Source organism: Rhizobium giardinii bv. giardinii H152 (assembly GCF_000379605.1).
Lineage (GTDB): Bacteria > Pseudomonadota > Alphaproteobacteria > Rhizobiales > Rhizobiaceae > Pararhizobium > Pararhizobium giardinii.
Map to the genome: position 1 here is coordinate 113,792 of NZ_KB902646.1, position 45,730 is coordinate 159,521.

Annotated in this window: 35 protein-coding genes (1 of these 35 only partly in view); 17 read left to right on the top strand and 18 right to left on the bottom strand. The window is 59.6% G+C overall.

Annotation, left to right across the window (positions count from 1 at the left end):
• From A3AY_RS0113455 to lhpI, 10 genes are all read right to left on the bottom strand, one after another.
• Nucleotides 1-329 carry the 5' portion of a sugar-binding transcriptional regulator gene (locus tag A3AY_RS0113455; protein WP_018326186.1) on the bottom strand. The gene continues 682 nt to the left of window position 1, outside the view, so the window shows 329 of its 1,011 coding nt (coding positions 1-329); the start codon lies at nt 327-329; its stop codon lies off the left edge, out of view.
• Nucleotide 330: 1 nt separating this feature from the next.
• A complete protein-coding gene (locus A3AY_RS0113460) occupies nt 331-1,320 on the bottom strand; it encodes an ABC transporter permease (RefSeq protein ID WP_018326187.1) in 990 nt (329 codons plus the stop codon).
• 28 nt (nt 1,321-1,348) lie between these two features.
• Nucleotides 1,349-2,887, bottom strand: a complete 1,539-nt coding sequence (locus A3AY_RS0113465) for a sugar ABC transporter ATP-binding protein (protein WP_018326188.1) — start codon at nt 2,885-2,887, stop codon at nt 1,349-1,351.
• Between the two features lie 64 nt (nt 2,888-2,951).
• Nucleotides 2,952-3,980 (bottom strand): substrate-binding domain-containing protein, encoded by a 1,029-nt coding sequence (locus A3AY_RS0113470; RefSeq protein WP_018326189.1) that lies wholly within the window; start codon nt 3,978-3,980, stop codon nt 2,952-2,954.
• A 552-nt stretch (nt 3,981-4,532) separates the two neighbouring features.
• Entirely contained in the window at nt 4,533-4,985 is a 453-nt protein-coding gene (locus A3AY_RS0113475; RefSeq protein ID WP_018326190.1) for a DUF1801 domain-containing protein, read from the bottom strand.
• A gap of 92 nt (nt 4,986-5,077) precedes the next feature.
• Nucleotides 5,078-5,536: a DUF1801 domain-containing protein gene (locus A3AY_RS0113480; protein WP_083925966.1), complete on the bottom strand. Its 459-nt coding sequence runs from the start codon at nt 5,534-5,536 to the stop codon at nt 5,078-5,080.
• Nucleotides 5,537-5,821: 285 nt separating this feature from the next.
• Nucleotides 5,822-7,063, bottom strand: a complete 1,242-nt coding sequence (locus A3AY_RS0113485) for a GGDEF domain-containing protein (RefSeq protein ID WP_018326192.1) — start codon at nt 7,061-7,063, stop codon at nt 5,822-5,824.
• A gap of 367 nt (nt 7,064-7,430) precedes the next feature.
• Nucleotides 7,431-8,957 (bottom strand): S10 family peptidase, encoded by a 1,527-nt coding sequence (locus tag A3AY_RS0113490; protein ID WP_112864712.1) that lies wholly within the window; start codon nt 8,955-8,957, stop codon nt 7,431-7,433.
• Between the two features lie 196 nt (nt 8,958-9,153).
• A complete protein-coding gene (locus tag A3AY_RS0113495) occupies nt 9,154-10,182 on the bottom strand; it encodes a trans-3-hydroxy-L-proline dehydratase (protein ID WP_018326194.1) in 1,029 nt (342 codons plus the stop codon).
• Nucleotides 10,183-10,192: 10 nt separating this feature from the next.
• Nucleotides 10,193-11,896 (bottom strand): cis-3-hydroxy-L-proline dehydratase, encoded by a 1,704-nt coding sequence (gene lhpI / locus A3AY_RS0113500; RefSeq protein ID WP_026203408.1) that lies wholly within the window; start codon nt 11,894-11,896, stop codon nt 10,193-10,195.
• A 169-nt stretch (nt 11,897-12,065) separates the two neighbouring features.
• Here lhpI and A3AY_RS0113505 point away from each other — a divergent pair, with 169 nt between their 5' ends.
• Nucleotides 12,066-13,103, top strand: a complete 1,038-nt coding sequence (locus tag A3AY_RS0113505) for an Ldh family oxidoreductase (protein WP_026203409.1) — start codon at nt 12,066-12,068, stop codon at nt 13,101-13,103.
• Nucleotides 13,104-13,208: 105 nt separating this feature from the next.
• Here A3AY_RS0113505 and A3AY_RS0113510 read toward each other — a convergent pair whose 3' ends face one another.
• Nucleotides 13,209-14,171: a dihydrodipicolinate synthase family protein gene (locus tag A3AY_RS0113510; protein ID WP_018326197.1), complete on the bottom strand. Its 963-nt coding sequence runs from the start codon at nt 14,169-14,171 to the stop codon at nt 13,209-13,211.
• Between the two features lie 111 nt (nt 14,172-14,282).
• Nucleotides 14,283-14,987, bottom strand: a complete 705-nt coding sequence (locus A3AY_RS0113515) for a GntR family transcriptional regulator (RefSeq protein WP_018326198.1) — start codon at nt 14,985-14,987, stop codon at nt 14,283-14,285.
• 365 nt (nt 14,988-15,352) lie between these two features.
• Between A3AY_RS0113515 and A3AY_RS0113520 the strand changes: the two genes are divergently transcribed.
• On the top strand, nt 15,353-15,679 hold the full coding sequence (locus tag A3AY_RS0113520) for a GYD domain-containing protein (protein WP_018326199.1): 327 nt from the start codon (nt 15,353-15,355) through the stop codon (nt 15,677-15,679).
• A gap of 368 nt (nt 15,680-16,047) precedes the next feature.
• Here the strand turns inward: A3AY_RS0113520 and A3AY_RS0113525 are convergent, their stop codons facing one another.
• Entirely contained in the window at nt 16,048-16,932 is an 885-nt protein-coding gene (locus A3AY_RS0113525; RefSeq protein WP_040668676.1) for a helix-turn-helix domain-containing protein, read from the bottom strand.
• A gap of 388 nt (nt 16,933-17,320) precedes the next feature.
• Between A3AY_RS0113525 and A3AY_RS0113535 the strand changes: the two genes are divergently transcribed.
• The gene (locus tag A3AY_RS0113535; RefSeq protein ID WP_018326202.1) at nt 17,321-19,324 is read left to right on the top strand and encodes an aldo/keto reductase; all 2,004 of its coding nucleotides are present in this window, start codon (nt 17,321-17,323) and stop codon (nt 19,322-19,324) included.
• A gap of 214 nt (nt 19,325-19,538) precedes the next feature.
• Here the strand turns inward: A3AY_RS0113535 and A3AY_RS0113540 are convergent, their stop codons facing one another.
• The gene (locus tag A3AY_RS0113540; RefSeq protein ID WP_018326203.1) at nt 19,539-20,864 is read right to left on the bottom strand and encodes an MFS transporter; all 1,326 of its coding nucleotides are present in this window, start codon (nt 20,862-20,864) and stop codon (nt 19,539-19,541) included.
• A 301-nt stretch (nt 20,865-21,165) separates the two neighbouring features.
• Between A3AY_RS0113540 and cyoA the strand changes: the two genes are divergently transcribed.
• The 11 genes from cyoA to A3AY_RS0113595 all read left to right on the top strand — a co-directional run bounded on the left by cyoA (nt 21,166) and on the right by A3AY_RS0113595 (nt 33,547).
• Nucleotides 21,166-22,290, top strand: a complete 1,125-nt coding sequence (gene cyoA / locus A3AY_RS35250; RefSeq protein WP_018326204.1) for a ubiquinol oxidase subunit II — start codon at nt 21,166-21,168, stop codon at nt 22,288-22,290.
• Nucleotides 22,291-22,385: 95 nt separating this feature from the next.
• Nucleotides 22,386-24,389, top strand: coding sequence for a cytochrome o ubiquinol oxidase subunit I (gene cyoB, locus A3AY_RS0113550; protein WP_018326205.1), 2,004 nt, complete (start codon nt 22,386-22,388; stop codon nt 24,387-24,389).
• Between the two features lie 4 nt (nt 24,390-24,393).
• The gene (gene cyoC / locus A3AY_RS0113555) at nt 24,394-25,014 is read left to right on the top strand and encodes a cytochrome o ubiquinol oxidase subunit III (RefSeq protein WP_018326206.1); all 621 of its coding nucleotides are present in this window, start codon (nt 24,394-24,396) and stop codon (nt 25,012-25,014) included.
• Entirely contained in the window at nt 25,011-25,415 is a 405-nt protein-coding gene (gene cyoD, locus A3AY_RS0113560; RefSeq protein ID WP_018326207.1) for a cytochrome o ubiquinol oxidase subunit IV, read from the top strand. Before cyoC ends, cyoD begins: the two co-directional genes overlap by 4 nt.
• A gap of 18 nt (nt 25,416-25,433) precedes the next feature.
• The gene (locus tag A3AY_RS0113565; protein WP_018326208.1) at nt 25,434-26,183 is read left to right on the top strand and encodes an SURF1 family protein; all 750 of its coding nucleotides are present in this window, start codon (nt 25,434-25,436) and stop codon (nt 26,181-26,183) included.
• A gap of 324 nt (nt 26,184-26,507) precedes the next feature.
• The gene (locus A3AY_RS0113570; protein WP_018326209.1) at nt 26,508-27,512 is read left to right on the top strand and encodes a LacI family DNA-binding transcriptional regulator; all 1,005 of its coding nucleotides are present in this window, start codon (nt 26,508-26,510) and stop codon (nt 27,510-27,512) included.
• 37 nt (nt 27,513-27,549) lie between these two features.
• A complete protein-coding gene (locus A3AY_RS0113575) occupies nt 27,550-28,839 on the top strand; it encodes an ABC transporter substrate-binding protein (RefSeq protein ID WP_018326210.1) in 1,290 nt (429 codons plus the stop codon).
• 94 nt (nt 28,840-28,933) lie between these two features.
• A complete protein-coding gene (locus A3AY_RS0113580) occupies nt 28,934-29,878 on the top strand; it encodes a carbohydrate ABC transporter permease (protein ID WP_026203411.1) in 945 nt (314 codons plus the stop codon).
• Entirely contained in the window at nt 29,871-30,764 is an 894-nt protein-coding gene (locus tag A3AY_RS0113585) for a carbohydrate ABC transporter permease (protein WP_018326212.1), read from the top strand. The genes A3AY_RS0113580 and A3AY_RS0113585 overlap by 8 nt, the downstream gene beginning before the upstream one ends.
• Before the next feature lie 2 nt (nt 30,765-30,766).
• On the top strand, nt 30,767-32,485 hold the full coding sequence (locus tag A3AY_RS0113590; RefSeq protein ID WP_018326213.1) for a GH32 C-terminal domain-containing protein: 1,719 nt from the start codon (nt 30,767-30,769) through the stop codon (nt 32,483-32,485).
• An 18-nt stretch (nt 32,486-32,503) separates the two neighbouring features.
• On the top strand, nt 32,504-33,547 hold the full coding sequence (locus A3AY_RS0113595) for an ABC transporter ATP-binding protein (protein WP_018326214.1): 1,044 nt from the start codon (nt 32,504-32,506) through the stop codon (nt 33,545-33,547).
• 636 nt (nt 33,548-34,183) lie between these two features.
• Here the strand turns inward: A3AY_RS0113595 and A3AY_RS0113605 are convergent.
• Nucleotides 34,184-35,950, bottom strand: coding sequence for an adenylate/guanylate cyclase domain-containing protein (locus A3AY_RS0113605; RefSeq protein ID WP_018326216.1), 1,767 nt, complete (start codon nt 35,948-35,950; stop codon nt 34,184-34,186).
• A gap of 768 nt (nt 35,951-36,718) precedes the next feature.
• Between A3AY_RS0113605 and A3AY_RS0113610 the strand changes: the two genes are divergently transcribed.
• Nucleotides 36,719-38,152 carry a DUF1254 domain-containing protein gene (locus A3AY_RS0113610; RefSeq protein ID WP_018326217.1) on the top strand — a complete coding sequence of 478 codons (1,434 nt, stop codon included), beginning with the start codon at nt 36,719-36,721 and terminating at the stop codon, nt 38,150-38,152.
• A gap of 843 nt (nt 38,153-38,995) precedes the next feature.
• Here A3AY_RS0113610 and A3AY_RS0113615 read toward each other — a convergent pair.
• Both A3AY_RS0113615 and A3AY_RS0113620 read right to left on the bottom strand, forming a co-directional pair.
• Nucleotides 38,996-40,171 carry a glycerate kinase family protein gene (locus A3AY_RS0113615; protein WP_018326218.1) on the bottom strand — a complete coding sequence of 392 codons (1,176 nt, stop codon included), beginning with the start codon at nt 40,169-40,171 and terminating at the stop codon, nt 38,996-38,998.
• An 18-nt stretch (nt 40,172-40,189) separates the two neighbouring features.
• Nucleotides 40,190-41,530, bottom strand: coding sequence for an SLC13 family permease (locus tag A3AY_RS0113620; RefSeq protein WP_018326219.1), 1,341 nt, complete (start codon nt 41,528-41,530; stop codon nt 40,190-40,192).
• A gap of 322 nt (nt 41,531-41,852) precedes the next feature.
• Between A3AY_RS0113620 and A3AY_RS0113625 the strand changes: the two genes are divergently transcribed.
• Nucleotides 41,853-43,463: a sensor histidine kinase gene (locus tag A3AY_RS0113625; RefSeq protein ID WP_018326220.1), complete on the top strand. Its 1,611-nt coding sequence runs from the start codon at nt 41,853-41,855 to the stop codon at nt 43,461-43,463.
• Nucleotides 43,438-44,115 carry a response regulator transcription factor gene (locus tag A3AY_RS0113630; protein ID WP_018326221.1) on the top strand — a complete coding sequence of 226 codons (678 nt, stop codon included), beginning with the start codon at nt 43,438-43,440 and terminating at the stop codon, nt 44,113-44,115. Before A3AY_RS0113625 ends, A3AY_RS0113630 begins: the two co-directional genes overlap by 26 nt.
• 464 nt (nt 44,116-44,579) lie before the next feature.
• On the opposite strand, the gene A3AY_RS0113635 is transcribed toward A3AY_RS0113630, so the two are convergent.
• Entirely contained in the window at nt 44,580-45,089 is a 510-nt protein-coding gene (locus tag A3AY_RS0113635; protein WP_018326222.1) for a DEAD/DEAH box helicase family protein, read from the bottom strand.
• Nucleotides 45,090-45,730 lie beyond the last annotated feature (641 nt).

Genomic DNA, 45,730 nt, shown 5'->3' on the forward strand with positions numbered 1-45,730 from the left:
CCCACGGCCTGGAGCGCGGTCTGTGGATTGTCGGATACAGTCGGGACAACGACGGCGCGGCTGATGCCGCCGAGCGCCAGAAGCTGCTCTTCCATGTCGACAAGCGGCTCGACTGGCGACTTGATCTTTATCTCGACGAGACCGAGCTGGCGACCACGCTTGATTAAGCGGTTGACCGTGGCATGGGAGATCCCGAGCTGATCAGCGATCTGCGCTTGCGTCAGCCCCTCGAGGAAATGCAGAACCAGCGCCTGATGCATCTGGCGTGCGATGACGACTTCCTCGCGCGCCACGGATTTGGGTTTGGCAATGGGCCTGTTGAGCGACATGTCAGATAGCCTTACGCTGATGCAGGAAATGATCGATGGAGACGGCGGCAAGCAGAATGCATCCTTTGATCATGTCCTGCCAATAGACGGAGACATCGAGCAGGATCAACGAACTCGTTACCACCGAGAGCAGAGCGATGCCGAGGATCGCGCCGAGGATCGTACCCGACCCGCCCTTGAGCGAGGCACCGCCGATCACCGCTGCTGCGATGATATTGAGCTCCATGCCGGCGCCGAAGGTCGGGGTGGCAGCACCGAAGCGGGACATATAGATGACGCCCGCGACGCCGGACAGCGTGGCGCAAAGCACGGTCACCCAGAATTTCACGTGGCTCGTCTTGATGCCTGAATAAAGCGCGGCTCTTTCGTTGCTGCCTGTGTAGAAGACTTTGCGGAAGGCAGTTGCACGGCGAAGCAGGAAGTCGAACAGGATGACGACTCCAACGAAGATCAGGATGACGTAGGGGACGCCATAAAACGTGCCCTGTCCCACTGCCTTAAAGCTTGGCGGCAGCGTGAAGAGCGACAGGGGAGTGCCCTTGGTGATGATCAGGCAAATGCCGCGGACGATGACCATGGCCGCAAGCGAGGTGATGAAGTGATTTAGCCCGACCACCGTGACAAAGAAGCCCATGATGCAGCCGATAACAGCGCTGGCGAGGATTCCCGCCAGCGAAGCGGTCCACGGATCGACTCCCATGAGGAACAGCGATCCGGATAACACCATCGAAAAGCAGACGACCGAGCCGACCGACAGATCGATGCCGCCGACGATCAGAAGAATGGTCATGCCGACGACGACAATACCTTCGACCGAGAAGGACATCAGCATCGCCCGGAAATTGCCGAGCGTCAGGAAATGCTGCGAGGCAAAACTCATGACGATGCAGAGGGCAAGGATTATTGCGATCAGCCCAGCTTCGCGCATTGTTGCCAGCTTTTTCCAGCCGGGGGCGTGCGCCGGGTGTCCCGAAAACGTGTCGACTGCCATGGTTGTCTCTCCCGTCCGTGTTTTCTCTTCAGGCGGCATGCCCGGATGCCTTCGAATTGTTGTGGCCTGCGATACCTGAAGCGAGCCGCATGATCGCCTCTTCAGACATCGCGTCGCCCTCGATCTCGCCCATCACACTCCCCTCGCGGATCACCAACACCCGATCGCAGAGACCGAGAAGTTCCGGTAGTTCCGAAGAGATCACGACAACGCCGATACCCGAGCGTGCGAGATCGCGCAGGAGCCGGTGGATCTCCGATTTGGCACCGACGTCAATGCCGCGGGTCGGCTCGTCCATCAGGATCACCTTCGGGTTAACCGCTAGCTGTTTGGCGATCGCCACCTTCTGCTGGTTGCCGCCAGACAGCGACGAGACGGGAATGTCCATGCCGCCTATGCGGATGCCAAGCCGGCGAACGAACCTGTGTGCCAGATCAGCCTCGGCCTTGGCGTTGAGGAGCCCCGCCGGGCCGGTCAACGCCTTTAGATCGAGGACAGAGATGTTCTGGGCAATCGGCATATCGAGGAAGATGCCGGAACCCTTCCGATCCTCGGAAAGATAGACGATGCCCGCCTTTACCGCATCGGCATAGGACCGGGAGTGCAGCCTTGGTCCCTCCAGAGTTACAACGCCCTTGGTGGTGGGGCGAAGACAGCAAATACCTTCGGCAATCTCCGTCCTTCCGGAGCCGATCAGCCCGCCTATGCCGAGGATTTCACCCTTGCGCAGATCGAAACTGACATCGTGGAAGCGGGCGCCGTCGCCGAGATCGCGAACTGTCAGAATGGCCTCAGCCGAACGCTCGTCCTGCGTCTGCTTCGGCGGATAGAGTTGGGTGATCTCCCGCCCCACCATGCGGCGGACTACCTCATCAGGCGTCACATCGGCCACTCGCTCGGTCGAAACGTAGCGCCCGTCACGAAACACAGTGACCCGGTCACAGAGACTGAAGATTTCGGCCATGCGGTGGCTGATATAGATGATCGAAATATCATGGGCCTTGAGATCGCGAATGATGCCGAACAGTGTCTGCGCTTCCGTTTCCGTCAGCGCCGCGGTCGGCTCGTCGAAGATCAGGACACGACAATCGAGCGTCAGCGCCTTGGCGATCTCGACCAGCTGCTGGTTTGAGATCGACAGGTCGCCAACGTTGGCGCGCACGTCGAGCGGCGCCAGGCGATTCATGATGGCCTGCGCGTCACGCGCCTGCTTGCCGTAGTTCATGAACAGCTTGCGGCGCCGGTTGGTCGCCGCCATAAACATGTTCTCGGCAATCGTCGCATCTGGGCACAGCGCGATCTCCTGATGCACGAGGCCCAGCCCGAGCGATTGCGCCACGGCCGGAGAGGTGACCTTGACAGGCTTGCCATCGATAAGAATGTCTCCCTCGTGCGGCTGCAGCACGCCGGCGATGATGTTCATCAGCGTCGACTTACCTGCGCCGTTTTCGCCGCAAAGCGCATGAATTTCGCCTCTTTCAAGGCTGAAGCTCACATCGGTCAACGCCTTAACGACACCGAAGTGCTTGCTGACATTGCGGATCTCCAGAACCGGCACGGATGCCATAATACTTCTCCTCAAACTCACGAAGGCTGTCCGGGGTCTTACCCCGGACAGCCGGCACAAAGGGCTATTCGTCGATCCCCTTCGTACCCCGCCGCTTGAGATACTTGTCCCAGTAGAAGTCGTCGGCATTCTCGGCGGTGACGATCGACAGGCCGTTATCGACGAAAGGAATGCTCATCGGATTGAAGCCGGAACGCTTGGCATCGTTCATCGGGTCGATCAGTTCCGGATGCTTGGCGAGCCACAACATCATGAAGCCCATATAGCCCTGCATGCCCTGGTTGGGGTTGATGGAACCGAACACTTGGCCGGCCTTGATCATGTCGAGGATGTTGGCATTGACGTCCGCGCACATGACGAGGACCTTGCCGCCGCTTTCCTTGTTGGCCTGCGCCGCACCGATTGCCGAATTGGCCTCCGGCATGAACACGGCACCAACATTCGGATGCGCCTGAATGATGCTCATCAGGCCCTGATAGGCTTTGTTCGGGTCCTGGTTGGAGGCTGCCCTGCCGACAAGCTTCATGTCCGGATATTCTTTCTCCATCCGTGCGATGAAGGCAGCGATACGCTTGTCGTGATTGTCCTGGCCCGGGTTTTCGAGAACCGCATACTCGCCTTTGCCGCCAAGTTTCTTGGCGATCGCATCGGCCGCGTAGATGCCCTCGCGAGTGTTGTCCGACGTAATGAACGAGATGCGCTTAGAAAGCGGTGAGTCCGCCGCGAAGGTGACGACCGCTGTGCCTTGGTCGATTGCCCGGTTGATCGGCTCGATAAACGGGTCCGAGTTCATCGGATGGACGAGGATTCCGGCCGGGTTCTGCGCCAGAGCCTGGTCGAACGTCGCGATCTGTTTGTTGACGTCATATTCCGGTGTACCGGTATAGGCCGTCTCGCAGCCGAGCTGCTGGCCGGCCTGCTTGAACATTTCATAGACCGGGAACCAGTATTCGACACCCGAAACCATGACGTTCATGACGTATTTCTCGCCGGGCTGGCAGCGGAACGGGTTTTCCGTTGCCGCGCTGGCTGCAGCCGCCAGAAGCGTCGACGCAAGAACCGCCAATGCGGTCGTGCTTAGAAATTTGCGCAAGTTTCCTCCTCGAGGCCTAAGCCCCTCCCAAGTACCCGGTGGCGTCCAGAAAGACGGCCGGTGATCCAATTGAAAAACCGGATTTCCTCCTCGAAGTCCGGTATGGGCAGCTAACCGCAGCGCGCCTATCTTGTCAATATATTTCTATCAATGAAATATATTTCAGAAGTGGAGCGTCAAGCGATCGAGCGGTGCCGGAATGGAGTGAGCAAGGGGGGCCTGTATCGCCAACATGACGACCGACCCATGTGCACAGATCTTTGCAAGCCACACACAATAGGTCTCGACCAGTCGCGCTACGACGAAATCACCAAGCGCTTCACCTGCGAGCGGGAGGACGCTACCGAGGCGGCTACCCGTGTCGACCACTTCGACGCAGTGCAGCTTGCCACGGTGCTTCGCACCTGCCGACAGTACGACACGGCTAGTGCCGGCCGTGGCACATGTCGCTGCCTATCGCATCGACATGGCCTCGCTGAACGGAGGTGCTACCCATCCGGTACAAACGCCACGTTTTTTCGGCCGGCACCCATGGCGTCAGTTCACGGCCTCTCAAGCGCTACTCTTTGGCTTCTTCTGCGAGCGGCCGGGGCTAGCGGCAGCCGGCGCTGAGGTGTTCAGTGCCACGGCGGCCTGAACGAGCGCCTTCAACGCCTCTCCGTCAATCTTGTCGCCCTCATGGAAATCGATGGCGCGCCGAGTATTGCCTTCGAGGCTGGAGTTGAAGAGGCCCTTGGGGTCCTTTAGCGCGGCGCCCTTTGCGAAGGTCATCTTCACGACAGTCTTGTAAGTCTCACCCGTGCAGATGATACCGGCGTGTGACCACACCGGAACCCCTCTCCATTTCCACTCCTCGACCACGTCGGGATCGGCCTCCCTGACGAGAACGCGGACGCGCGCGAGGGTCTCGCCCCGCCAATCCTTCAGCTCCTCTATTTTCGCATCTATGAGCTGAGAGGGGTGAGCCTCTCCGTCTCCGTTATCCTTCAAGCCGGTCTTCGTCATGGTTGTGGTCGGTTCCTCATGGTCGTTATCGGTCGGCAGTCATTTGAGTATCGCCTGTCAGCACCCGATGCCACTACAATGACGTAGATCGGTCATATTCGCTCGCCGGGCAATTGGCTGGCCTGCTTAACCCAAGCTGCGAACTGTGCCATGTCGAACTGCTCGTCCTCATGGATGTGGAGATAGCGCGTCTCCCCGCTCTTGGAGGCGCCGGGAGGAACGGGATGCAGCAACATACCGCGAAAGAACGCCACCTTGACGTACTTCGTGAAGCAATGGAGACCGAGGAACCAACCCTCGCCCTCGATACCATAAAGCGGTGAGTTCCACTTCACGGCCTTGTGCACGCCCGGGACCGCGCGAACGATGAGAGCGTCGAGACGGCGCCCGACGTCGCCTTTCCAGTCCGGCATGGCCGCGAGGTAAGCCTGCACGGGGGCGTCGCCGTAGCCCTTCGCGATCTGAGGGTTGCCACCTGCGAGGAGGGTCGGCTTTGTGGCCGCCTCGGTGCCTTTGTTCCTGGTTGGGGCGGCTTTGGCGGGCAGCTTCATCGCCGCGGCCTTCGTCGGCTTGCTGCCCGATGACTGAGCAGCGGGGCGCGGCTCTGCGGCCGCCTTCGCTGTGCCCGGCACGGGGCTGGCTTCTCTGCAATCGTCGCAGACGTCTTGGAGGTCTTGTTGGCCATTGCGTTCACTCCGCTGATAGAGGGGTGGTCATCAACCTGTGCTTGAGTCAATGCCCATAGCTTCTACCGTCATACAAGTTCATCCTCAAGAGATTGGCAGCGATCGCCAGTCTGAAGCGGGTTGGCAGGCCCACCCGTATCGACGACCGGTTCAGGTGCTCGGTGCATCCGGCTTATGAAGCACGATACGATTGCGCCCGTCTTGCTTGGCGAGATAGAGCGCAGCATCAGCCTGGTTTTGAAGTTGCTCGGGAAAAATTGTCTCGTCGTCTGGCGAGTGAGCCGCCACTCCGATGCTCAGGGTGACGTAAGGCGACACGCGGGATGCCGGATTCGGCAGAGAGGCAGCTTCGACGCTCTCCCGAATTCGCTCGGCCACGGCGACGGCCTCTCGTTCGTCCACCCCGGGAAGCACGACGAGGAACTCTTCACCGCCGTACCGGGCCACATGATCGCGGTTCCGCCTTACGCTGCTCTGAATTATGCCGGCAACCTTCACAAGGCAGCGATCGCCTTCGGGATGGCCGAGATGATCGTTCAGCTTCTTGAACTCGTCAATATCGCACATCAGCATGGCACAGCTTCGGCTTTTCATGCCATCGCTCCACAGACGGTCGAGCGTCTCCATCATCCAGCGCCGGTTGGCGATCCCAGTTAAAGCATCGGTTCTCGCAAGCCGCTCAAGCTGGGCATTTGCGTCAGCAAGTTCAGCGACACGGCTGCGGTCACGCAGCTCAAGGAGGAAAGTCTTCTGGGCTAGAATCGTCATGGTGCGTCGGGCGACGACAGTTGCGACGATACCGCTCGCAAAAAACAGCGTCGCTGCTACGGCGCTCCCGTTTGCCAGGCCCGGGTTAAGGACCTGAAAAACCAGATAAAGGCCAAGGGCAATAGAAGCGACCATCACGGTCCAAGCCAGTGGAATGCTGAAGATGATTATGGCGGTAATGGCTACGAACAGCATGATGTTCAAGTGGCGTTCGTAGAACTCGCCACCCGCGCTCACGCCTACCAGGGCGACCGACAGGAGGATGAGGAACATGCCTGCAATCAGAGAGATCCGCTGGAGCCAGAATGCGCGTGGCCTTTTCCAGATGAAGGCGCAGGCAATCGCGGCGGGCGGGAGGATGGAGGCCGGCAAAAGCATCGACACGGTGATTGCCTTCGGAAGCAGGATCGCGTTGAGGCCCAACGTCAGCACATCCAACAATGCGACCCAAGTCATCCAGGCGCGAATGATCTTGGCCGTTCGGGGCCAGAAGCGCTCTTGGAAAAGGCGGGAAAGCTCGCCTTTGAGGCGGATGTCGCGCGTCCGACGCGCGAGAAGGTGCTCGACTTCAGTCATGATTGCAGAATCTGGTGCCTGGAGCTGCGTCCTTGTGGAAGCCGTCATCTGCCTCGTCAAAACTGCGCTCTCCTGAATATCCATCTCAGCCCACTTAGCGGAGCGTCCTTCGCAGGCAAGGGCAAGCGACCGGGTCCCTGCTAAAGTTGAGGAGCGTATAAGGCGCCGACGCGCTGAACCTCGACCAGTTCACGCCGGTTGGGTGCCTGCACCCGCAGACCGAGCCGCCGCTGATCCAGCACCGGGTGTGATGGCCCGTCTGACGATCATCTCAGCCCCGCCCATCTGCGTCGGTCCCAAGACGGGAGCACGATAATTCTGAGTGATACTTTTCGCAGCAGGCATGGCAATCTTGACAGTTTCGTCGCGATCGAACGGACTGCGCCGGCTAGGCATGTTCGTGAGGCGCTTTGTGTCAGTTCGGGTGCTTGTGATAGAAACCAAGGGCGTCTCGCGAGAAATCAGCCCGTGACTTCGGCGCCGTGTAAAACATATGTCCGCCCCGATAGAGCTTCAGCTCCACCCTGTTCGCAACGAGATCCGGCGGCATATGGTCGAGGACATACTTGCTGAAACCGTAGGGTGTCAGCGCGTCGCTGTATCCATGTGCCACCATCACGCGAAACTGGGGAACCACCGACAGGAGGTCGCGCAGGTCGGACACGGCGCTCGCTGCAATGCGGCTGTCACCCCCCCGATTACCTTTCCATTCCCAGCGACGGTTCACCTCCTCATTCAGGAGGGTGTAGGTCATATCGGTTTTGAAGGCGAGTTCATCACGGGCGTAAGCGGCAAACGCAGCGCCGTAGGCCCGCGTATAGCCATCGAGAACCGGATCTTCGTTCTGGTCGTCGGCCGCTTCGGGATAGGCATCGACCACCGAATGTGCCGCGTCATACGGGCTGACGACCCGGCGGTCTCCCGCCGATTTCTTCTTGTAGGTGTCGCCGATGAAGCCGCGGGTTTGACGGACAGCCTCCTGCGGGATCCCCGTGAGTGCCGAGACACGAGAGTAGAGCGCATCTGCTCGTTCTCCTTGGGGAGACGGACCTGCGAGCGTAACAAGATAGTCGGTCATGGAAAAATATTCAGCCTCTATTAACAGGTTGTGGTCGAACGCATTTTTCCTTTCGAGCTCTGCAGCGGCAAGCGATGGCAGGCGCAGGGCAGCGGTGAGTGGATCGTCGCTCGCGCTCCACAGAAACCGGCCCTCGAGCATCGGTGAGACCATGATGATGCCTGAAACAAGCATTCCCTGGATCTCTTTAAGGGCGGAAGCGACCTTCAAGGCGCGAAATCCGCCGTAACTTTCGCCAACGAGATATTTCGGAGAAGGCACGCGACCGTTCTTCTGCACATAGAGGGCGATGACCTTGGCGAGGCTCTCGGCGTCCTGGCGAATCCCATAGAAGCCTGTGGCAACATCGTTGTTGGCCGCCCGGCTCCACCCGGTCCCTACGGGATCGATCAGGACAAGATCGGTAAACGCCAGCCAGCTATCCGGATTGTCGCTCAGAGATGGCTGAGTGCCGTCGTCCTGACGTTCGCCAAACTCAAGTATGCGTGGACCGACCAGACCGAGATGAAGATATGCAGAAGCAGCGCCTGGCCCGCCGTTAAATACGAAGGTGAGAGGGCGGTCGATGTGGCGATCCTTCGCGACATAGGCGGTATAGTAGATTTTGGCGGCGCGTTCGCCGTTCTGACCGACGACGTCGAGAGTGCCCGCTGTCGCTGCGTAGGTCAGCGTTTCCGTGCTGAGCTTCAGGCTATGCTCAGTAACGGCGTCGGACGGTATGAGGCTGAAAATTTCGCCTGGTGCGCGTTGTTCCGGCGACGGACGATCCCCCGGCCCCTGCGCCTGCGCGGAAGCGACGAGGAGCGAAAACAACAGTGGGACAATTTGGGTAATAAGAAACACACGCAAGACTAGATCCTCCATGGTCGCGCCATGTAGAGGACTGTAGTGCGATCGGTACCGTCCGGAGAACTCAACTCATGTTGATCAGGCGCTTGCCGCATGCGCAGGGCGAATGCGTCCCATGAATTAACAGGACACGTTTTTCTGTAATTCCATTTTTGCAGTGGCAGATGGCGCGGAACGCCGCGATTGGCTCGGCTTTTCTAGCGTGATCGCTTCAGCGTGCCCCCCAGGTATCCGTCAGACGATACCCTTCCGGCCATGGATCGGAGGGGTCAAGCATGTGCTGATGAGTGCCGGTGATCCAGGCTCGCCCAGAGATTTCCGGCAGGATGGCCGGACGGCCGCCGACCTTTGTGGTGCCCACAATACGCCCTGAGAAGGTGGAGCCGATCAACGAGACTGCTGTCAGGCGATCCTCGAGCTTCATTTGCCCGCGCGCGTGCAGGACGGCCATGCGCGCTGACAGCGCTGTGCCCGTGGGTGAGCGATCAACCTTGCCCGGCTGGATCGCGACGGCGGCGCCCGTGCGTAAGCCTTCAGCGGTGCGCTCAACGGGACTTGCGAAGAGGCAGAAGGAAAAATGCCGCCAATCGGGATTTTCGGGGTGATGAAAACCAAGTGCGGCATTGGCGGCGTTGGTGATCCTGACGCCAAGGCACGCGATATCATGGGCCTCATCTGGCGACAGGCGGAACCCCATGGCTGCCGCATCGACGATGACAAAGCTGTCACCGCCATAGGCTGTATCGACGGTCAGTGTCCCCAGCCCCTCGACCTCCAGCGTCGCATCCAGTCGCTCTACAAAGCTCGGCAGGTTCTGCACAAGGATGCGTTCCGCCTTGCCGTTGCGGCACTCCGCATGCACGCGCACCAGGCCGCCCGGGGCCTCCAGGACGATCTCGGTGACCGGCTCCTTCATCGGCAGGATGCCACTGTCCAGCAACACCGTGGAGACGCAGATCGAGTTCGAGCCGGACATTGGCGGTGTGTCTTCCGGTTCCATGATGATGAAGGCAGCATCGGCCTCGGGATGCTTCGGGGGTACCAGCAGGTTGACATGTCGGAAGACGCCGCCGCGCGGTTCGTTCAAGACGAAATTGCGCAGCGTCTGGTCACGGGCGATCCAGCGGCTTTGCTCCCAGATCGTCTCGCCGGGCGGCGCCGCAACGCCGCCGACGATGACGTCTCCCACCTCGCCCTCCGCATGGGCGGAAATCACATGGATGGTCTTGGAACTGCGCATGGATCCCTCCTCAGGAAAGCCAGTCGGGCAACCGCGCTGGAACGCGTCCGGTCAGGGCCGCCGTGACACAATCGGCAAGACTGCCAAAGCGAACGGTTCGACCGGAGAGGCCGGGACCGTAGTGGGCATACTTGCCCGAATTCGTCATTAGAGTGCGAGTGCGCGTCGGGAACACAGGCTCGCAAATCGAGCACCAGCAGAGATCAGGCAGTACCTGGACGCCGGAATCTTCCAGCTTCGTCAGCAAACCCTCGCTTCGTGCCTCGCTGATGACCTGCCGACCGGCCGTGACGATCACCGTGACGTCAGGGTGACGGCTGCGACCAGCAAGCGTTTCGGCCAAGGCACGACACTCGGTCAGGGAAGCGTGAGGGCTGCCGATGGCGACGAGCTCAATCTCCTCGGGTCCTTCATTCAAGAGCGTCCAGGCGGTAGTCATGTCGGCGCGGGAAATTGTTACGGAGTCGGCGCTGTCGAGCGCCGCGCCGGCTGCCTCGGGTGTCACGCCTTCCACATGCAGCATCGGGACCGCCGACGTGGTGCCGAAGGCAGCACAGAGCGCTTTGAGATCGTCCATCGAGGGCTGCGCCGAGGCGAGACCCCGCAGAAGCGCAATGCGGTCGGGCGCAGCGCGGCCGGCGAGATAGCCGATAAGCGGCCAAAAAGAATCGTCCACGTGCTCAGGCAGCTCGATATCGATAACCCGCCGCGCCTTGCGGTGTTCGTCGAGATAGACGCCGGACAGCGGCGCCCGCGCCGTCAGCGCGATGCAAAGGTCCAGGAAATCCGGGTGCTTTGCCGTTCTGGCGCCGAGAACTGTATTGGCGAAGATCACCGCATTTGACTCCGCCCATGCGATGGCTTGGCCTGCCGTTGGGGCGCTGTCGAGCAAATAGGGCGCGCAGGTGAAGGTCGGCCGGCAGCCCATGCGGACATAGGCGTCGGCGAGCCGTGCGGCCGGGTCGCCGAAGGACTGTGGTACGCCCTGCGCCTGCCAATTGGCGAGATCAACCGAAATGGCGTTCATCGTCGTCGGCACTCGAACCTGTACACCCATATCAGCCATCTTTTCGGCAAATGTCAGGTTTGCCGAGCTCGCGTAGATGCAGCCGTCGATATGGCCCTGGGTAACGTCCACCAGGCCCCGCGCACCCTGTTGCGCTGCCATTGCGCAGATGATGCGCATCGCCTGCTGTATGGCGACGCCCTGCTGTCCATCAAGCATGGCATGGTCGGCTTCTGTCAGGTCGAGCGCGAAGGTCGCCGACGGGACGAGGGGAATCTCCAGCCCGTCGGCCACGACCGCCCGATCGGTGATGTGCGCGGTCCGCGCGCGCGAAAGCGCCGCAAAAGCGTCTGGCCCAATCCGCAGAACGGGCAGCGGTTTGCCGAACATCTCGGAGGCGATCAATGCCCCGAGGGTAAGTACATCCTCGGTCTCAGAGAAGACCAGGGCAGCGGGCGCGCGACCCGTCAACACAAGATCGAGCAGAACCCCCGACCCCGTGCAGGACCCGCGGCTCGCCGGCATCACCAGAATGCTGCCGGTCAGGCACGTCCCATGCAGCGGGTGGTGCACGTCGATGACGCGCGCGGTCGCAGGGTCCACACCGCCCCAGAAGCTTAGCGCCTCTTGGGTGGCAATGACGTGACCACTGGCGGTGCCGCCAAGAATGCTGCGAGCCGAGGCAGGACGGGGTATTTTACCGGCCATGCGCCTGCGTCGAGGTGTCAACGCTGGGAATAAAGGCCATTTGAGGTACCTTTCTCATGGGATTGGACGCGGGGCGAATTGCACGTGTCGAAGATATGTATACTGTTTGTATGCATAATTTCAATCGCCAGCCTGTTGTAGTCGGCGCGCACTGTCTGAGAGACCAAAGATGACGCAAACTTGCACTTTGACGATTGCCGCCCTTTACGAGCGTGTCGAAGCGATCTTCCTTAAGGCGGGCCTGAATGCATTCCAGGCCGGTGCGCTCGCCCGCGTGATCGTCGCTGGCGAGCGGGATGCCTGCAAATCGCACGGCATCTATCGCATAGAGGGGGCGCTGCGCACCGTAAGGGCTGGCAAGGTTAAGCCTGATGCCGTGCCGGAACTCCTTCCGACGGAGGGGTCCGCCATCGTCAAGGTCAATGCCAGGGGCGGTTTCGCCAATGCGGCCTTCGAAGTCGGCGTGCCGGTGCTTGCCGAACGTGCGGGCAAACTGGGTCTTGCTGCTCTCGTCATCAACGACTGCACCCATTTCTCCGCGCTGTGGCCGGAGGTAGAGGCCGTGACAGGCGAGGGGCTTGCCGGCCTTGTCATGTGCCCGAGCTATGCGACCGTGGCACCCACCGGGGGCAACAAGCCGCTGCTCGGCACCAACCCTTTCGCCTTCGGCTGGCCGCGTGAAAACCAGCCGCCCTATGTGTTCGACTTCGCGACGTCGGTTGCCGCGCGGGGGGAAATCGAACTGCACCGCCGCGCCGGCAAGCAACTGCCGGAAGGTTGGGCGATCGATGCCAATGGCAATCCGACGACGGATCCGGAAGCAGCTCTTGCCGGCGCCATGCTGCCCTTCGGCGGCCACAAGGGTTCGGCTATTGGCACGATGATCGAACTGCTTGCCGGCATCATGATAGGCGACCTGACGAGCCCCGAAGTGCTGGATTATCTCGGCACGACAACGCTCGCCCCCTTCCACGGCGAACTCATTATCGCCATGTCTCCCGAAGCATTCTCTGCCGGTCGTCCCGGCAATGCCTTCGCCCGCGCCGAGGTGCTCTTCGACGCGATCGTCGACCAGGGTGCCCGCCTGCCATCGCAGCGTCGCTTCCTGGCCCGCGCGAAGTCCGAGACGGACGGCATCACGCTCACCGCCACCGAGATGGAACAGCTTGACCGCTTTCTTGCCCACGGGCTCGATGCAGTCGGCTGACCGCGGGCGCCAATTCCGTCGAGCAGTTCTCTTTGTTCAAGCCGCCCTTGAATTGCTTGGCCGGCGAAAACACTCCATGCGTGGGCCTTTAGGGAAATACAAGGCTCAAGCCTTGTATTTCTGAACCGCGCCCGGCAGCTTGCTCCATTCGGCATACCAGGTATCGAAGAGCCTGAGCTGGGTTTCGACATAGCCGCGCTGACTGTCTGAGAGAGCGTCGGTCTCGTTGAAGTGCAGCGTGTATTCCTTGTCGCCCTTCAGCACCATCATGTGCTTGAAGTAGAGAACGAGATCCGGGCCCTCGTCGAAGGAGGAGAGCACGGCAAGCGCCGATTCCAGTTCCAGCGCGCGCTGGCGGGCATCCGGATCGCCGGCGGCAGCGGCCTGCGACAGCTTGCACATGTGGATGACTTCCCTGGGCAGCACGCAGCCGATACCGGTGATCGCACCGACAGCACCGCAGTTGACGAAGCCATGGAACACGCAGGTATCGACGCCGATCATCAGCGAGACGTCATCGTCGCGGCTGGTGATGTTTTCAGCGGCATAGCGCATGTCAGCCGCGCCGCCGAATTCTTTGAAGCCGACGAGGTTGGGATGGTCTGCGCGCAGCGCAAAGAACAGGTCGGCGCGGGTGGCGAACCCGTAGTACGGGCTGTTGTAGATGACGGCCGGCAGGTCTGGAGCGGCAGCGAGGATAGCCTTGAAGTGGTTCTTCTGGGCGGCGACCACAGAGCCACGCGATAAAACGCGCGGGATGACCATAAGACCCTGCGCACCGACCTTCTGGGCGTGTGCGGCGTGCGCCACTGCGGAGGCGGTGTTGACGGCGCCGGTGCCGACGATGACGGGAACGCCGGCTTTCACCAGGCGTTCGACGCCTGTCATGCGCTGTTCGTCGGTTAGAAGCGGCCAATCACCCATAGAGCCGCAGTAAACGACGGCGGACATGCCGCTTTCGATAAGCTCCTTGCCCTTGCGCACAAGCCCATCGAAATCCGGGCTGCGATCGTTCTTGCAGGGCGTCATCAATGCGGGAACGACACCGGAAAAAATTTTGGCCTTCATGTCAATCTCCTTCAGGCTATTGGGTCGGTGCATGCAGCCCGCACATCCCCTTGTTCAAGGGCGCTCAATAGCATCTTGCATTTTATTTGTCGACAAGAAAAATACAGAGGCTCACAGCGCGATATCCAGCCGTTCGTTACGGCTGAACAATCGCTGCACCTGCAGCACGATCTGTTCTGCATGCGCCTTGCCCAGACGGTCAGCGCCCTCAATGTCGCGCGCTTCGATTGCGGCAATCATTTCGGCGTGCTCGTCCACGAAGCGCTGGGGAAACTGTTCCTCGTAGGATTGATAGTAGAGGCGAAGGATCCGGCGTCCCTCGTCGAGAAGCCGGCGGAAGAGCCCGGTAAAATAGGGGTTGCGGCCCGCCTCGGCGATCGCCGCATGGAAAGCCACGTTGGTGGCGATCATCGCCAGGGTGTCGCGCGCTGCGACTGCCGCCGCATAATCCTCGTGGAGGCCGCGGATGATCGGGAGGTCTTCTCGCCGGTGGTTCTGCGCCGCAAGCCGCGTCGTCACCCGATACATTAGTACCAGCGCGTCGAAGAAGGTATGGAGGTTAAGGAAGTCGATGTTCGATACCATGGTCGACCGGTTGGGTAGCGTTTCAATGAGCCCTTCGCCGGCGAGGCGCACGAGCGCTTCACGGATCGGTGTGCGCGACATCTTGAACCGTTCGGCAAGTTGTACCTCGTCGACCGGGCTACCGGGCGGAAGAACCAGATCGAGAATTTCATCGCGCAAAAGGTCATAGACCAATTTTACGCCGGAACCCCGTTTGCGTTCAGGGACTGGGGTCGGTTCGGTGTCAGCCATCTTGGAAATCCTTTTGTCGACAAAACAAATACTTCCTTTTATAAAGAGAATCAATGGGTTCAGGAGGGTCTGGTCTCGGGTGTCAAGATCATATCGAGTTGCCTGACAACATGGGGATAGGGAGTTCCTCCCCTCCGGGGGGACGAATGACCGACGTGAAACCTGCGCGCAGATCGCGACTGGACCCGAACGTCTCGCCAAGCGTGCCTCGCGCCAGGCTTGAGCGCCATTCGAGGGGGTGATGAAGCGATAAGGTTGAGGCCTCACGCATGACACGCCCGCATGGTGGAAATGACTCGCGTTCTTTCAAATTTGGGCGTTAGCTGCTGTATTCCCCTGGAGGAGGCTGATGGAGGAGGCTGACGATGGCCATGTATCTGACGCGCTTTAGCTACACGCCCGAGACTTGGGCGCGCATGATCGAAAACCCCGAGGATCGCCGGGACGCGGCACGTACTTACATTGAATCGGTCGGCGGCAAGCTGCACGGGTTCTGGTACGCATTTGGCGAACATGATGGTTGGAATTTGTGGGAGGCGCCCGACAATGTATCGATGGCGGCTGTCGCGCTCGCTATTGGCGCTGGTGGCGCTCTCAGCTCGTTTGAGACTACTGTCCTTCTTTCCGTCGAAGAGACGATGGAAGCTCTAGGACGGGCAAAGTCGGTTCGTTATCGTCCACCCGGAGGCTAGGGCCGGCCTATACTCGTCGATCGGCGTAATGTCTGCGAGAAGTAGACATCCTCTCGCTGGCGTCGGTCACGTAAACGGCGACGTCCAGCGACACCGAAGAATGGATCGAAGGAAAGCAGCGGGAGAGCAAAAGTGTCCGCTCTCAGAGATGCGATGTGGAACTCGCTGCAACAGCAGGCCGGCGACTTTGATCCGCGATTGGTGACCGAGAATGTGCATCGTCGAGGGCCCCGGCTGGTTTACCGCCGATTAGCTTTGGCAAAATCGGGCTGTTCTTCTGGTTCAGCCACGAGCAGGCCAGCTACCGGCTGCATGTCGCCGACAGCACCATCTCCTGGGCCGTCGGCTCGGCGCAAGGGGCCTGACGCTCACCTGATCGCGGCGCGAACGTCGCGACGGAAATCCGAAGGCGGCATGCCGGCGATCTGCCGGAAAGCCTTGTTGAAGGCACTCACCGAACCGAAACCGCTATCCAGCGCTACCTGCAGAATGCTGTCGTCGCCATTCATCAGCATGGCCTGCGCCCGGGAAAGACGCAGCAGGGTCACGTATTTGATCAGCGTCATGCCCGTCGACCTGCGAAACAGGTTCATGGCGTATTTGGGATGCAATCCCGCCGCTGCGGCGATATCGATCGTATCGATCTCCTCGAGATAATTGCCGGCGATGAAATCGCACATGCGCTCGACGCCGAGCGATGGCGAAGTCGAGGCGTTCTCGGCCTTGCACTCCTTGCCGGACGAAACGATCGTGTACGGCTCCATGAACATTCGTTCGACGCGGAGCAGCAGTTCTTCCACGGCGTGCCTGGCCTTTGCCTCGTCTCCGGAACTGGCCCAGTTCCGCCAGCGCGGGAAGTTCCGGTCGTCGGCACAATCGGTCTCGGATGTCAGCATCGTCGCACCGCCCATGAGCATCGCCGAGATGGCCGGCGGCAGCCGCATGCGGAAGAAATGAACCAGCGGCAGATGCGCGCCGGCGTAGAGGGAATCGTCGGAGGATTCGACCATCCTATGCGGCTGCCCGCCCCAGAACAGGCATATCTGCCCGGCGTGGAGCCTGAGATCATGGCCGGCCATGCGGTAATGCACCGAGCCGCGCATCATGTAGTTGACTTCGACCTGCGCATGCCAATGCGCCCGCAGCATGATCGGGGGATGGGCGTGGAAGAAGTGCAGTCGGGTCGGCATGCCCTCGATGCTGGTTGCCCCCGGCTGGCAGATCGCTCCATCGACCATCTTACTTTCCGCCAAATCCACATTCCCTTTGTACGAGACAGATTTTCGCCCGGTGATAACGTGCCCCTGTCCGCCGAAGGACTACAATTGAAAATGGGAGGTTTTCAATGTGCTTCAACTATTTTGTGGCCAGGCCCGATCGCCAGGGCGGCCCCGCCAGCCGGTTCGTCGCGTCGCCGCCAACCTTCCGGCAGGCAGTGCGCAGGGAAGCCGACCGCTGCGCGTGGTTGCCTAGAAGCGCCTCTGCCTCTGTCACCGTTAAGGCAAACTGCTGACCAACCGAGGCGGGGCCGCGCCGGCCGCGCCCGTAAGCCTCCCCGGCCGTGCTGCTTTCCATTCGATGCCGGAGGCAAGCAGCTGCGCTCTTCAACTCAAGTTCCGGATGAATAAATAAGGATACTCCATGAGCTCTGAACAACCGATCCGATGGGGCATCATCGGCCCCGGCACCATTGCCCGCACATTCGCAGACGGCGTTGCCCATTCCGCGACGGGACGCCTGGTGGCCATCGCTACCCGCAATCCGGACAGGCCCGGCCTCGGCGAGGGTTTCCCGGAAGCGCGCATCGTGAAGGGTTACGATACGCTTCTCGCAGATCCGGAGATCGACGCGGTTTACATAGCCACGCCGCACACCAGCCATGCCGAATGGGCGATCAAGGCGGTACGGGCCGGCAAGCATGTGCTGGTCGAAAAGCCGATGGCGCTGTCAGCGTTTGATGCGCAATCGATCTTCCACGAGGCGACAAAGGCCGGCGTCTTCGCCGGCGAAGCCTATATGTACAGGTTTCATCCGCAAACGGCCCGCCTCGTCGAACTGGTGCGAGAGGGGACGATCGGCGACGTGCGGATTATCCGCTCGAGTTTCGGATTCGACATGGGGGGCTATCGCCCCGAGCACCGTCTCTTTGCCAATGATCTCGCCGGCGGCGGCATTCTCGATGTCGGCGGCTACCCGGTGTCGATGGTGTGCATGCTCGCCGGTGTTGCCGAGAACAAGCCTTTCCTCGAACCGCTGACTGTATCCGGCGCCGCCCGTCTGGGGCCGTCCGGCGTCGACGAGTGGGCATCGGCCGTCCTCAAGTTCCCCAACGATATCGTCGCGGAGGTGTCCTGCTCGATCATGGCACAGCAGGACAACGTGCTGCGCATCATCGGCTCGCAAGGCCGCATCGAGGTGAAGGACTTCTGGTTCGCCTCCGGCAAGCAGGGCGGGGTAGGGCGCATCGAAATCATCAGGGGCGATGGACAGCAATCAATCGAGGTCGAGGAGAAGCGCTACCTCTACTCGTTCGAGGTCGACGCGGTGGGCAACGCGATCCGTGCTGGCCGCACCGAGTTCACCTTCCCCGGCATGAGCGCCGAAGAGACGCAGGCCAATCTGCGCGTGCTCGATCGGTGGCGCGCGTCCGTTGGTCTCGAGTACGGTATCGAGACGGCCGCCAGGCGGACCGTCAACGTGGCGGGCGCCGCAGTCGTCGCCGGCACAAGCGTGCCCAGACGACAGATCCCCGGCCTGACAAAGCCGGCCTCCACGGTCGCGCTGGGCTTCGAGTTTTTTCCGAGCTTCGCCTCCGCCTCGCTGACGCTCGATGCCTTCTACGAGGCAGGTGGAAACCTGTTCGACACCGCATTCGTCTACGGCGCCGGCAAGACCGAAAGCATTTTCGGCGACTGGTCTAAGAGCCGCGGTGTGAACCGCGAGGACATCGTCCTGATCGGCAAGGGCGCCCACTCGCCACTCTGCTATCCGGACGTGATTGCCAAACAGCTGGACCAGTCGCTGGAGCGGCTGAAGACGGATTATGTTGATGTCTACTTCATGCATCGCGACAATCCGGACATCCCGGTCGGCGAATTCGTCGATGCGATGGACGCCGAGGTCCGGCGCGGGCGTATCCGGGGTATCTTCGGCGGATCCAACTGGACGCGCGAACGTATGGACGAGGCCACCGCCTATGCCGGGAAAAACGGCAAGACGCCTCCGGCGGCCCTGTCCAACAACTTCTCGTTGGCGCAGATGCTCGACCCGATCTGGCCCGGCTGCGTCGCAGCGTCAGACGACGGCTGGAAAGTCTGGCTGAAGGAGCGGCAAATTCCCAACTTCGCCTGGTCGAGCCAAGGGAGGGGCTTCTTCACCCACAGGGCAGGGCGAGACAAGCGTGACGACGCGGAAATCGTGCGGGTCTGGTATTCCGACCGCAATTTCGACCGCCGCGACCGCGCAATCGAACTCGCCAGGCGGCATGGTTGCAGCCCGATCCACATCGCCCTTGCCTATGTCATCGCGCAGCCGTTCCCGATCATCCCGCTCGTCGGTCCGCGAACGGTGGCGGAACTGGAAGACAGTCTCAAAGCGATTGAGATCACGCTTACTCCGGACGAGGTGCGCTGGCTGGAAGGCTGATCGATCGGGCTGAGCGCACTGTTATTGCTGGCTGGCTGCGCCTCGTCGCTATCGAGGCGTTCCCGCGCCAGCAAATCGGATAGCTGCATGACCTTGAAGTTGCAGCACTCATCCAGGAGAGCCGGCCCTGGTTTTCTGCATCGCGACGCGATGCCGCAATGCGCGAGCGGCAGGTGTACTGCCGCGCGACTCGATGGCTGCACCGGACAACGCGCTAGTACTGGTCGAGTGCCCGGGTGAGGCTCAGAGCCGCCAATGTGCAGATGGCGCCGGAAATCAGGTAGCCGCCGATGAAGACGATCCCGAAGCTGGTGGCAAGGCCGAGCGCCACCAGGGGCGCAAAACCGGCGCCCAGGAGCCAGGCGAGGTCCGAGGTGAGCGCTGCACCGGTATAGCGGTAGTATTGCGTGAAGCGCGACGACACGGCGCCGGATGATTGGCCGAAGGTGAGGCCGAGGATGGCAAAGCCGATCAGGATATAGGCATCCTGCCCCTTGCCGCCGGCATCGAGGAGGAACGGTGCCGAGAAGCTGAAGATCGCAATCAGGATCGCGCCGACCATCAACTGCCTGCGACGGCCAATCCTGTCGGCAATCACGCCGGAGAGCACGATGCTCATGGCGCCGACTGCCGCACCGGCGACCTGCACCCACAGGAACTCGGCTGCCGACTGCCCGCCATTGAGGATGATCCAGCTCAACGGGAAGATAGTGACGAGGTGGAACATCGCGAAGCTCGCCAGGGGTACGAAGGCGCCGAGTACGACGTCGATGCTGTGCTTGCTCAGCATCTCGAAGATAGGCCGCGCCTGCAATTCCTGGGCATCCATGGCGGCGCCGAATTCCTTGCTGGCGACGATGCGCAGGCGGGCGAAGAGCGCAACCACATTGATCGCGAAAGCGACGAAGAAGGGATAGCGCCAGCCCCACTCGAGGAAATCGGCCTCCGAAAGACTATTGACGAAGTAGCCGAAGAGAATGCTCGCCAGCGCAAAGCCAATGGGCGCACCGAGCTGGGGGATCATCGCATACCAGCCGCGATGATTTGGCGGTGCGCTGAGGTTCAGCAGGGATGCGAGGCCGTCCCATGCGCCGCCAAGCGCAAACCCTTGCCCCAGCCGGAAGAGCGCCAGAAGAGCCACTGCCCAGTAGCCGATCGTCGCGTAGCCCGGCAGGAACGCGATTGATGCCGTCGAGCCGCCGAGGATCACCAGCGCGACCGTCAGCTTCGTCCCGCGTCCGTAGTTGCGGTCGATCCACATGAAGACAAAGGAGCCGACCGGGCGCGCGAGAAAGGCCAGCGGAAACAGTGCGAAGGACATCAGCGTCGCGGCCACCGGATTGGGCGCGAACGAGAAGATCAGCTTCGGGAAGACGAGAATGGAGCCAAGGCCGTAGACGAAGAAGTCGAAGAACTCCGACGTTCTGCCGATCACCACGCCGATGGCGATGCTGCCCGGCGACAACGGCTTGTTGTCGTCATGGATGCGGCGGGCATCCCGTTCAAGACCAGTGGATGTGGGGTTGACGGCCGAACTCATGAACTTCTCCGAGCGATGTGCGCCATGTCCGAGTGTTGACTAATCGACGCCCAATATCAAGAATTACGCAAAACGTTCGAATTCCGCGAAGGTTGCGACGCCGACACCTATCGGCCTGCGCCAGAGCAAGCACGGCGAGAGACCGATAAGGCCCAATGCGCTAGTACAAATCTGGAGCGGCGGATAGCCGAAAATCGCTACCGCACTGCGACAGAATGCTGCGCTGCGACGAAGCACCTCATTCCCAAGCGCGACCGCGCCTGGTTATTGCCATCCAAACAGAACGCAAGTTGAGCCCGAAATGCCGACGCAATTCAGTTTCGCCCGAATACCGATCATGCTTTTGCTCATGCTGCCGACCCTCACCGGATGCAACATGGTCGTCATGTCGCCCTCCGGGGAGATCGCCGCGCAGCAAAGGGACCTGATCGTCATTTCGACGATCCTGATGCTGATCATCATCGTGCCCGTCGTCTGCCTGACGCTCTATTTCGCCTGGCACTATCGTCAGTCCAACAAGGCCGCCAAATACGACCCGGAGTGGCATCACTCCACCGGGCTCGAGGTGGTCATCTGGTCCGCGCCGCTGGCGATCATCATTGCGCTCGGCGCCGTGACATGGGTCAGTACCCACAAGCTCGATCCCTACCGGCCGCTCGACCGGATCGACGCCGCGCGGCCGCTCGCGGCCGAGGTAAAGCCGCTGAGCGTCGAGGTCGTGGCGCTCGACTGGAAATGGCTCTTCTTCTATCCGGATTACGGTATTGCGACGGTCAACGAGCTGGCCGCCCCGGTCGACGTGCCGATCAACTTCAAGATCACCGCCTCCTCGGTGATGAATTCGTTTTACGTGCCCGCACTGGCTGGCATGATCTATGCAATGCCAGGAATGCAGACCAGGCTGCATGCGGTCATCAATGAGGCAGGGGAATACGAGGGCCTGTCATCGAACTATAGCGGCGACGGCTTCTCCCATATGCGTTTCAAGTTCCACGGGCTGGATCAGGCGGGCTTTGATGAATGGGTCGCCCGGGTGAAGCAGGGCGGCACGATGCTCAATCGCGACACCTATCTGAAACTCGAGAAGCCAAGCATCAAGGAGCCCGTTCGCTATTATGCTTCCGTCGAGAACGGGCTCTATGACGCCGTGCTCAACATGTGTGTGCGGGCCGGACAGATGTGCATGAAGGACATGATGCACATCGACATGATGGGCGGCGCGGGCACCGACAGCCATGAAAACCGGGCCAAGCTTGAGCATGACAACCGCCACGCCGGCGGCGGCAGCAACGGCGGCGAGGCCGCGCCCGGAGCTACCTTCCCGGAAACCGGCAACCCGTCGCGGAGCGAAGAGCCGGCCGAGGGCGTCGAGGACCGGCAGGTGGAGCCGGAAACGATGAACCACGACATGCATAAGATGCACTAGGACCGCGTGCCGGCGGCACTGGACGATCCTGTGCCACGGACGTGCAAGGCCCTGAATAGCCCTTGGGCCGTATTTCGAGAGATTTGGACGACACAATGTTCGGTGAAACCAGTTTGACTCAGTTCATCTTCGGGCGGCTGTCCTTTGAAGCGATCCCCTACCACGAGCCCATCCTCGTCGCGACTTTTGCGGTCGTCGCGCTGGGCGGCATCGCGATGCTCGCGCTGATCACCAAATTCAAGCTCTGGGGCTATCTCTGGAGCGAGTGGTTCACCAGCGTCGACCACAAGAAGATCGGTATCATGTATGTGATACTGGCGCTGGTCATGCTGATGCGCGGCTTTGCCGATGCGATCATGATGCGCATCCAGCAGGCGATCGCCTTCAACGGCAACGAGGGGTACCTCAACCCCCACCACTACGACCAGATTTTCACGGCCCATGGCGTGATCATGATCTTCTTCATGGCGATGCCGTTCGTGACCGGTCTCATGAATTACGTTGTGCCGTTGCAGATCGGTGCCCGCGACGTCTCCTTCCCCTTCCTCAACAACTTTTCCTTCTGGATGACGACGGCCGGCGCTGTCATCATCATGCTGTCGCTCTTCGTGGGGGAATTTGCGCGCACCGGCTGGCTTGCCTATCCGCCGCTTTCGGGCGCAGACTACAGTCCCGGCGTCGGAGTCGACTATTACATATGGGGCCTGCAGGTGGCCGGTGTCGGCACAACGCTGTCCGGCATCAACCTGATCGCCACGATCGTCAAGATGCGGGCTCCCGGCATGACCTTCATGAAGATGCCGGTCTTCACCTGGACGTCGCTGTGCACCAACATCCTGATCGTTGCGACGTTTCCGATCCTGACCGCCACGCTCGCGCTTTTGTCGCTCGACCGCTATGTGGGGACAAATTTCTTCACCAACGACCTTGGCGGTAATCCGATGATGTATATCAACCTCATCTGGATATGGGGCCACCCGGAAGTCTACATCCTCGTCCTGCCGGCCTTCGGCATCTTCTCCGAGGTCGTGGCGACCTTCTGCGGCAAGCGCCTCTTCGGCTACGCCTCGATGGTCTACGCAACCTGCGTGATCATGATCCTGTCCTATATTGTCTGGCTGCATCACTTCTTCACGATGGGTTCGGGCGCCTCGGTCAACGCCTTCTTCGGCATCACCACGATGATCATCTCGATCCCGACGGGCGCCAAGATGTTCAACTGGCTCTTCACCATGTATCGCGGACGGATCCGCTACGAAGTGCCCATGCTGTGGACCGTCGGCTTCATGGTCACATTCGTCATCGGCGGCATGACCGGCGTCATGCTGGCCATTCCGCCGGCCGACTTCGTGCTGCACAATTCGTTGTTCCTCATCGCCCACTTCCACAACGTCATCATCGGCGGCGTGGTGTTCGGGCTGATGGCCGGCCTTGTCTACTGGTGGCCGAAGGCCTTCGGCTACAAGCTCGATCCGTTCTGGGGCAAGATGAGCTTCTGGTTCTGGCAGATCGGCTTCTTCTTCGCCTTCATGCCGCTCTATGTGCTCGGGCTGATGGGTGTCACCCGGCGTGTCAGCCAGTTTGAAGACCCTTCGCTGCAGATCTGGTTCGTCATCGCCGCGTTTGGAGCGTTTCTGATCGCGCTCGGCATCGCCTCCTTTGTCATCCAGATCATCGTCAGCTACCTGAGGCGCGATCTCTTGCGCGAGACGAGCGGTGATGCCTGGGACGGCCGCACGCTGGAATGGTCGACCTCCTCGCCGCCGCCGGAATACAACTTCGCCTTTACGCCGGTCGTGCACGATCACGACAGCTGGTACGACATGAAGAGCCGTGGCTACGAGCGCCCGCTCGCCGGTTTCAAGCCAATCCACATGCCGAAAAACACGGGCACAGGCGTCGTCCTGGCGGGGATCAGCGTCGTGCTCGCCTTCGCACTGATCTGGTACATCTGGTGGCTGGCGGCCCTTTCCTTCATCGCCATCGTTGCCGTCTCGATCGGCCATACCTTCAACTATCAGCGCGATTTCTTCATCCCTGCCGACACCGTCGCGGCGACGGAGGACGCGCGCTCCAAGCTGCTCGCAGAACGGACCTGAGACGATGAGCGAGACCCAAGTCAAAGAGAACCAGGCGCCGCAGTTCTACCTGACGGAAGATCATCATCCGGAAAACAGCACCATGCTGGGTTTCTGGCTCTATCTGATGAGCGACTGCCTGATCTTCGCCGTGTTGTTTGCGACGCATGGCGTACTCGGCCGCAACTATGCCGCGGGGCCTTCGCCGGCCGATCTGTTCGATCTCAAGATCGTCGCGCTCAACACCGCCATGCTGCTGTTCTCGTCCATCACCTATGGCTTTGCCATGCTGCAGATGGAGCGCAACGCCAGGATGGAAACCCTCTTCTGGCTCGGTGTCACCGGCGTGTTCGGGGCGGTGTTCCTGGCGCTGGAACTCTACGAATTCTACCACCTGATCCTGGAGGGAGCCGGTCCGACGCGTTCGGCCTTCCTATCGTCGTTCTTCACTTTGGTCGGCACGCACGGCCTGCACGTGACCTTCGGCATGATCTGGCTCGTCACACTCATGGTGCAGGTCAAGAAGCACGGGCTGATCACGGAAAATCGACGCCGGCTGATGTGCCTGTCGATGTTCTGGCACTTCCTTGACGTCATCTGGATCGGCGTCTTTTCCTTCGTCTACCTGCTGGGAGCTCTCGTATGAGTGCGCATCCTCTGCCTTCCCACGAAAGCGCGTCGGAAACGCATCACGCGCACAGCCATGGACACGGAGCCGGCCATGGGTCCCTGAAAAGCTATCTGATCGGCTTCGTGCTCGCCGCGATCCTGACCGCGATCCCGTTCTGGCTGGTCATGGATGGCGTCTTGGACAGCAAGCTGGCGACGGCCGTGCTGGTGATGGGCATCGGTGCCGTACAGATCGTCGTCCACATGGTCTACTTCCTGCACATGAACCCGCGTTCGGAGGGCGGCTGGACGTTGATGGCGCTGATCTTCACCCTCGTTATCGTCGGCATCGCGCTTGCGGGTTCGCTCTGGGTCATGCATCACCTCAACACGAACATGATGCCGATGACGCAGGACATGATGAAGAACATGCCCTGACGGCGGAACACCGCGACCATGAGCATCGATCAACATCGAGGAAAGGCGGCGTCCAGCGGTTCATCCTTGCGTTCGCGCCTTGTGCTCATGGGCGCGATGCTGCTGCTGGTCGTCGTTTTCGCAGGCCTTGGAAGCTGGCAGGTCCAGCGCCTTTTCTGGAAGCTTGATCTCATCGCGCGGGTCGATGCACGCGTCCAGACGCAGGCGGTGCCTGCGCCGTCTCGCGCCGAATGGGAGGCTGTCGGCGCACAGAAGGACGAATACCGCCGTGTAACGGTGACAGGAGATTTCGAGCACGACAAGACGGTTCTGGTGCAGGCGGTGACGGAGCGGGGTGCCGGCTTCTGGGTGCTGACCCCCATGCGCCGGCAAGACGGGTCGACCGTGCTGATCAATCGTGGCTTCGTGCCGGCGGATCGTCGCGACGCATCTGACCGCGCGCAGGGCAATATTGCGGGAGCCGTCGAGGTCACAGGGCTCCTGCGCATGAGCGAGCCGGGCGGCGCTTTCCTGCGTTCCAACGACCCTGCAAACGACCGATGGTTCTCGCGCGACGTCGCCGCCATCGCTGCATCGAAAGGCCTAGCTGATGTCGCACCATACTTCGTCGATGCGGATGCGACGCCTGTTCCCGGCGGCCTGCCGATCGGCGGCCTGACGAACGTCCGCTTTCGCAACAGTCACCTCGTCTATGCGCTAACCTGGTATGCCCTGGCGATGATGAGCACGGCAGGTGCCAGTCTTGTATATTTTCGGCGGGCTGCCTAGGCGCGTTGGGAAATAATCAAATTGCGTTGATCAGGTTATAAGTGCCGCCCGCCTTGATGCTCTTCAACACTTCATTCAAGCGCGCAAGTCGCTCCTTTCATCCAGAGGGGCATTTTTATGTCAAAGCAGCCTTTTGATGCCGATGGCGGCACATCGACTGGGATCCTGCCGTCACATTCTCGCTGATGAATTGGCATTCGAGCTTACCTACCACGCAGAGGGCATCGGTAATATCTTTCGAAGGATCGAGCGCCACCGCGCGCCCATTGACGCACAATCAAGCCGATGATATCAATGTGAGTAATCGATAACCCAAAGAGCTTCATGACCATATCGCTTAATGACATCGCCGAACGTGCAGGCGTCTCAGTCAAGACGGTGTCGGGCGCATTGCATGGCGGCTCGGCACGAATGTCCGACGACACACGTCTGCGCATCAGGGAAATCGCCGAGGAGCTCGGCTACGTCACCAATTTCGCTGCCCGAAGCATGCGGCAGGGCTGGATGCCGCTCATCGGCGTCATCGCCGATGAACTGGTGACCTCCCCCTTCGCCACCGGGATCATCGGTGGGCTGGATAGTGGCGCACGCGCGTCCGATATGGCCGTCTTCGCTATGACGCTCAGCGGGCGCAGAACGGTAGCTTCGGTGCTGGAGGAAATGCACCGGTTCCGCCCGCGTGCGGTGGCCTACGCTGCGATGTACCATAAGCGGGTGGAGTTGCCTGCGGAGTTTGCCGAGACCGTCGGCGTGATGATCAATTGCCGCGAGGCGAACGACCGTGTGACATCCCTGGTGCCGGATGAGGCTGGTGCTGCCCTTGAGATGACGAACTATCTGCTGAATGCCGGCCGGAGGAATATCGCCTACATCAATCTCCCGGGCCTTCTTGCAAGCGAACTCCGCGAGATTGGCTTCAGGCAAGCGCTCGATCAGGGTGGCTTCAATGGAGCCAATGCAACCGTTCTGCCCGCGGTCAATCGAGCGATCTATAGCGATCGCGCGCAGAGCCTCGTCCATTCGCACGTTCAGCAGCTGATGAGCGTTCCCCAGCGTCCCGACGCCATTCTGTGCGGGAACGATCGCGTTGCCATGGAGGTTTATGCCGCCTTGCGGCGTTGCGGCGCGACGATCCCTGATGATGTCGCGGTTGCGAGTTTTGACAATCAGGTTGAGATCGCGTCGCGTCTCGACCCACCGTTGACGACGATGGCGCTTCCGCATCGCGCCATGGGTCGAAAAGCTGCACAAATTCTGCTTGCCGAAGACCGGGCTCCGGTCGAAGTGAAGAAAATCCCGTTCCGGTTAGTGGAGCGGTTATCCGTTTAAGAGCAGGGCATTCCCATTTCAAATCGAGGAGGAATCAATGGGTAAACGTTTACTTTCATCTCTGATCCTGACGGCGGCCATGTCCGCCCTGGCCCACGCGGCCGACATGAAAGTCATCCACGTCATGCATCAGGGCGATCCCGCCGGCGTCGCGGCGATCGGCGCAGTTGCTAAAGCCTTCGAAGCCGAAAATCCCGACGTCAATGTCGAAACGATTTACGCGCCGCACGACGCTTACAACGAGAAGTTCAGCGCCGCCGTCATGGCGAAACAACTGCCCGACGTGATGGAACTCGATGCGCCGTTCCTCGCGAACTATGTCTGGTCGGGTTACCTCCAGCCGATCAAGCCGCTTATCGACAAGGATGTCCTCGATGACATGACGGACTCCAATATCGTCCAGGGCACTTATCCTGTCGACAAGGACCTCTATGCGATCGGGCTCACCGACTCCACGGTCGTCCTTTACGGGAACAGAAAATATCTTGAAGCAATCGGGGCGCGGATCCCAAAGTCTGTCGATGATGCCTGGACGCGCGAGGAATTCGAGGGCTATCTCGAACAACTTTCGAAGCTCGACGGTGTGAAGTGGCCGATCGACACCTTCCGCGGCTACGGCATCAAGACCGAATGGATCACCTATGCCTACGGCCCTATCCTGCAATCGGCCGGTTGCGATCTTATCGACCGGACAACATGGAAGTCGGCAGGCACGCTTGACAGCGAAGCTTGCGTCGATGCCATGACCATGATGCAGAAATGGGTGAAGAACGGCTGGGTCGTGCCGCAGTCGGCGGGGACCAATCAGTTCTACGCCGAGGGTCATCCGGCGGCGCTGGCCCTGGGCGGACATTGGTTTTACGCCGAGGCCGCCGCATCGATGAAGGACGACATTGTCGTTATGCCGCTTCCCAAGTTCGGCGCTAAGGGCGCGAGCCCGAACGGCACGTGGATCTGGGCGGTCACCGAGACCTCCGAACATCCTGACGTCGCCGGGAAGTTTGTGAGCTTCATGCTGAAGGACAGGGAGTACCGCAAGTTCGTCGCAAGCAAATCCGGTTACCCTGGCTTGAAGAGCTTTGCAGCCGAATCGCCGCTCTACGCCTCCGGGGGAGCGATGGCGATCGCTTACGAACAGGCGTCAAAGACGGCGATCGCGCGGCCGCCGTACCCGGCCTATCCAACCATTACGTCGGCCTTCATGCAGGCCGTCGACGAGGCCTTCAACGGCGGCGATCCCAAGGCAGCGCTTACGACCGCAGCCGAGAAGATCGACGAGGACATCGAGGACAACGACGGATATCCGCCCTTCGGTGATCAGCAGTAATCATGATTGAAGCCAGATGATCATCTTGCGATGCGGCCGCGGGTCCGCATCGCAACGGCCGTCGATTGACCTCAGGCTCGGAGAGGAGGACTTCGTGAACATGCAACAATCCACAGTGCCGTCACTGGCCAAGGGAAAGCGGCAAGCCCGCAACAAATCGCATAGGGGACGTCTGTTTCAGGAAGCCAGCATGCTGGCCCCTGCCGTGGTGCTGCTGACGCTCTTCCTGATCGTACCGTTCATCCTGTCCTTTTGGACGGCGATGACAAACCAGCCACTGGTGCCTCGTCCGACGCCCCTGCGCTTCATCTGGTTCACCAACTTCGTTCGCATCTTCCAGGACGATCTGTTCTGGACTGCGCTCTGGAATGTATCGCGCTTCGCCTTCTGGATTTTGCCGGTGCAATGCGGCCTTGCCTTCGCTACTGCCCTTTTGCTTCATCAGAAGATACCCTTCCGCAATCTTCTGCGCGGCATGTTCTTTCTTCCAGCGATCACGTCCATGGTGGTGGTTTGCGTGATCTGGGGCACGCTGTTCCAATATCCGACCGGTCCGTTCAACCAGATTCTCGGGTTCGTTTCGGCAGGATATATTCAGCCGATCGACTGGCTGGGTGATCCTGAATGGGCAATGTTCTCGATCGTGCTGTTGTCTGCCTGGCAGGCCTATGGTTTCCAAATGATCGTCTACCTCGCGGGGCTGCAGGGCATCCCGGATGAACTCTATGATGCCGCCCGAATCGACGGCGCTAACGCCTTCCAACGCTTCTGGCACGTGACCATGCCTGGTCTGCGTCCGACCCATGTCTTCGTTCTCGTCATCACGACGATCCAGGCCTTCAAGCTTTATACCCAGGTTGCGATTCTCACCCAGGGCGGGCCCAAGAGCAGCACCGAAACTGTGGTTCACTACATGGTGCGGGCCGGCTTCGAGGAGCAGAAAATGGGCTATGCCTCGGCCGTTTCGGTCATCCTGTTCGTGATTGTTCTGATCATCGCGCTTGTACAGCGCCAACTCTTGAGGCGTTTCGATGTCTGATATAGCGCTTTCGATATCGCGGCCGAACGAAAAGCCGGTCCGCTCCGCGGCAGGAGCCCTTCATACCATCCAGACCGTCTGTATCCTCATCGTCGCGCTGGTCATCGTCTCACCCCTGTTCCTGCTGGTCGTTGCCAGCCTCAAGGACGACCGCTTTCAAATCCTTGCCGACATGGGCAGCTTCCGGGCATTCTGGGTCTCCAACCCGACGCTCAACAACTTCAAGGAAGTCGGTCATTTTTCCGGCGAACTGGCTTTCGGCCGGTATCTGTTCAACTCGCTGCTCATCCTGTCGATCACCGTCTGTTCGGGCGTGATCGTCAACTCCATGGCCGGCTTCGTACTCGCATGGGGTTCGGTGAAAGGCCGGGCCACGATTCTGTCGATCGTGATCGCACTTTATGTCATCCCGCAGGAAAGCATCATCATGCCGCTCGTCATCATGGTATCGCGCGCCGGGATGACGGATACCTTTGCCGTGCAGATCGTGCCCTGGATCGCGAGCCCCCTATACATATTCCTCTTCTACCAGTTCTTCGCGCAACTGCCAAAGGAGCTGCTCGAAGCCGCCCAGATGGACGGCGCCTCCATCTTCAGAATCTATCGCTCGATATTCATGCCGCTTAGCCTTCCGGCAGTCGCCACCGTTTCGATTCTTACGGGTATCGAAACATGGAACCAGTATCTCTGGCCGATCCTCGTGACGCAAACGGACTACGCCCGGCCGATCGCTGTGGCAATCGCCACCTTCTTCGGCCAGGACAGCATCTATTGGGATCGCGCCATGGCGGCATCCGTGCTCATGATGATACCGATCCTCGGGCTCTACCTCGCTTTTCAACGCTGGTTCGTTAGCTCCTTCGTCGGTTCGGCGGTGAAGGGTTGACCATGATGCATCAGCTGACCGCTCCATCCGTCGAATACGCCCAGTCGACGATCTGCGCTGTCCTGCCTGCAGGAACAACGGCCCATATCTGGCTGAAGGCCCTGCAGGCGGAAACCCCTGCAAGCCTTTCCGCAACAGTGGGAGGCATCGAGATAGGTGTTGTTACGACCGACAACATCGAGGAATTCTCGTTTCGGACCCTGGCTTTCAGCCAGGGCGGCGAGACCACGCTGAGTTACGATCCATCGACGACCGAGCTCTCCATTGTTTATTGTTTTTCTAGGCAAACCGCCATGACCGACGGTGTCCGTGTTCTCTACACGCTACCGACCAACGCCATGCCCGACCTTCCGGGCAGCTATCACTTCCGTCCTCCCTTTGGCTGGATGAACGATCCAAACGGTTTCGGGCGCTTCGGCGAAAAGGTCCATCTGTTCTATCAGCACTATCCGCATACGCCGCGCTGGAATACCATGCATTGGGGGCATGCAGTTTCCGACGACTTTCTTCACTGGACCCATCTGCCAGTGTTCCTTTTTCCTCCCTCGGAGCTTTCAGCACGGGCCGATGGGCTTGGCGGGGCATATTCCGGTTCGGCAATAGCCTTGCCGGGGGAGCAGGACAGCGTCCGCATCTTCTTCACCGAACACGTGAAAGGCCGCCGGCCCGAAGAACAGATACAGTTCGCAATGAAGATCGAAGATATGATCAGTGCGGACGCCGCCGAACTGATCCTGCCGCATCGCCCGGAGGGCCTGGATTTGATGCTGGATTTCCGCGATCCTTACGTCTTTGAAGGGCCGGATGGACGCTGGAAGATGCTGCTGGGAAGTCGCGACCGCAGCGGGGGCGTTATCCTTCTGTATGAGACTGACGATCCGCAAGCTGCGGGAGGCTGGCGTTTCATCGGCGTTCTCCATCGCGAAGACCGGTTCAAGAAGAAACCGGCAGAATGCCCTTGCATGGTGCCGCTCGGCGGAGCGCCGGATGATCCGGATACACGATGGGCGCTGATCTTCGGCCTTTTGACCAGCCGGGACCTAGCGACCGGTCGGCACAATATCGCGATCGCCACGGTCGGCCGCTTCGACGGCATGAGCTTCGCGCCTGACTTCGAACAAGAGCTAGACTTCGGCACCGACGCATATGCTTTCCAGGCATTCGTCGATCGGTCCGGACCGGTTGGCATCGCCTGGCTCGCCAACTGGAGCGATGTGTCCAAGGACGCTGATATGCCGACGGCGATGACTTTGCCGCGCCGTCTGCTGCTTCGGGATGGTGCGCTTCTGACGCCGCCGGTCGATGCTGTCTTGACACTTCGCCAGAGCCCTATCGACACCGACGGACTTCTGGCCGGCGATACCGTCTGCCTCGGCAATGGAATGGTGGAAATCGTCCTGCATCTCTCCTCGGCCGGGAACGCCTTCCGGCTGGATTTCGAACATCCGGAGACCGAACTGTCGGTGCAACTCGACAGCGAGGGACTGAGCATCCCCTTCGCCCGAGCGGGGGATACGATATTTCCTCGCTACGTCGCGGCTGGCGCGCGCCCTTCGTCCATCCGCATCTTCCTCGACGCCGGTTCAATTGAAGTTTTTGCCGACGACGGCCGATGGACGGGAACGAAACGTCTTCCCGGCTTTGAGGGGGTGCGCGCGGCCCGCCTGGTCGCCCCGGACGGCAATGTCGCGGCGGCCACTATCTGGCAGCTCAAGCTTTAAATCGAGGAGGAGACGACGATGGCATCGGTTACAATCGACAATGCCCGCAAGCAGTATGGCGCCCTTTCCGTGATTCACGGCGTTTCCGTCGACATCGAAGACGGCGAATTCGTCACCCTCGTCGGGCCCTCGGGTTGCGGGAAATCGACGCTCCTGCGGATGCTTGCAGGGCTCGAGGAGATTAGTGACGGTGAAATCCGCATCGGCGGCCGGGTAGTGAACCACGTCGCGCCCAAGGAGCGCGATATTGCCATGGTCTTTCAGAGCTATGCGCTCTATCCGCACATGACGGTCGCGGAGAATATGGGATTTGCGCTGAAGCTTCAGGGCCGCGGTAAGGCCGCTATCAACAAGCTGGTAACGGAGGCCGCCGATATACTCGCGCTCGGGCCATTGCTCGACCGTTTGCCGAAGCAGTTGTCCGGCGGACAGCGGCAGCGCGTCGCCATGGGCAGAGCGATCGTGCGCCATCCGCAGGTTTTCCTTTTCGACGAACCGCTGTCGAACCTTGATGCCAAGCTACGCGTCACGATGCGGGCTGAGATCAAAGAACTCCACCAGCGCCTCAAAACGACGACGGTCTATGTCACGCACGATCAAATCGAGGCAATGACGATGGCCGACAAGATCGTCGTGATGCGCAACGGTCGGGTCGAGCAGATCGGCAAGCCGCTCGAACTTTTCGACCGACCCGCCAACACCTTCGTCGCATCCTTCATCGGCTCGCCGTCCATGAACCTTGTCGAGGGCACGATCGACAGCGGCAGATTAATCTTGGATGGAGCATGCCTTCCACTCCCGGGGGGCCAGGAGTATGCCACCACCAAGACCTACGGCATCCGTCCTGAGCACCTGTCGATCCGAGATGGAGGCGTTCCGGCAACCGTCGTCGTAGTCGAGCCGACCGGCTCAGAAACCCACGTCGTTGCCAAACTGGGAAACGTGGATGTCACGCTGCTTTTGCGCGAAAGAGTGGACCTGCAACCGGCACAAGAGATTTCGATTGCTCCTGATCTCACCAGGGTTCATCTCTTCGACAAAGACGGGCTACGGTTGAACTGAAGCATTCTGTCGTCACCGGACACCTTGAAGAAGCCTGGCAAGGCTCGGATGCAATTCGACGGTCTGGGTTCCTTTTCCTCATCGCTCCGGCTCCTGCAAAGCAGTCGATAGAGGCGATTGCCGGAGACGTCGAGCGGGTTGGCCTGCATGGCATCAACGACGGTCAGGAGGATTTCCTATGGACTGATGAAGGATCGCAAATCCGGCAAAGTGTCGGCGGACAATCTACATTCGTAGGCCTCAGTTGCAATTGGTAGACCGAGTAACCCCGGGCTTTTTCGTGATGCCTTTCTCCCGCGCCGGACTATCTCCGCCAGGTAAAGAATGATTGTCGTCAGGTCGAACTGACGAGGGCGCTCGGCGACGATGAGCATGCGCCGCGTTGTCGAACTGGCGCGAGCTGGGCATCATCGCGCAATGGCCCGCAGCGAACAAGCCGCAGCCGATAGCCGGCGCGTCGGAGATCAGCCATGGCGGCCGTGGCTTTTAACTCCCGGTTTCATTTTGATGCAGTCGAAATCGCGGTCCTCGTTTTGACCCAAACGGCTTCACGTCGGGCAGAGGGAGGGCGTTTCAAAGTGCGGTCCCTTGTGGGATTGACGCGGAGCCGACCGCGACGGAGATGATATTTGTGGGTCATTTCCGCGTAGCGATGTCATGCGCCGCCTGATGGCGGGCTTCCGCTCCCGCTTTGACAAGTCCTTCCCGAAGGTGCTCCACGTCGGACTGTTGGGCATAGTGCAGTGTGGCGAGGAAAGATTCGACCCCAAAATCGGGGAGGAGTGCTCTCACCTTCTTCATATGCGCCGCGGCAGCGATTTCATCGCCAAGCCAGCCGTAGCATGCAGCGATGAATGAGTGCTGGACGTAATCCATGACGGACAGGTGCATGAATGCTTCAATCGCCTCGCCATACTGATGTGCAGCGAAATGCGCTTTGGCTAAGTGGCTCCAAAACCTTTCAGGGTGATGCGGATTCAGCCGCATCGCTTTGCGGATCCATTCGATTCCCTCCTCAGGCCGCCCCAGCCAGGTCAACAGTTCCCCTTGCTGAACCACCACAAGATCGTAGTTGGGATTGAGGGCAAGGGCACGTTCCTGGTGATACTGGGCCGTGGTCAGCGCGTTATTGTTCACATTCACTGCAGCCAGAATGCGATGCACGTCGGCATCATTGTCATCCAGCGCCAAAGCGCGATCGAGCGCAGCAACGATTTCACTCCAGACGGCATCCTTGTCTTCGCACCAGCCGTTGACCCAGGCTTGGCCGAGAATGCACGCCCGCCAAGCATGGGCGTGGGCATAACCCGGGTCGAGCGCGACTGCCCGGTCTATCAAGGACTGCGCCTGCTCATTGTCGGCAAAGGTGCTTCTGTGATGCAGCACCTTTGCGGTCAGCGCGCACTCGTATGCGGCCATGTTTGCTGGTTTTATTCGGGCAAGATGGTCGCGCTGGGCCGCCTCGACGCGCCCGGGTAGGGTTGCCGCTATCGCCGCTGTTATTTCATCTTGGATCGCAAAAATGTCGTCCAGCCTCCGGTCGTATTTATCTGCCCATATATGGGCGTCATTGGCTGCGTCGATGAGTTGGACCGTTACGCGCACCCTTTCGCCGATCTTGCGCACGCTTCCTTCCACCAGGTATTGAGCCCCGAGTTTCTCGGCGACTTCGCGTACGTTTACGGCTCGGTTCTTATAAACGAAACTTGAGTTCCGTGAGATGACGAACAGCTCGTGGCGGCGAGACAACTCGGTTAGAATGTCTTCGGTTAGACCATCCGCGAAGAACTCCTGATCGGGATCACCGCTCATATTGTTAAAGGGCAGAACCACTATTGATGGTTTGGAGACAGTTCGCTTTGCGTCGAAATCCTGGGAAGAGTCGGAGCGCTCAAGACCAAGACGAAACAGGCGAACAGGACGGCTTATATTCTTAAGCGTCTTCTCTCCCAGATCCTCGATGAAAACTTCGAGATGATCGGCAATTTGTGCTGCTACCGCGGCGGTGACACAGATTCCGCCCACTTCGGCCAACTGTTCGATGCGAGAAGCGATATTCACGCCGTCGCCGAAAATGTCGTCATCTTCGAAAATGATGTCGCCCAGATTGATGCCAATCCTGAATTCGATCCGCCGATCCTTTGGCACGTCCGAATTCCGCCGCTGCATGCGCTGCTGGATCTCCATTGCGCACTTTACCGCGTCAGTCACGCTGTGGAACTCCACGAGCATGCCGTCGCCGGTCGTCTTGACGATCCGGCCCTTGTTCTTTGCGATGGCAGGATCAATTAATTCTATCCGGTGTGTCTTGAGGCGGGCGAGCGTACCCGCTTCGTCGGCCTCCATCAGCCTGCTATAGCCCGCCATATCGGCTGCTAGGACTGCGGCTAATCTCTGTTCCATTGATTTGCCAATATAACGAAACGGGCTGTGTTTTCCTTCGGACCGGCCGATCAAAAGGGTCCAATATGATTTTACTGCACCATATCGAAATCGCCTATCTAATGTTGAGGTAAATTTTTATGCTCCGTCATCGCCAAGTCGTGGCTGGTCGAAACAGATGACCTTTGGCATGTGATGCCGGCCAAGGAATGACAAGTTTAGGTCCTGACCCTCTTATGACCGTGGTCAAGGGTGATGCGCGGTCATATTGGTCCCAAGACATCTCGACAGGCTTCACCTGGCCAATGCGCCTCCTGGCCGTGTTTGCAGTGGAAAGCGTAAATTAGTTGGGCAACAAACGTGAGTTGTAACGAGGCAGTGTTGGTGAGCACCGCAAAGGCCTCGAATCTGACCGTTTGGAAACTCTGTGAAATGCCCCCATTTTCGACCGGACAGCCTTAGATTGCTAATTAAAGCAACTTGGCGTGCGGCAATGAGCAAGGCAAATGCTCGGGGAGCAAATTTAAAGAAGGTAATCGAGCACGCGGAAACGCCGGGATGACTGAGAGTAAAAGTCGCCCTTGCCGAGGATCCAGAGGGATCAATGGGCAACCGGGACAGGGTAAGCATCCGGCGAAGGCCGCAGGTCAGGCCGACTGAGCATCCAGCCTCTTGGATGCCCAGCTAGCATCTCGCCAAACCGATCAACCGGACAATTACGTCCAGGGTTCCGAAGCTGCCCTACAGCTCGCGTCGTTTCGACCTGATCGAACAGGAAGGGATAAAAGAATGCTGACGAAGAGAGATCTGCTTCGATCCACCGCGGCGATCGCCGCTGGCGCCGCGCTTGCGAGGCCGAGCCTCCTAATGGCGCAGAGCACCCCCGGTATCATCGAGGCCAAAGACATCGCCGAGGCAGGTTTCATCTACGGCCTGCCCCTCGTGATGAACTATGCCGTCATGTATGAGTACGCGGTAGATCGCACCTCGGGACAGTTCAAGGCGCCGTTCAATGAAATCAAGAATGAACCAAACGTCTTCACCTACAAAGATACGGCAATCGTAACGCCAAACAGCGACACGCCCTATTCCTTCGCGTGGCTGGATTTGCGGGCGGAGCCGGTAGTGCTCTCGGTGCCGGCGATCGACCCGAAGCGCTACTACTCGGTCATGCTCTGCGACGGCAATACCTACAATTACGGCTATATCGGCACCCGAGCCACAGGGAGCGACGCCGGCGACTACATGGTGGTCGGGCCGGACTGGACGGGTGACACCCCGGCGGGCATCAAGCAGGTGTTTCGTTCGAGCACACAGTTTTCGCTTGCGGGTTATCGCACCCAGCTTTTCGGCCCGGATGACCTCGACAACGTCAAGAAGGTGCAGGCTGGCTACAAGGTGCAGATGCTCTCGGCCTATCTGGAGCAGACACCGCCGCGGGCCGCGCCAATCGTCGACTTCCCAAAGATCGACAAGGAACTGGCGAAGACAAACTTCTTCGACTATCTCGACTTCGCGCTGCAATTTGCGCCGGAGCAGGATAATGAGAAGGAGATACGCGCCGAGCTGGCACGCATCGGCGTCGGGCCAGGCAAGACCTTCAACTTCAAAGATCTCCCTCTAGAGAAGAAACTGGAGTTCGGCATTGGCATGAAGGAAGGCCAGCGGAAGGTCGACGAGGCCGTCGCCAATGTCGGTAAGACGATTAATGGCTGGCGGGTTAGCGGTCTTCCAGGTGATAGCGCGCACTACAATGGCGACTGGATGAAGCGTGCCGTCGCTGCTCAGACCGGCATTTATGGGAATGACCCGGAGGAAGCGACCTATCCGTTCACCCGCGTCGACAGCGACGGCCAGACGCTCGACGGCAGCAAGCACAACTATACGCTGACGTTCCCACCCGGTCAGCAGCCGCCCGTAAACGCTTTCTGGTCGCTGACGATGTATGACGGCAAGTCCCAACTCCTGATCGAAAATCCGATCAACCGCTATCTGATTAACTCACCGATGTTGTCGGCAATGAAGACCGACGCGGATGGGTCGCTCACCCTCTACATCCAGAAAGACAGCCCCGGCGCAGACAAGGAGACAAATTGGCTACCTGCGCCCGATGACACGATCTATCTTGTGATGCGCCTTTACTGGCCAAAGACGGAAGCACCGTCCATCCTGCCGCCGGGGGAAGGGACGTGGCAGCCGCCCGGCGTCATCGTGGCGGGATAATTTCCTCGACCGACCGATCTGGCTGGTGCCTCTCTCCTGCATCGCACCCGATGGCAGTTGGCGCCAGCCTTCTAGGACTGACACTCCTGTATGCTCTCCGGGCCGGAAACGCGTTTTAATGTATCCTCGGGAACTGGAGCTTGCATCGGAGCTGCCCTCGGGATCCATCGAAAATGGCGGTCACTTACGGTCCTTGCAGCCGCTTGACCGGCCGTACAGGGCAGGGGGCATCAACGCCCGCCTGGACGATGATTGACTGGATCTCCTGCTGGTCACCGACGCCCACGATCCCGGGATAGCGGCAGCGCTGATTTCCACATCTATCGCGAAGTAGCCCCGGCCGCTTAACATCACCGGGAGGCCATGCTGCAAACCCTGGACAGGGAACCCTGCGCGGAATGCCATTCCATTGATCTGCTCCAACCTAGCTAGACTGTCTAGCTATATACGCCCACTTTCCGATGGGGAGAGGCGCCAATTTCCATCGATCGAGGGTGATTTCGCGCGATTCGGTGTTGTCTTTATAAAGGGAGGGAAGAATAACGTCCGATAAGCCAACCTTATCGGACGTAATTTTATGCCGACGAGCGGTGCGGTTTACGCCCAGTTCGACGCTACAACCGCTCGCTATCCGAGCCAGGGTAGCTTCAGCTCGCCCTTGTTCTGGGACGAGGGGCTGGCCTCGTCCACTGATCCGGCCTGCTATGCAGCCTGCCAGGCGTGATTCAAAATCGTGGCCGCCAACTCAGCCTTGTCTTGCGGCAGGAACCGGCCGTAATGTTTGGCAACCATGTCCGCGGTGTCCTGGATCGCATAGCTTGCCTGCTCATAGGATGTTGCGACTCAAGGCCGCAATACCGAACGCGTTGCAAGCATTAGGCGCACTGCCTGTTCAGCTGCTTCGGCAAGGAGAGTTTCTGTTTCGAGGATCGCGTCTTCTAGCGTACAGGGACGGTTAAGGATGCTGAACACCGCATCAATTCCCATCTCCCGTGTCGTCTCAACGCCCGCACCGACGGTCCCGGCCAAGGCAAGAACCGGTAGCTTGTGGCGTTTGGCCCGACGTGCGATCTCCGCCGGAACCTTACCGTGCCGAGTTTGTCCATCAATCCCGCCTTCGGCAGTCATCACCAGGTCAGTCTTGGCGAGCCTCCGATCGAGTTTAATGTGTCGAAGGATGAGGTCGAAACGGGGATGTAGCTTGGCGAAGGCGAACGCGTGGAGGCCCGCCCCAAGTCCTCCCGAAGCTCCGCCGCCTTTCAACGGCTCGACGTCGATATCGAGATCGCGGCGAACCACCCGGACAAACCTCTGAAGACCTTCTTCCAGAATTGCCACCTGATCCGGCGTCGCTCCCTTCTGCGGTCCGAATACCCGTGCAACGCCGTTCTCACCGAGCAACATGTTGTAGGGATTGACGGCTACGTCGATGTTCACCTTCTCGAGGCGAGCGTCGCGATCAGTAGCATCGATACGGTCAAGCCAACGCAGTGCCGCGCCATTGCCGGCAATCGGTTGGCCGTATCGATCCAGGAGGCGCACGCCAAGGGCCTGAGCCATGCCGGCCCCGGCATCGTTGATGCCGGAATCACCGCAGCCGAGGAGGATGCGTTCGGCTCCAAGGTCAAGTGCCGCGCGGATCATTTCACCGACACCGTAACTGGTTGTTCGCGTAGGATCGCGCATATCCCTTGGCACGAGCCGCAATCCCGCAGCTGCAGCCATCTCAATCACTGCCGTGCGTTTCCGTCGTCCTGAAAGAAGGCCGATAAGAGCATCGACGGGTTGCCCTACCGGACCTGTCACGGTAAGCGGACGCAGTTCGCCTCCCAGCAGATCCACCATGGATTGAACAAAGCCTTCGCCGCCATCGATCATCGGCATGCGTGTGATCTTGGCCCGCGGAAGGGCGTTGCGGACGCCCCGCGCGATCGCGTCTGCGACTTCACGAACGCCGAGCCCTTCTTTGAACCCTGAAGGTGCCACCAGAACACGCAAGCGCCTGTGCTTTTTCGACATCGAAACTCCTAACGCTCCCTACGCCAACATCGATTCGATGGCGGGCCAGATGATCAGAACGAAGACCATGATCAGAAGAAAATGGACGGGTATAAGCACCGCACTCAGCCGAACGAGGTTGCCCGCGCTATAGGCGTTCTCGCCCAACCTCCCAAAGAGCGCGACGGGTTTTGCGCTGACCATCAGCGTCTGGCAAAGGCCTGTCGCCGAGACCAGGGTCAGCATCACCATAACAACATCTGCACCTGATGCCTGAGCAAGGATCAGGGTCGGCGGCAGCAGAATGGACACCCGCGCGGTACGGCTGTGAATGAGCAAATGAGAGAGCAACCCGATCATCGCAACCAGCGCCGTGAACATGATGGAGGATATTTCCCCTGCTCGCAGTGGACGGAACACCATCGTGACCAGAGATTCGTTCAGTCCGGAAGTCACGAAACCATTGGCAAGGCAGATCATCGCGGCGAGAAAGACCAAGAGCGACAGGTCAGCGTCACGGAGGGCGTCCCGAAATGATATTGCTCCGACAGCGGGAATGAAGGCAGCAAGCGCGCCGACAAGCGCCAGGATCGTCGGATCGATCCCATGCATCGGTTCCGTCAGCCAGCCGGTCACCACGGCCGCGGCGATCCAGAAAATAGGCCGACGCCAGAGCGGTCCGCGCTCCAGGTTGCCGGGAGGAAGGGCGAGCTTGGCGCGCCGTTCTTGCTCCGTCAGAAAGAGGCGCAGGATAATGCCGGTCGAAAGAAATGCGCTTGAAGCGGCAAAGGGCAGGCCCAGAACAACCCAGTGAAGATAGCCGATTTCCTGACCTGACAGCCGTCGCACCATGTCGATGGCGACGAGATGTGCGCCAGCACCAATCGGCGAAGCGAAGGCTGACAGAAGCACGACCGTCGGAAACAGCAGCGCGAAGGCTCTTCGCACTCGAGCACTGGTACAGTGCTCGGCAATTGCCGCGTAGGCCGGCACCATCATGGCCGCCCTGCCAGATGTGGAGGGAACGACGAAAGCGGTCGCGAGAAGGATAGCAGTCAAAACGTAGGCAACGGACTGGACGGAGCGCAACCGACCGGCTGCCAGGGCAATGAGCTGGTCGGTAATGCCGCTCGCCTTGAAGGCTGCAGCCAGCAGGAACGATGCCAGAAGAAGCCAGATCAGCTGGTCGCCAAGCGCATTGAACAGAGCTTCGGTGTTGCCGGTGACGAACAACGTCATTGCAACGGCTGCAGTGACAGCAACCAAGGTGTCGTCGAGTGACGTCAAAGTCCACCCGACCAAAGCAAGCATGAGAATCTGCAGCGAACGCCGAGCTTCCAGTGCCAACCCGGAGGCAACAAGCTCGATTGCAATGGTCATCGACACTGCAACGATTAAACTGACCGCCGGACGCCACCGCGTCGACGCCGTAGACGTTCGCGTGCGAGGCAACGTCTGCCCAGATAGGGGCGGCGGCCAAGTTTCTGGCTTCTCCATTAGCAGCTCCGTTTAGCGACGGGGGCGAAAGGTGCCACGCACCGGCCCGCCTTCTGCTGTGCGATCTTAAGCATCGCAGGTTAGAGGACGTTGTCCGGAAGGTTAGAATTTGGTGAGAGCTGCAGAGATTGCGGCGCTAAGCCTTGTCCTGACTCCTCTGATCGGCAATCCTTGGCGACGAGCTCCCAACCAGACACGAGGCATTATGACCGTCCGGCGGCGCATTCTTCTCTTCCAGCTTGTCACCGCCGTCTTTGTCGCGGTGGTTGTCTTCCTGATGCTGATCACCCTCAAGCTGACGGACGATTTCGTAAATCGCATTGACGGCGTTCACTCTCGCTTCGAGGCGATCAGCGAACTTGACGGGCTGGGCAATAATTATGCCGAGCAGTTGGCCGAAGTCCTTCTGCTTGGCGCCGAACAGATGCCGGACTTCCAACTCGCACGGCAGCGAATCGAAGAAGGATTCCGTGTACTTGCCGAAGTGACGCGCAAGGAATTCGTCACGCTTGGAAGCCTCGGCGACGTTCAGCAGGAACTACCGGAAGCAGAATTCGCCGCACGGCTTCATGAGTTCTACCGCGCCATCGATCGGGCGGCCGAACGGGTCTTTAAGGCGCAGACGGCCGGCCAGCAGGATCATGCCGTCGATATCTTCAGGCGAAGCATCGAGTATCGCCTCTCCAACGACTTCGAGACAATGCTCGAAGATGCCCGGCGCGAGGAGCGTGGAGAAGTTGCCGAAGAGCTAGCCCGGGTGAGAAATACCCAACGTACGGTCCTGATCGCTGCGGGAATGGTTTCGGTCCTGGTCATCGCAGTGGGCCTTGGTCTGGGCCTGACGCTCCAGCATTCGATCGCTCGCCCGGTCCGCCTTCTGGCGGCCGGCGCTGAAGCGATTGCCAATGGTGCACTTAATCATCGCATTCAGACGAGCCGCCGTGACGAATTTTTGGTTCTTTCGCAAAGTTTCAACAAGATGGCCGAAGCGATCGAGAGGCAAAGAGCAAGCCTGACATCCGCCCAGGCAAGACTCGAGCGCGAAGTCGATCAACGTACCCGCGAGCTGCGGCAGGCAAATGACCAGCTTCGGTCGCTCGACAGCAAGCGCAGCCAGTTCCTGGCGGATGCAAGCCACGAGCTGCGAACGCCGCTGACCATCTTGCGCGGTGAAGCGGAGGTGGCGCTTCGCGGGCGACCGGGGCTTGCAGCCTTCCGCGATGCATTGAACCGGATTCAGGTGTATGCAGCCGACATGGCACGGTTGCTTGAGGATCTGATCGACTTCACGCGTACGGAGATCGATGACATCACCTATGACTTCGAAACGATCGAGGCCGAAGGGGTGGTCGTTGCGGCCGTTCACGAAAGTGAAATACTTGCCCAACAAAGGCAGATGGAGGTGCAACTCCTCTCAAAAGCGCCACAGCAAATGATCCGGGCAGATTCCAGACGCTTGAAGCAGGCCTTGATGATCGGGATCGATAACGCAATCAAGTATGCGGACCGAGGTGGCAGGATCGACATAGACATTTGTCGCAGCGGTGACGTCTTGGCGCTGACTATCCGTGATCATGGCTGCGGGATCGATCCGGCGGAACTGCCTTTCGTCTTCGACCGATATTATCGCGGAACGAACAATGCCAGTCGTGCAGCCACGGGTCTCGGTATCGGCCTGCCGATTGCCAAGACCATCGTTGAGAGGCATGGCGGCACGATTACCCTTGCGCCTGCGCCGCAGCGCGGCGCAGTTCTCACCATCCGGCTGCCTATCGCAGAAGGGGAAACAGATGCGGATATTGATTGTCGAAGATGACCGGCGCATTTCGGGCTTTCTACGGCGCGGCCTCGAGGCGGAAGGCTATCATGTACAGCTTGCCGAGGATGGGCGTGACGGCCTCGAACGGATCCGTCATGAGAGCGTCGATCTGGTCATACTCGACCGCATGATTCCTTATGTGGATGGCCTTGAAGTGTGTCGGATGATCCGGCAGGAAAGACGTCCCGTGCTCGTCCTTATGCTCACCGCCAAGGAGAGTGTCCGCGACCGCGTGGATGGTTTTCACAGCGGTGCTGACGATTATCTCATAAAGCCCTTTGCGTTCGACGAACTGATTGCGCGGATCGAGGCTCTGCGCAGACGCCGCCCAACGCTTGAGTGCACTGACCTCCTCCAGGTAGGCTCACTGATCCTCGATCCGGCAACGCGCCGCGTCACGAAGTCTGACCGTGAGATCGACTTCACCGTGCGGGAGTTCGAGTTGCTCCGCTACCTCATGCTGAATGCTAACAAGGTGGTCAGCCGTCAGCGGCTGCTGAATAACGTCTGGAACTACGATTTCGATCCCGGAACAAAGATTGTCGAAGTCTATATCCGTTATCTGCGGCGTAAGCTCGGCGGGGGCGATCAGTTGGCTATCCGAACGGTGCGTGGGGTGGGCTATTCTCTTGTCGCGAGCGCATCATAGCGTTGTGTAAATGTAGGAACCGCGGCTGCGGCAAATCTGGATCGCAATCGCTCCATTAGAAGAGCGATCCTTTGACGTCGAAAATTCGGTCGCGTTGGATGAGGATGGTGTCTCACAAAATCAAGTGCTTGCAAAATTGTGAGACACGCGGGCGCAACGCGAGATTATTATGCTTTTCCTCGTAATCGCCCCGCAGAAAGACAAAAAATTACGACAATCTACGAATATCCCTTCAAGGCGAGCATTGCTCGCTTTCGCAATGGCGCCCAATCGGAAATAGAAGATCAACTCGCTGAACGTCGGCTTCGCGCCCGCAAGACGGTCGTTAAGACACCCGGCTTGTCGTTCTGAAAGCTGCCGGTCGGCTACGAAGCGACAATGCCGCCAGTGAGCCATTCAGGCGGCTGGCGTCTTTCCCGCAATAATCGAGTGGTTCCCATCCCATTCACAATACTTTCAGGGCTTCAGGGGAGTTGAGCGAGGATATCGTCGACGATACTCGGGACGGTACCGGCCGTGTCGATATTGATGCCAGCGGGAAGATATTCCCGGGTGTGATGGTAGCGGAGTACCAGCGCCCGCTCGGCCGGCTCGAAGCCCGGCTCATTCGGCCGCCCATCCAATCGTCGGTTCAAGGTCTCAACGTCGATGTCGAGCACGAAAACCTTGTCGAATAGGTCCAGGAATTTGTGGAAATTGCGCGAGCCGCCACAGAAGAAGGTGGCAGGATGGGTGGTGTCGGCAGCAATAGCCCGGACCTTGTCGACCGGCCAGATCCAGTGCGCGTATCCCCAAACCATGCGGTCCGCGCCCGTAGGTGGTCCTGCGAGTGCCTGGCCTGTCTCGGGGTCGCCGACATAGGCCAAGACCCGGTCACCATGGACGACTTGGTAGCCCCGCCGCTCCAGTTCGGTAGCGACAGACGTTTTTCCAGTGCCGGAACCGCCTTCGATCAGATAGTTCTTGATTCCCATAGGCGCCGTTTATCATGGCCTTCAATCTGGTGAGAAGACACCCTACCTGGGAACGCTCCGCCAACGAACTGGCCTGATCAAGGTAGCTTTCGATACTTTCGAATTAGCGGAGAATGTCTGACGGCAACGCGCCGTCATTTCGGTCACTCAGACCGCGTTGACAGTTATCTGGAAGTTGCCGTTCAGTTTCAGCCGTCAGGGTTGTGATGAATGGTTGAGAACGGTGTCCGCCATCGTCGAGTCAAATAGGGGACGGTGTGTGCCGAGCCCGTTGACATACCTCGAACCCCACTATTTATACGTCGTATAAATAGTGGGGTTTAGGATGATCACCGGACACGTATTTATTGCAACGAGCCTTGATGGTTTTATCGCCCGTGAAAGCGGAGAAATCGATTGGCTGCTCAAGCACGANCAAGCTGGCGAGGATCATGGCTATGACGACTTCATAAGAGATATCGACGTTATCGTAATGGGGCGGGGCACTTACGAAGCGGTTCGAAGCATGGGNGACTGGTTCTATACCCGCCCGGTACTAGTTTTGTCCGAACAGCTTGCGCAACAAGAGGTGCCCTCCGAGATTCACGGAAAGGTGCGCTTTTCGGACAAGACCCCTGAAGAAGCGATGGCGATGCTTCAAT

What these genes read in the sequence shown, in the direction of transcription:
- A3AY_RS0113505 (WP_026203409.1), top strand. Translation starts at nt 12,066, where the DNA reads ATGACGCAAACTTGCACTTTGACGATTGCCGCCCTTTACGAGCGTGTC.
- A3AY_RS0113565 (WP_018326208.1), top strand. Translation starts at nt 25,434, where the DNA reads ATGAGCATCGATCAACATCGAGGAAAGGCGGCGTCCAGCGGTTCATCC.
- A3AY_RS0113595 (WP_018326214.1), top strand. Translation starts at nt 32,504, where the DNA reads ATGGCATCGGTTACAATCGACAATGCCCGCAAGCAGTATGGCGCCCTT.
- A3AY_RS0113630 (WP_018326221.1), top strand. Translation starts at nt 43,438, where the DNA reads ATGCGGATATTGATTGTCGAAGATGACCGGCGCATTTCGGGCTTTCTA.
- A3AY_RS0113515 (WP_018326198.1), bottom strand. Translation starts at nt 14,987, where the DNA reads ATGGCTGACACCGAACCGACCCCAGTCCCTGAACGCAAACGGGGTTCC.
- A3AY_RS0113610 (WP_018326217.1), top strand. Translation starts at nt 36,719, where the DNA reads ATGCTGACGAAGAGAGATCTGCTTCGATCCACCGCGGCGATCGCCGCT.
- A3AY_RS0113625 (WP_018326220.1), top strand. Translation starts at nt 41,853, where the DNA reads ATGACCGTCCGGCGGCGCATTCTTCTCTTCCAGCTTGTCACCGCCGTC.
- lhpI (WP_026203408.1), bottom strand. Translation starts at nt 11,896, where the DNA reads ATGGCCGGTAAAATACCCCGTCCTGCCTCGGCTCGCAGCATTCTTGGC.
- A3AY_RS0113480 (WP_083925966.1), bottom strand. Translation starts at nt 5,536, where the DNA reads ATGAAGCTGCCCGCCAAAGCCGCCCCAACCAGGAACAAAGGCACCGAG.
- cyoA (WP_018326204.1), top strand. Translation starts at nt 21,166, where the DNA reads ATGCCGACGCAATTCAGTTTCGCCCGAATACCGATCATGCTTTTGCTC.
- A3AY_RS0113615 (WP_018326218.1), bottom strand. Translation starts at nt 40,171, where the DNA reads ATGTCGAAAAAGCACAGGCGCTTGCGTGTTCTGGTGGCACCTTCAGGG.
- A3AY_RS0113495 (WP_018326194.1), bottom strand. Translation starts at nt 10,182, where the DNA reads ATGCGCAGTTCCAAGACCATCCATGTGATTTCCGCCCATGCGGAGGGC.
- A3AY_RS0113620 (WP_018326219.1), bottom strand. Translation starts at nt 41,530, where the DNA reads ATGACCATTGCAATCGAGCTTGTTGCCTCCGGGTTGGCACTGGAAGCT.
- A3AY_RS0113585 (WP_018326212.1), top strand. Translation starts at nt 29,871, where the DNA reads ATGTCTGATATAGCGCTTTCGATATCGCGGCCGAACGAAAAGCCGGTC.
- A3AY_RS0113570 (WP_018326209.1), top strand. Translation starts at nt 26,508, where the DNA reads ATGACCATATCGCTTAATGACATCGCCGAACGTGCAGGCGTCTCAGTC.
- A3AY_RS0113490 (WP_112864712.1), bottom strand. Translation starts at nt 8,957, where the DNA reads ATGGAGGATCTAGTCTTGCGTGTGTTTCTTATTACCCAAATTGTCCCA.
- A3AY_RS0113590 (WP_018326213.1), top strand. Translation starts at nt 30,767, where the DNA reads ATGATGCATCAGCTGACCGCTCCATCCGTCGAATACGCCCAGTCGACG.
- A3AY_RS0113520 (WP_018326199.1), top strand. Translation starts at nt 15,353, where the DNA reads ATGGCCATGTATCTGACGCGCTTTAGCTACACGCCCGAGACTTGGGCG.
- A3AY_RS0113475 (WP_018326190.1), bottom strand. Translation starts at nt 4,985, where the DNA reads ATGACGAAGACCGGCTTGAAGGATAACGGAGACGGAGAGGCTCACCCC.
- A3AY_RS0113510 (WP_018326197.1), bottom strand. Translation starts at nt 14,171, where the DNA reads ATGAAGGCCAAAATTTTTTCCGGTGTCGTTCCCGCATTGATGACGCCC.
- A3AY_RS0113575 (WP_018326210.1), top strand. Translation starts at nt 27,550, where the DNA reads ATGGGTAAACGTTTACTTTCATCTCTGATCCTGACGGCGGCCATGTCC.
- cyoC (WP_018326206.1), top strand. Translation starts at nt 24,394, where the DNA reads ATGAGCGAGACCCAAGTCAAAGAGAACCAGGCGCCGCAGTTCTACCTG.
- A3AY_RS0113540 (WP_018326203.1), bottom strand. Translation starts at nt 20,864, where the DNA reads ATGAGTTCGGCCGTCAACCCCACATCCACTGGTCTTGAACGGGATGCC.
- A3AY_RS0113465 (WP_018326188.1), bottom strand. Translation starts at nt 2,887, where the DNA reads ATGGCATCCGTGCCGGTTCTGGAGATCCGCAATGTCAGCAAGCACTTC.
- A3AY_RS0113485 (WP_018326192.1), bottom strand. Translation starts at nt 7,063, where the DNA reads ATGACGGCTTCCACAAGGACGCAGCTCCAGGCACCAGATTCTGCAATC.
- A3AY_RS0113605 (WP_018326216.1), bottom strand. Translation starts at nt 35,950, where the DNA reads ATGGAACAGAGATTAGCCGCAGTCCTAGCAGCCGATATGGCGGGCTAT.
- cyoB (WP_018326205.1), top strand. Translation starts at nt 22,386, where the DNA reads ATGTTCGGTGAAACCAGTTTGACTCAGTTCATCTTCGGGCGGCTGTCC.
- A3AY_RS0113535 (WP_018326202.1), top strand. Translation starts at nt 17,321, where the DNA reads ATGAGCTCTGAACAACCGATCCGATGGGGCATCATCGGCCCCGGCACC.
- A3AY_RS0113635 (WP_018326222.1), bottom strand. Translation starts at nt 45,089, where the DNA reads ATGGGAATCAAGAACTATCTGATCGAAGGCGGTTCCGGCACTGGAAAA.
- A3AY_RS0113460 (WP_018326187.1), bottom strand. Translation starts at nt 1,320, where the DNA reads ATGGCAGTCGACACGTTTTCGGGACACCCGGCGCACGCCCCCGGCTGG.
- cyoD (WP_018326207.1), top strand. Translation starts at nt 25,011, where the DNA reads ATGAGTGCGCATCCTCTGCCTTCCCACGAAAGCGCGTCGGAAACGCAT.